This is a genomic window from Rhizobium sp. 768_B6_N1_8 (assembly GCF_051811225.1).
In the GTDB taxonomy this organism is placed as follows: Bacteria; Pseudomonadota; Alphaproteobacteria; order Rhizobiales; family Rhizobiaceae; genus Rhizobium.
The window spans coordinates 4152234-4206816 of record NZ_JBPWPV010000001.1 but is presented as its reverse complement, the minus strand read 5'-3'; the positions used below and the strand labels follow the sequence as shown (position 1 = coordinate 4206816).

Here is a 54583-nt window from a genome sequence, read left to right as displayed (position 1 = left end):
GCAAGCTCGGCGATCCCGTCGCCCTGGAGCGCGAGCTGGCCTTGAACCCAGATCACCATGAAGCCCGCCTGAAACTCGCCAAGATCCTCAATGTCGAGGGCAAGCGCGAGGAGGCGGCCGAACACCTGCTCACCATCATGCGCAAGGATCGCGCCTTCGATGATGATGGTGCGCGTCGCCAGCTTCTGCAGTTCTTCGAGGTTTGGGGCTTCAAGGATCCGGCGACGGTTTCGGCCCGCCGCAAGCTTTCATCGATCCTGTTTTCCTGAGTTTGCCGCATCCGCCCTTGCGTTTTTACGCAAGGACACCACATTTCTCGTGAGGACGGGCGCCGCAGATGCGCGCGCCGAGAGAGCGCGGGACTAGTCTTCATGCAAGTCGGCAATGCGAGATATCTGAAGCCCGGCGATCTACCGGATGAGATTGCAGTTTTTCCCTTGACCGGTGCGCTTCTCCTGCCTGCCGGGCAGCTGCCGCTCAATATCTTCGAGCCGCGTTATCTTGCGATGTTCGATGCCGCACTGACCGGCAACCGTCTGATCGGCATGGTGCAGCCGGCACACGGCGAACATGAAGACAAGACGCATGCCCCTGAGCTTGCGGCTGTCGGCTGCCTTGGCCGGATTACCTCTTATGCCGAAACCGGTGACGGGCGCTATATCGTCTCGCTCACGGGCGTGTGCCGCTTCCGGCTGCTGGAAGAGAGATCGCATGGCCAACCATTCCGCAGCTTTCGCATCGCGCCGTTCATATCAGATCTCTCCGCCGAGAACGAAGAAGATGCCGTTGACCGCAGCGCGCTGCTGACGGCTTTCAAGGCCTATCTTGATGCCAATAAGCTCGAGGCGGACTGGGAGAGCGTGGAGCGGGCGAGCAACCTTACCCTCGTCAATTCGCTCGCGATGATGTCGCCTTTCGGCCCGGCCGAAAAACAGGCGCTGCTCGAAGCGCCCGATCTCAAGACGAGGGCGGAAACCCTGATAGCCATCACCGAAATCGTGCTTGCCCGCGTTTTCGGCGATTCCGATACCGTGCTGCAGTAGAGGGCGCGATGGACGAAAAACTGAGCCGGGTCGATCCCAAACTTCTCGAACTTCTCGTCTGCCCGCTCACCAAGGGACGGCTTTCCTATGACCGCGAACACAACGAGTTGGTCTCGGAAAAGGCGCGTCTTGCCTATCCGATCAGGGACGGCATTCCGATCATGCTCGTTTCAGAAGCGCGCACACTCGAAGACTGAGCTCTAAAGAGTTCCTTTGTTTTTACGCAATTCCGGACGCAAAACCGCAGCACACTTTTGCTGGAATTGCTCTCATTCAGATCGTTTCGCCCGACAGCAGCCGCGGATTGTCCTTGGCGGTCGTTCCTGCCGCCTGGCCGATGAAGAAGGATTTCAGGCCCGGCAGGCGATCGACGATGCCGAGGCCGAAGTCGCGGGCGATGCGGATTGGCGCCATGTCATTGGAAAACAGCCGGTTCAACACATCTGTCGTGACGCCCATGCGGAAGGTATCGAAGCGGCGCCAGCTCTGGTAGCGCTCCAGAATATTGATGGCGCCGATGTCGAGCCCAAGGCGATCGGCGTCCACGATGGTTTCGGCGAGGGCGGCCACATCCTTGAAGCCGAGATTGAGGCCCTGGCCGGAAATCGGATGGATGCCATGTGCGGCATCACCGGCAAGCGCAAAGCGCGGCGCGACGAAGGAGCGGGCAAGTGTGAGGCCGAGCGGGAAGGCGCGCTTGTCGCCAACCACCTTGAGAGCGCCGAGCTTGTGGCCGAAACGGCGTTCAAGTTCCTCCTCGAAAACCAGATCGTCGGCGGCAACGAGACGGTTGGCGTCATTCGTTCGCTCGGTCCAGACCAGTGACGAGCGGTTGTTGCGCAGCGGCAGGATAGCGAAGGGGCCGGATGGCAGGAAATGTTCTTCGGCGCAGCCGTGGTGCGGGCGCTCGTGCTCGACGGTCGTGACGATGCCGGACTGACCGTAATCCCAGGTGACAGTCTTGATCCCTGCAAAACCGCGCAGTCTGGAGCGCACGCCATCGCAGGCAACCAGCAGGCGCGATTGCAGCGTGCTGCCGTCGGACAGGCTGATCTCGATATCGGTATCACCCGTCTTCAGGCCGGTGGCGCTCAAGCCATGGCGGATTTCGATGCCGAGCCGCTCGCAGGCGCCGCGCAGCGCGCCGACCATAACGACATTTGGGATCATGTGGGCAAATGGCCGGCCGTCGGCGACTTCGCCATCGAAGGTCAGGAAGATCGGGCGGACAGGATCGGACATCTTGGAATCGGTTACGATCATCTTGGTGATCGGCTGGGCCTCCGGCTCGATCTCGTTCCAGATACCGAAGACTTCGAGCATCTTCGTCGCCGCCGCAATGATGGCAGAAGCGCGCATATCCTTTTTCCAGGCATGCTCGGGTGCCGCCTCGGCGACGCCGATACTGAGATGCGGTGCGGCCTGCTTGACCGCCAAGGCCACGGACAGGCCGACATAACCTCCGCCTACAACCAGCATGTCCAGCATCGTCCGCTCCTGTTACTTTCTACGATCAGATGCGATCTATATAGATCATCAAGTTATCACTTCCTACCGCCGGGAGCTGAACAAATGACGGAACAAACGGGCAAGCCCACTGCCATGGAAACATTGATTTCGACGCTCGATATCGAGCCGATCGAGGTGGATATCTTTCGCGGCCGCAGTCCGCAGGTCGGCTGGCAGCGCGTATTCGGTGGGCAGGTGATCGCCCAGGCGCTGATGGCGGCGCAGCGCACTGTGGAAGGCGAGCGGTTCATTCACTCGCTGCACGCCTATTTCATGCGTCCTGGTGATCCCTCCGTGCCGATCATCTATCAGGTCGAGCGCATCCGGGACGGGTCGAGCTTCAACACACGCCGGGCCGTCGCGATCCAGCACGGCAAGGCGATCTTCGCACTGTCGGCCTCGTTCCAGGTCGAGGAACCGGGCTTCGACCACCAGATGCCTATGCCGCCGGTACCGATGCCGGAAACGCTGCTCGGCGAACAGCAGATCAAGGAGCAGTATCTCGCTCATGCTCCGGCGGCGGTGCGCAAATATTGGGAGCGCGAAAGGCCGATCGAAATCCGGCCCATCTCGCTCAAGCACTATTTTACGAGTGAGAAGCTCGAGCCGCGGCAGGATATCTGGGTTCGTGCTACCGGTCCCGTGCCGGACAGCAGGCTCTATCAGGCCGCCGTGCTTGCCTATCTCTCGGACATGACGCTGCTTGATGCATCGCTGCATGCCCACGGAACATCCATTTTCGACCAGAACCTGCAGGTTGCAAGCCTCGACCATGCCATGTGGTTCCACCGTCCCGACAAGCTTGATGACTGGCTGCTCTATACACAGGACAGTCCGTCGGCTTCGGGCGCTCGGGGATTGACTCGCGGTAGCCTTTTTACTCGATCCGGTGTCCTGATCGCGTCGGTGGCGCAGGAGGGTCTGATTCGGAAAAAGGCAAATGAATAAAAAATGTGCATATTTATAAATTTGCGCATTATTTGTGCGCTTATTGGCCCATCATTTGCCTGTTTATTGGCGTCTTCAATTATAATCTTTATATTTCAATAACTTATAGACTGCCACGAATCTGGCACGTCCTTTGAATGTCTATCGCCGGTCGCTGGTCAGGAAACCGTCAGCGGCAAGGAGAGTCGGCTCCGCGCCGAGGATAACGAAGGATGGGAAACCAGATGAAAATTGTGATGGCCATTATCAAGCCGTTCAAGCTCGATGAGGTCCGCGAAGCCCTCACGGCGATCGGCATTCAGGGCCTGACTGTGACCGAAGTGAAGGGCTACGGTCGCCAGAAGGGGCACACTGAAATCTATCGCGGCACAGAATATGCGGTCAGCTTCCTGCCGAAGCTCAAGATCGAAATCGCGGTCGCATCCGAAATCGTCGACAAGGCGGTAGAGGCCATCGCAGCATCTGCCAAGACCGGCCAGATCGGTGACGGCAAAATCTTCGTCTACTCGATCGACCATGCCGTGCGCATCCGTACGGGCGAGACCGATTCAGAAGCGCTGTAAAAGAACGGCAGATCAAGGAGCTATTTCCAATGTCAATTTCGAAGTTTTCCTCCAACATCGCACGGGTAGGCGCCCTTTCGGCCGCTCTCCTGGCGCCGGTCGTCGCTTTCGCGCAGGAAGCAGCCCCGGCAGCCGCCGATGCTGCAGCCGCTGCTGCTCCGGCCTTCACCATGGACAAGGGTGACAATACCTGGATGCTCGTCTCCTCGGCGCTCGTCCTCCTGATGACGATCCCCGGCCTTGCGCTTTTCTACGGCGGCCTCGTACGTGCCAAGAACATGCTCTCCGTGCTGATGCAGGTCTTCATGATCACCGCCGTCGTGGCGCTGATCTGGGTGACCTACGGCTATTCGCTCGCCTTCACCGACGGTGGCTCGCTGAACAGCTTCGTCGGCGGCTTCTCCAAGGCTTTCCTCGCCGGGGTTAACACCTCATCGCTCGCAGAGACCTTCTCGAAGGGCGTCGCCATCCCTGAATACACCTTCATCGTATTCCAGATGACCTTCGCCTGCATCACGCCCGGCCTGATCGTCGGCGCATTCGCCGAGCGCATCAAGTTCTCGGCCGTCATGCTGTTCGTCGTGCTCTGGGTTACCTTTATCTACTTCCCGATGGCGCACATGGTCTGGTTCTGGGGCGGTCCGAGTTCCTACACCTCGCCGGCCGGCCTGATCTTCTCCTATGGCGCAATCGATTTCGCCGGCGGCACGGTCGTTCACATCAATGCCGGTATCGCCGGCCTCGTCGGCGCGATCATGCTCGGCAAGCGCACCGGCTATAAGAAGGAGATCATGGCTCCGCACTCGATGACGCTCACCATGGTCGGCGCATCGCTGCTCTGGGTCGGCTGGTTCGGCTTCAACGCCGGCTCTAACCTCGAAGCCAATGCCTATGCATCGCTCGCCATGATCAACACCTTCGTCGCGACGGCCGCCGCCGCCGTGTCCTGGTGCATCGTCGAAAGCTTCGCTCGCGGTAAGGCTTCCATGCTCGGCGGCGCTTCCGGCGCCGTCGCCGGCCTCGTCGCTGTCACTCCGGCGGCAGGCTTTGCCGGCCCGATGGGTTCGATTGTTCTCGGTCTCATCGTCTCGCCGGTCTGCTACTTCTTCGTCGACGTCGTGAAGAACAAGTTCAACTATGACGACAGCCTCGACGTCTTCGGTGTCCATTGCATCGGCGGCATCATCGGCGCTCTCGGTACCGGCATCCTCGTCAACCCGGCCCTCGGCGGCGCCGGTATCGTCGACTACTCGACGGCTGATTTCGCTGCCTCCTATGCCGGCACGGCTACGCAGGTCCTGGCCCAGGCCAAGGGCGTGCTCACGACGCTGCTATGGTCGGGCATCGGCTCGGCGATCCTCTACAAGATCGTCGATGTCATCATCGGCCTGCGCGTTTCGGTCGAAGCCGAGCGCGAAGGTCTCGACCTCGCAACGCACGGCGAAGCCGCTTACCACTCCTGATCACAGGGTTTGCGGCGCCTGGCACAAGGGCGCCGCTGAACGGCCCGTCGCGGCCTATCTAACCATAAGCCGCTCTTGGCCCGGACCTTCACAGGTTCGGGCCCTTTTCTTTTTAGTGATCCGGCATATGCATGGTTAACATCGCTTTAACTCTACTTTGATTAGGTGGAGCGGACGCATTTGGCGCGGCGAAGCATTGGCGATTCGCGTGCCCCCAGGCATTGGACGGGTTAGACACATGGCAAGAAGCACGTCGCCGGCGATGGATGGTCGTCCTGACCGGTTCTCCTTCTCGGCATTCATGCTGCGGCAGATCCAGGCTCTCATCGGCTTCGCGGTCTTCCTGGTCTTAGCGCTCGCGGTTGCGGCGCTTGCGACATGGAACGTCACCGATCCCAGCTATTCCTACGCCACGGGCAACCTGCCGACCAACATACTCGGTTATAGCGGTGCTGCCTTTGCCGACGTCGCCATGCAGTTCCTGGGGCTCGCAAGCGTCGTTTCGATGCTGCCGATCGTCGCTTGGGCGCTGGCGCTGATTTCCGGCCGTCGCATCAGCCGTATTCCGGCGCGCGCCGGCGCCTGGCTCGTGGGCACCATACTTTCCTCCGCCGTCATCGGCTGTTTCCCGCCACCGCTCACCTGGCCGATCCCGAACGGTATCGGCGGTGTTATCGGCGACATGATCCTGCGTTTTCCCGCACTCTTCGTCGGCGCCTATCCGACCGGCGTTTTCGCCACTGCCGTCGGCTGCATCTTCGCCGTCCCGACCGCGTGGATGATGCTCTTTGCAGCCGGCATCGTCGGCCGCAGCGAACTCGATGAGGAGGAAAACGAAGAAGAGGATTATGTCGATACACGCAGCAAGGTGCGTGTCGTCGGCGATGAGGACGATGAGGACGATGGATCCCGCTGGATGGCCTTTAGCGGTGCCATGACTCACGCCTGGTATATGAACCAGGCGCGTTTCCGACGGCTTTTCGGCATGGGACCGCGCAAGCGCCGCCAGAGCGATTTCGAATCGCCTTATGACTTCAACGATGACGAATTCGGTACGCTGAACGAGCCGGTGCGCGCCAAGCCCGCAGCGCGCGGCGAGCGCATGGATCCTTCCATGGAGCCGCGTGCCGCTTCGAGCCGTCGGGTCGTTTCGGCGCCTTCCGTCTCGCTCAACGACGATGAGGACGAGGACGACGATCCGCCATTCGATACCGACATGCCGCCGCGTCCGGCCGATATCCTGCCTGATGACGATGATGACGATTGGATGATCCGCGCGCCGGCCAAATCGGCCGGTAAACCCGAGCCGCGTATCATTCCTGCCTCCGCCCGTCCAAAGCCCGGCGCCCGTGTCGAACGCGAGGCGCAAGGTTCGTTCATCCGGCCGGAAGGCTTCCAGCTTCCCTCCATGCATCTGCTTGCGGAGCCGAAGAATGTCGTGCGCGATTCCACGCTTTCGGCCGATGCGCTGGAGCAGAATGCCCGCATGCTGGAAGGCGTACTGGAAGATTTCGGCGTTAAGGGCGAGATTATCCATGTTCGCCCCGGTCCGGTCGTCACACTCTATGAACTGGAGCCGGCACCCGGCATCAAATCGTCCCGCGTCATCGGCCTTGCCGACGACATCGCCCGCTCGATGAGTGCGATTGCCGCCCGCGTCGCCGTCGTGCCGGGCCGCAATGCGATCGGCATCGAGCTGCCGAACCAGACGCGTGAAACCGTCTATCTGCGCGAGCTCATCGCCTCGCGTGATTTCGAAGGCTCCAAGGCGAAGCTTGCCATGGCGCTCGGCAAGACGATCGGCGGCGAAGCCGTGATCGCCGATCTCGCCAAGATGCCGCATCTGCTGGTGGCCGGTACGACCGGTTCGGGTAAGTCCGTCGCTATTAACACGATGATCCTGTCGCTGCTTTACCGCATGACGCCGGAACAGTGCCGTCTCATCATGATCGATCCGAAGATGTTGGAACTCTCCGTCTACGACGGCATTCCGCATCTGCTTTCCCCTGTCGTCACCGATCCGAAGAAGGCAGTCGTCGCGCTCAAATGGACCGTCCGCGAGATGGAAGAGCGCTACAAGAAGATGTCTAAGATCGGTGTTCGCAACATCGACGGCTTCAATACGCGCGTCGAGCAGGCACTTGCCAAGGGCGACACGATCTCGCGCACGGTGCAGACCGGTTTTGACCGGCAGACCGGCGAAGCTGTCTACGAGACCGAAGAATTCGATCTGCAGCCGATGCCGTATATCGTCGTTATCATCGACGAAATGGCCGACCTGATGATGGTCGCCGGCAAGGATATTGAAGGTGCCGTGCAGCGCCTCGCGCAGATGGCGCGCGCGGCCGGTATCCATGTCATTATGGCAACGCAGCGTCCGTCCGTTGACGTCATCACCGGCACGATCAAGGCGAACTTCCCGACCCGCATCTCCTTCCAGGTTACGTCCAAGATCGACAGCCGCACGATCCTCGGCGAGCAGGGTGCCGAACAACTGCTCGGCATGGGTGATATGCTCTATATGGCAGGCGGCGGTCGCATTCAGCGCGTCCATGGTCCGTTCGTGTCCGACGTTGAGGTCGAAGAGATCGTCTCCTACCTGAAGACGCAAGGTTCGCCGCAATATCTCGATGCCATCACTGCCGATGACGACGAGGACGGCGATTATGGTGGCGGTCCGGCAGGTACGTCAAATCTTGCCGATTCCGAAGATCCCTACGATCAGGCCGTCGCCATTGTGCTGCGCGATGGCAAGGCCTCTACTTCCTATGTTCAGCGCAGGCTCGGTATCGGATATAATCGTGCGGCATCGCTGATCGAACGCATGGAGCAGGAGGGCATCATTGGCCCGGCGAACCATGCCGGTAAACGCGAGATTCTTGTGCCGACAGATGGAGATATCCTCGACCGTTGAGGAAAGAATATTTGATGGCGCAGCCCATTCGGTGGAAACCTCGGAGGATGTAATCCGTTACCTTTCACCGGGCGATCGCGGCGCCTTGAAGACGCCGCCTTTCGGCGGCATGCAGACCGCATACAGGAGGTTCACATGACCAACTCCGCGTCCATCTTTTCCGGCCTGCCGGTAACCCGCCGTGACGTTCTTGGCGTCTTTGCTGTTGCGGCCGTTGCAAGCGCCGTTCCGTTTCCCGCTCTCGCCCAGGTCGCTCAGGTGGCAGCACCCGCTGCCAACAGCGCCACGGCACAGGCGATTGCCGATCATTTCTCCAGTGTCGCCACCATGCAGGGCGAGTTCGTACAGTTTGGGCCCCGTGGCGAACAGACCGGGGGCAAGTTCTTCATCGAACGTCCCGGCAAGCTGCGCTTCAACTATGACGATCCGTCGCCGATGCGCGTCATTGCCGACGGCAGGAACGTCGCGATCGGCAATGTGAAGCTGAAGACCTGGGATCTCTATCCGCTTTCCAAGACGCCGCTCAGCCTACTCCTCGCGCCGCATATCGACCTTTCCGCCGGCATGGTGAAGGGCGTGAAGCAAGAGTCCGATCTGACGACGATCTCGCTCGGAAACAATACGGTGTTCGGCAATTCGACCATCACAATGATGTTCGACCCGAAGACCTATGACTTGCGCCAGTGGACGATCACCGACAACCAGGGCAAGGACACGTCGGTGATGATCTTCAACGTGAAGACCGGAGTTGCCTTCGACGAGCGCGTCTTCCGCGTGCCCTACGAGGATATCAAGGGCACATCGGCAAACCGCGACTAGAGCCCCGTGTGTCCATTCGGGCGCACAGAGGACGCTCTATCTCGTCGAATCCACGCATCAGGCTTTCCGAAAATCGATCCCGATTTTCGGGCCGGTGCTGTAGCGCTTTTCGGTTGATCGCCGACCGCTTTTGCCTGCGGCCGGTTTTCTCGCTGACGCCTTTGCTCTAAAGCCTTTTCAGAGGGATCTGAAAGGGTATGGCATGAGCTTCTCCATCACCACCTGGAATATCAATTCGGTGCGGCTGCGCATGCCGATCGTCGAGCAGCTCGTGCTGAAGCACAGGCCCGATATCCTCTGCCTGCAGGAAACCAAGGTTACGAACGATCTCTTCCCGTTGGCACCCTTGCGCGCCATGGGTTACGAGCACATCATCATCCACGGCCAGAAGGGCTATCACGGCGTTGCCATCGCCTCGCGCCTACCGCTGACCGAGGATCACCGGCAGGATTACTGCAATGTCGGCGATGCGCGCCATATCTCGGCGGTCTTCGAGCGCGGCAACCGGCGCATCCGTCTGCATAATTTCTATGTTCCTGCCGGCGGCGACGAGCCGGACCGGATGATCAATCCGAAATTCGGCCACAAGCTCGATTTCATCGAGGAGATGAAGAACCTCAAGGCGAGCGCCGAGCCGAACACGTCAGCCATTCTCGTCGGCGATCTCAATATCGCGCCGCTGGAACATGATGTCTGGTCGCACAAGCAGCTTTTAAAGATCGTCAGCCATACGCCGGTCGAAACCGACGGGCTGCTCGAGGTGATGAAGCGTGGCGGCTGGCACGATCTCATGCGCCAGCATGTACCTGCCAATGAGAAGCTCTATACGTGGTGGAGCTATCGCGCGAAGGATTGGGAAGCTGCCGACAAGGGCCGGCGCCTCGACCATATCTGGTCCTCGCCCGACCTCGGTCCGCATCTGCAGCGCATTGAGGTGCTGAAGGAAGCACGCGGTTGGGAGCGGCCGTCCGACCATGTGCCGGTGACCGTACATCTCAACCTCTGAAACGTCAGCTGAAACGGTGAAACTGGCTTGCGGCCTGTGCCGCGAGATCGGCAATGCTGTCGCGGATACGGTTTTCCATAATGCGCGCCGCCGAGGGATATTCCTCGATCAGGCGAAGGAACAGCGCCCGCGTAATGCGGATGATGCCGGTATCTTCGCGGGCAATTGCCGTGAACTTGCGCTCCACCAGCGTTATAAGGGCCAGCTCCGAGATCAATGCACCGGCGCCAGCGATGGCTTCGGTTCGCGCCATGCCATCCGAGCCCGTCACGCTAAGTTCGAGGCTGCCGCTCGTGATCACATAGGCGCTTTCGGCGGGCGAGCCCTGACGGAACAGCATCTGCCCGGCCGCAATCACGCGACGGTCTGCGCCGAAGGCAATCAGGCGCAACTGGTCGTCGTTCATGTCCTTGAAGAGCGGAAGCTGCGCCAGCAGATGGATATCGTCGGAAAGAGACATGCTACGGGATGATCTTGTAGCCGCCGTTTTCCGTCACGAGGATCTCGGCGTTGGACGGATCCCGCTCGATCTTCTGGCGCAGACGGTAAACGTGGGTTTCCAGCGTGTGCGTCGTGACGCCGGAATTGTAGCCCCAGACTTCTTCCAGCAACACGTCGCGGGTCACGACCTTTTGTTCGGCGCGGTAGAGGTAGCGGATGATCGCCGCCTCCTTTTCCGTCAGACGGATCTTCTGGCCGTTGTCTGTGGTCAGCAGCTTCTGGCTCGGCTTGAAGAGATAAGGGCCGACAGTGAAAGTGGCATCTTCGCTCTGCTCGTGCTGGCGAAGCTGCACGCGGATGCGAGCCAAAAGCACGGCGAAGCGGAAAGGTTTTGTCACATAGTCGTTGGCGCCGGCCTCAAGGCCAAGGATCGTGTCTGAATCCGTGTCATGACCGGTCAGCATGATGATCGGCGCCTTGAAGCCACCCTTGCGCAGCAGCTTTACCGCCTCGCGGCCGTCCATATCGGGCAGGCCGACGTCCATGATCAGCAGATCGACCGGATTGGAGCGGGCGGCCTGGACGCCCTTGCCCGCGGTCGCTTCCTGCAGGACCGAGAATTCCTCATACAACGACAATTGCTCCGTCAGCGTCTGGCGAAGGTCGTCGTCGTCATCCACCAGAAGAATGGTGCGTGCGGTCATGCGGGTGCGTCCTTGCGTTGGTCAGATACTCCTACGCCAAATTCCACATTTGGCAAGGATTGGCGATCTGCTGCTGTTGCTGCCTAGGGTCTCATATGGTTTCAATCGAAGCCCAAGGCAATTCAAGAACATGCGAGAAAAATGGAAAAAGCAAGGCGAGAGCGAAATGGGCAGCCCTCAACGCTCGTGGTGCGTGCCGCGCCGGGCCAGCCAAACAGAGCTATTGTCTGTTTTGGCCCGCTTACCTTGCCTGCTGCGATCGGCCGTAGCGGCCGAACCGTGATCAAGCGCGAAGGCGACGGGGCAACGCCGATTGCTGCCATGCGGCTGCTCTACGGTTTCCGGCGCGGCGAACGACACGGCCGTCTCCCTACGGCGCTGCCCATCAAGCGCATCCGCTCCGACATGCTGTGGTGCGATCAGCCCGCCGATGCGAATTACAACAGGCTGGTCAAGGCGCCGTTCAAACCGAGCCATGAGGAGATGAAGCGAAAGGACGGGCTTTACGATATCTGCCTGGTGCTCGACTGGAACGTGACCTCTCGGGCGCGCAATCGCGGCTCAGCGATCTTTTTCCATCTGATCCGGCCAGGATACGAGCCGACCGCCGGCTGTGTTGCGATCAGCGCTCGCGACATGCGCCGCATTCTGCCTCACCTCAGAAAGGGAACGATCCTCCGCGTTCTCTGATTGTATTGCGGGCTCTCTGTCCTATATGGACTTTCGACCGGATGCGCGGGCTGCGATGCGTCCAGGGAAAACCGCTTCACGGCTTCAATTCATGCCCCATTCCATTCGTGTCTTGGCCATTCCTTCAAACTTCCGGAGATATATTGTGACCACTCAGCCCATCATTACTTTCCACGACGGACATTCCATTCCCCAGGTGGGTCTCGGCGTCTGGCAGACGCCGCAAGATATCGCGGCTCCGACCGTGCGCACCGCACTGGCCGCCGGCTATCGCCACATCGATACGGCGTCCGGTTATGACAATGAAGAGGGCGTCGGCGAAGGCATCCGCTCCTCCGGCATCGACCGCAAGGATATCTTCGTCACCACGAAACTGCGCAATACCGACCAGGGCTATGACAATGCACTGCGTGCCTTCGAGGTCAGCCTGAAGAAGCTCGGTAGCGATTATATCGATCTCTATCTGATCCACTGGCCGTCGCCGCATCGCGGGCTTTATCGCGAAACCTGGAAGGCTTTCGTGCGCTTGAGGGAAGAGGGTCGTGTCCGCTCCATCGGTGTGTCGAACTTCTATCCGGACCATCTCGACCATATCGTCGGCGATACAGGCGTGGTTCCCGTCATCAACCAGATCGAGCTGCATCCGGACTTTCAGCAGAAGGCGGCGCAGGAGGCGCATAAGAAGCTGAACATCGTCACGGAATCCTGGAGCCCGCTCGGTCAGGGCCGTTTCATTTCCAATCCGGTCATCGGTCAGATTGCTGCCAAGCACGGCAAGACGCCAGCGCAGGTGATCATCCGCTGGCACATCGATACCGGCCTCGTCGTCATTCCGAAGTCGGTGACGCCCTCGCGCATCGAGGAGAACTTGAACGTCTTCGATTTCAAGCTGGATGGCGAAGACATGGCCGTGATCGCCAAGCTCGACAGCGCCGGCGCCCGCATGGGTCCGGATCCGTACACGGCGACGTTCTAAGCGCTGTCTCCTCTGCATCTGCTCAACTAAAAAGCCCGGCGCGAGCGCCGGGCTTTTATCATGTCAGATGTGCGAGAAAGATCAGTTCCACTCGCGGATATCGACGAAGTGGCCGGCAATCGCGGCTGCAGCGGCCATGGCCGGCGAGACGAGATGTGTGCGGCCCTTGAAGCCCTGGCGGCCTTCAAAGTTGCGGTTCGAGGTCGAGGCGCAACGCTCGCCCGGCTTCAGGCGGTCGTCGTTCATGGCGAGACACATGGAGCAGCCCGGCTCACGCCAGTCGAAACCGGCCGCCTTGAAGATCTTGTCGAGGCCTTCGGCTTCCGCCTGTTCCTTCACGAGGCCAGAGCCCGGAACGATCATGGCATCGACGGTCGACGCAACGGTCTTGCCTTCAACAACCTTGGCGACCTCGCGCAGATCCTCGATACGGCCGTTGGTGCAGGAGCCGATGAAGACGCGGTCGAGGGTGATATCGGTCATTTTGGTGCCCGGCTTCAGCCCCATATAGTCGAGCGCGCGCCATTTGGAGGTGCGCTTCGTTTCGTCCTGGATATCGTCAGGGTTCGGTACGATACCCTGCACGGAAATCACGTCCTCGGGTGAGGAACCCCAGGATACGATCGGCGGCAGGTTGGCAGCATCGAGCACGACGACGCGGTCGTAATGAGCACCTTCATCGGTCTGCAGTGTCTTCCAGTAGGCAATCGCCTGTTCCAGCGCCTCGCCCTTCGGCGCACGCGGCTTGCCCTTGATGTATTCGAAGGTCTTTTCGTCAGGGGCGATCAGACCAGCGCGGGCTCCGCCTTCGATCGTCATGTTGCAGATCGTCATGCGACCTTCCATCGACAGCGCGCGGATAGCTTCGCCCGCAAATTCGATGACGTGGCCGGTGCCGCCGGCCGTGCCGATCTCGCCAATGATGGCGAGGATGATGTCCTTGGCGGTTACATGCGGTGGAAGCAGGCCGTCGACCCGCACCAGCATGTTCTTCGCCTTCTTCTGGATCAGCGTCTGGGTCGCCAGGACATGTTCGACCTCGGAGGTGCCGATCCCATGCGCCAGCGCGCCGAAGGCGCCGTGCGTCGAGGTGTGGCTGTCGCCGCAGACAATGGTCATGCCGGGCAAGGTGAAACCCTGTTCCGGACCGACGATGTGAACGATGCCCTGACGCTTGTCGCTTGCCGAGTAATACTCGACGCCGAATTCGGCCGCATTGGTTGCCAACGCTTCGACCTGGATGCGGCTTTCCTCATTCTTGATGCCGAGATGGCGGTCGGGTGAGGTCGGAACGTTATGGTCGACGACGGCAAGCGTCTTTTCAGGCGCGCGAACCTTGCGGTGGGTCATGCGCAGGCCTTCGAAGGCCTGCGGCGAGGTGACTTCATGGACCAGGTGACGGTCGATATAGAGAAGACAGGTGCCGTCAGGCTGTTCATCCACCAGGTGGTCGGCCCAGATCTTGTCGTAAAGGGTACGCGGTGCGCTCATGGCTATAGTCCGTTTTGGCTGGAGCATGGAACTTAAGGATATGGCGGACAGGCTCCGCCGGCCGTCATTCGATCAACGAAGTCGGCTGTTGAGCGCACCGGAAACGGACGCAAAGAAACGCGCCGGCAGGCGATAATGGTCCTGCAGCACGAAAATATGCGCACCGATGCATCTGAACTTGGATTCCATGGCGCTGGATATAGCGATTTTTGATCGAAACGGCAATTCGAATCGTGCGACGGCTCTAGCGTCGCGGCATCTGCTTCATCTTCTTCTCGATCCGCCGCAGGAAGAGCGACAGGCCGATTGTCAGGATCAGGTAGATATAGGTGACGATCGAATAGGTCTCGAAGAAGCGGAAGGAGCCGGAGGCATAGACCTTGCCCATCTGCGTGATGTCGGCGACGCCGAGAACGGAGACGAGGGAGGAATCCTTCACCATCGAGACGAAGTCGTTGGAGAGCGGCGGGAAGACCACCCGGATCGCTTGCGGGAAGACAACGAGCCTGAAACGGCGGTAGCGCGACAGGCCGAGCGACTTGGCCGCCTCGATCTGGCCGATATCGACCGACTGGAAACCGGCGCGAAAGATTTCGGCGATGAAAGAGGAATAGCCGATCATCAGGGCGATGATGGCGCGCCACATCAGCGACAGATCACGCACGAGGATCGGCTCGGCAATACCGGCCTTCACCAGGGGGGTGATCAGGAAATTATAGGCTGCGACAACGCCCGGCGCGCCGACGAAGGCGATATAGAAGAGCAGCACGAGGATTGGAATGCCCCGGATGATCTCGATGTAGAAGCGGGCGACCTGGCGCAGCACGATATTGTCGGAGAGGCCAAGTAGCGCAATGCCCAGACCGAGCACGGTCGCCAGCACAAAGGCGACGAGTGTCACGAAGACGGTAATGCCGGCACCATTCACGACGGTCCGGAAGACCTGCGTGTAAATATCGTTGGTAATGATGACGACGGCGAGAACGACGCCGATCAGAACAAGGACGACCAGCCACCAGGGACGGTCGTCCTTCTCGTGTCGCGGGGATGGTGGTAATGCCATCTGCGATCGCTCGGGGGACTACTGGCCCATCTTGTAGTCGAGGAACCACTTCTTGTTCAGCGCATCAAAGGTGCCGTCCGCCTTCAGGTCGGCAATGGCGGCATTGACGGGAGCGACGAGATCGGAGCCCTTCGGGAAGATGAAGCCGAAATCCTCGGTGCCGAGCGGTTCGCCGACGACCTTCAGCCCGCCATTCGAGGAATCGACATAACCCTTGGCAGCGACACTGTCGGTCAGGACGAGATCGACATCGCCGGTCTTCAGAGCCTGCACGGTTGCGCCGAAGGTTTCGAAGAGTTTGATGCGCGGGTTCTGTTCGTTGCCATCGAGGATTTCATAGACGGCGGTATAGAAAGGCGAAGTGCCGGGCTGGGCGCCGATCAGGCCATCGTTGAAGGCACCGAAGCTCTTGGCGTCGGTGAAGCGCTTCTCATCGCCACGAACAAGCATGAATTGCTGCGAGCGCATATAGGGATCGGAGAAATCAACCTTCTGCTTGCGATCGTCCTTGATGGTGATGCCGGTCATGCCGATGTTGTACTGGCCGTCGGATACGGCCTGGATCATCGCGTCCCAGCTGGTGTTCTGGTATTCGACCTTGAAGTTCAGCCGCTTGGCAATTTCGTTCATCGCGTCATATTCCCAGCCGATCTGCTGACCGGACTTGGGGTCGACGAACTGCAGCGGCGGATAGGCGTTTTCCGTCACCACGACGACAGTCTTGCCGCCAAGGTCCGGCAGGCTGCCGGCGAAAGCTGCGAGCGGCGAAAGCATTGCGGCGGTCAGGCTGGCAAGAACAGTGCGGCGAAAGAACATGGTGTGGCTCCCCAATATTTGAACGGCAGAATTGTCATGGAAGATGCTGATATGGCAAGGCTGCAAGCGCTGCACACTGGCGCAAAAAAGAAAAGGCGGCCCAAAGACCGCCTTTCCCATGCAATGATTTCGCTTTCGCGAGCTGCTTATTCAGCCGAACCTTCAGCAGCGGCTGCAGCTTCTGCGGCGGCCTTTGCTTCAGCGGCTTCTGCTGCTGCCTTTTCGGCGGCGAGAGCCTGAGCTGCTGCAACCTTTTCAGCTTCGATACGTGCCTTTTCCTCGGCAAGGGCCTGACGCTCGGCATCGTTGAGCTTGCGGGCGCGGGTGCCGGTGTTCTCGACGATACGAGCCGACTTACCGCGACGATCGCGCAGGTAATAGAGCTTGGCGCGACGGACCTTACCGCGGCGAACGACTTCGACGCTTTCGATCATCGGGGAGTAGACCGGGAATACGCGCTCGACGCCTTCGCCGTAGGAGATCTTGCGGACCGTGAAGTTTTCCTGCAGACCGCCGCCGGAGCGCGCGATGCAAACGCCTTCGTAGGCCTGAACGCGGGTACGGTTGCCTTCCGTGACCTTCACGTTGACACGGACGGTGTCGCCCGGGGAGAATTCAGGAAGGGTGCGCTTGGCTTCGATCTTGGCGGCCTGTTCGGCCTCAAGCTGCTGAATGATGTTCATCGTCTTAACCTTTGGTTCTTCTGAAACAGCCAGAGCGCTCACACTGTCCTTCGGTCGATGCCTCCGGAGTTTGCCCTTGCGGGCGGGAGCGGATTCGCCATTCTTTGTTTGCTGGCAGACAGGGTTAAACCCCATTTCCGCGTGCGCCATTACACGAAAGACTTCCACCTGTCATCCCTTGGGCGACAAATTTATGAAATCAGCCCGCTTTTTCGGGCTTCTGCGCCCCAATCAGGTCTGGCCGCCGTTCTTTTGTCAGCGAGACGGATTGTTCATGGCGCCACTTCTCGATGGCGCCGTGATTGCCGGAAGTGAGGATCGCAGGTATCTCGCGGCCTTCCCATTCCTGCGGGCGGGTATAATGCGGATGTTCCAGAAGTCCGCCTTCGAAGCTTTCATGCAGGCCGGAGAGGTCATTGCCCATGACGCCCGGAAGGATGCGCACGATCGCGTCGAGCAGGATCAACGCTGCCGGCTCGCCGCCTGACAGTACGTAATCGCCAATCGAGACTTCCTCGAGTTCGCGTGCCTCGATCACACGCTGGTCGACGCCTTCGAACCGGCCGCAGACGATGATCACCCCGTCGCCGACCGCCAGCTGCCGCACGCGCTCCTGCGTCAGCGGTTTGCCGCGCGGGCTCATCAGCAAGCGCGGGCGGTTGTCATTTTCAGAAGCGCTGTCGATGGCCCGGGCGAGTACATCGGGCTTCAGCACCATGCCGGCGCCGCCGCCGGCCGGTGTATCATCGACGGTTCGGTGCTTATCCGCCGCAAAATCGCGGATCTGCACGGTATCGAGCGACCATTGTCCACGCTCTGCCGCCTTGCCGGCGAGCGAAAAATCCAGATGGCCCGGAAACATTTCCGGGTAGAGTGTCAGCACGGTCGCCCGGAAAGCCATGGCGCCTACTTCTTTTTCTTCGGCTTGCCGGGGGCGAGCCCCTTCAGGTCGTCGGGATTGTCGACGAGGCCGGCTGCAAGCGGATCAATGAGCAGCTTGCCGGCTTCAAGGTCGATTTCCAGCACGGAGGCTTCCGAAAAGGGGATCAGCACCGGACGTTTGCCGGGACCTTTGAGCTCCAGAAGATCGCCGGCGCCGAAATCGAAGACCCCGGTCACTGTGCCGTAACTGATGCCCTGATCGTCGAAGGCTTCGAGCCCTTCCAGATCGGCATAGAAGAACTCGTCGTCCTCCAGTTCCTCATCCGACAGATTGTCGCGTTCGATATAGAGTTCCAGGCCGTTCAACGCCTCGGCGGCGTTGCGGTCGTTGACGCCGCGGAAGCGGACGACGACGATGTTCTTCATTTCGCGCAATTCGAGAACTTCGAAAACGCGTCCATCCATGCTGTGCAGGTGGCCATAGTCGCCGAGCGCGGTCGGATCGGCCGTATAGGCCTTTACGCGCACCTCGCCGCGAATGCCCTGCGCGCCGCCGATGGTTGCCATCAGCACCGGATTTTCAAGCTTGGTCATGGGTTCCTTCATTCGAACGCAGGCAAGAAGCTGAGATCACGCTTCTCATAAACGAAGTGCGTGGGAATGGAAACGAAAACGGGCGGCATGTCGCCATGCCGCCCGTCCGGATTGGGTCGAAACCTATTATTCGGCGGAAGCAGCAGCTTCAGCGGCGTCAGCAGCCTTCTGAGCCTTTTCGGCAGCGCGCTCCTGAGCCTTCTTGCCCGGCTTTGCCTTTTCCGGGTTGTTGCGGGTTTCGCGCTTGGAGATGCCGGCTTCATCGAGGAAGCGCAGGACGCGGTCGGTCGGCAGCGCGCCCTGGTCGAGCCAGTGCTTGATGCGCTCGCCGTTCAGCTGAACGCGCTTTTCGTCGTCCTTGGCGAGCATCGGGTTCCAGGAACCGAGGCTCTCGAGGAAGCGGCCGTCACGCGGGCTGCGGGCATCGGCGAGAACGACGTGGTAGTACGGGCGCTTCTTGGAACCACCGCGTGCGAGACGAATTTTCAGTGCCATATTCTTTACTCCTTAGGCTTTTCTTGAACCGCTTCGTTGAGCGGCATGGTTATCGGGCTGCGGCGCTCTGTTCAGCGTGGTCCGCAGCGATCTGCTCATGATGCCGGATGACTTCCTTGATGACGAAGTTCAGGAACTTCTCGGCGAAATCCGGGTCCAGATGCGCATCTTCGGCAAGCTGACGAAGACGAGCGATCTGGTATTCCTCGCGCGCCGGATCCGCCGGCGGCAACTTGTACTTAGCCTTCAGCACGCCGACCTCTTTGGTGCAGCGAAAGCGTTCGGCCAGAATGTGGACGAGCGCCGCGTCGATATTGTCGATCGACTGGCGGTAGCTCGAAAGCTGGGCTTTGACGTCTGGATCAATCATGGGGCAGGCGATCCTTTCACTTCTTCTTGGGCAATCCGGGCAGGCCCGGGAAACCACCACCGAGGCCCGGCAGCTTTGCGCCGCCAAGACCGGGCAATCCGCCCGGCAAGCCTCCGCCTAGACCGGGCATACCCCCACCCGGCTTTCCGAGACCCGCGGCTTCCGCCTGCTTCTGTAGCGCTTCAAGCTGCTTCGGGTCGATATTCGAGAGATCAGGCATGCCGCCCATGCCGCCGAGGCCCCCCAGCCCCATTTTGCCGGCAAGGCCGCCCATCATCTGCTTCATCATGCCGCCTTTGCCCTTGCCGCCCATCATCTTCATCATGTCGGCCATCTGCCGATGCATCTTCAGAAGCTTGTTGATGGCGGCCGCATCCGTGCCGGAGCCGGCGGCGATGCGCTTCTTGCGCGAATGCTTGAGCAGGTCGGGATTGGCGCGCTCGGCCTTGGTCATCGACTGGATGATGGCGATCTGGCGGCCGAACAGCTTGTCGTCCAAGCCGGCGGCGGCCATCTTGTCCTTCATGCCGGCCATACCGGGCATCAGGCCCATGATGCCGCCCATGCCGCCCATCTTCTGCATCTGACGCAGCTGGTCGGCGAGGTCGTTCAGGTCAAACTTGCCCTTGGCCATCTTGGCGGCCATGGCAGCCGCCTTTTCGGCGTCGATGTTTTCAGCCGCCTTCTCGACGAGCGAGATGATATCGCCCATGCCGAGGATACGGTCAGCGATACGACGGGGATGGAATTCCTCCAGTTCGCCCATTCGTTCGCCGACGCCGATCAGTTTGATCGGCTTGCCGGTGACGGCGCGCATGGAAAGGGCCGCACCGCCGCGTCCATCGCCATCCATGCGGGTCAGTACGAGGCCGGTGATGCCGACACGTTCATCGAAGTTGCGGGCAAGGTTGACGGCGTCCTGGCCGGTCAGGCTATCGGCGACCAGCAGGATTTCGTGCGGGTTCGACTTCTTCTTGATGTCGGCCATTTCGACCATCAAGGGTTCGTCGATATGGGTACGGCCGGCGGTGTCGAGAATGACGACGTCATGGCCGCCGAGCTTGGCGGCCTGAACGGCGCGGGCGGCGATATCGGTCGGAGACTGGCCGGCAATAACAGGCAGGGTGTCGATGTTTGCCTGAGCGCCGAGTTGGCGAAGCTGCTCTTGCGCTGCCGGACGGCGCGTGTCGAGCGATGCCATCAGCACCTTCTTCTTCTCGCGCGTCGTCAGGCGATTGGCGATCTTTGCCGTCGTCGTCGTCTTACCGGAGCCCTGCAGGCCGACCATCATGATGACGACTGGGGCGGCTGCATGAAGGTCGACACCGACACCCTCGCCGCCGAGCATTTCGATGAGCTCGTCATGGACGATCTTGACGACCATCTGGCCGGGCTTGATCGACTTCAGGATCTCGGCGCCAACGGCCTTTTCACGCACGCGGTCGGTAAAGGAGCGGACCACCTCCAGCGAAACGTCGGCTTCCAGAAGCGCACGGCGAACCTCCCGCAGCGCTGCGGAAACATCACTTTCCGAAAGCGCGCCACGGCCTGTCAGTCCATTCAGGATGGAACCAAGACGGTCCTGGAGGTTCTCAAACATCGGCTCTTCCTTGATACGTTTCGGGGAGTTTTTGGATGCCCTGGAACGTCGTGCTTTTCCTTGACGAAAACAAGACGCAAAGCCAAAAAGCACCCGAGGGCGCAGCGCGCTGTCGGGTGTTGACCTCCGGAATCCAGTCCCGGTCGGCGGCTCGGAGTCTGTTACTCGTCGCAGATTTGGCGCGATAAACAGGAAAGCCGCGGGAAAGTCAAGGCGAATGCGTTCAACGACGTCGTGGCGGACTTTTCTGAAGTCGTGTGGTCTGAAGTCGTACGGCAGGAGCGGTGCGTGGATATTCCGCTATGCAGCCGGTCGCGGCAACGGAAGTACATATTTGTATATACTAACATATCCGCTTTAAAATTCACCCATATTTAGTTGAATATTTTGATCGGCAAGCCGAATTCGCGCTGAATGCCAGTTGCAAAATATTCAGCTTCTGATTCTACTTTCTACTTAAGTAAATTCTGTAAAATGATTCGTGAATATCCTTGATGCCGAATGAATCGGCGGAGATATCAAATGATAAACCCAGATATAGAAAGCTGGGCGTTGGCGCGCGCCCATAATATAGTTCTGCGGGAAGGCCTGAATTTGGCGAAGGCGGCACAAGACCTGGATCGCAAGCGGTCCCGCTTGCTGGTCTACGAGCTCAGAAAGGTGATTACCGCTGCTATCGTCGAAGCCCACGCGGCGTCTCTCAATCCCGAGGGCACGGTGCGATAGATCTGGATTTTGCGCGATTCCAAAGGCTGACTGTGCCGTACCCGTTCTGATTTGCGGGGCCTGGCTTTTATGCGTAAGAAAGAGGGCGAACCTCGCTTGGCGCTCACCCACTGGTAATCCCCGAGCATTTCCGCCATATACAGCCAAAACGCAGCGGAAATAGTCAGATGAGTAACACGGTCGAATTCGCGAAGATGAACGGGCTTGGCAACAAGATCCTGGTTGTCGACATGCGTGGGCGGACCGACAAGGTGACGCCGCAGGCGGCGATCGCGCTTAATGCCGATTCTGAGACGCAATTCGATCAGATCATGGCGATCCATGATCCGAAGGTCCAGGGAACCGACGCATATATCGACATCCTCAATTCCGATGGCTCGAAGGCGCAGGCCTGCGGCAATGGTACGCGTTGCGTCGTGCAGGCGCTGGCCGCCGAGACCGGCAAGAAGGCCTTCACCTTCCAGACGGTCGCCGGCATCCTGAACGCAGTCGAGCATGAGGATGGCACGATCTCCGTCGACATGGGCCGGCCGGTTTTCGAATGGAATCGTATTCCACTCGCAGAAGAATTTCACGATACGAGCCGCATCGAGCTGCAGATCGGGCCGATCGACAATCCGGTGCTGCATTCGCCTTCGGCCATGTCGATGGGTAATCCGCATGCGATCTTCTGGGTCGACCGCGATCCGATGAGCTTCGATCTCGAACGTTTCGGGCCGCTGCTCGAAAACCATCCGATGTTCCCGGAAAAGGCCAATATCACGCTGGCGCAGGTCATCTCGGATTCGGCGCTGCGGACACGCACCTGGGAGCGCGGCGCCGGCCTGACGCTTGCCTGCGGTTCTGCCGCCTGCGCCTCTGCCGTCAGTGCTGCGCGCACCGGCCGCACCGGCCGCAAGGTGACGATCGACGTCGCCTCCAGCCCGATCCGCCAGCCGCTGGTCATCGACTGGCGCGAGGATGACCATGTTGTCATGACCGGCCCTGCCGAATGGGAATGGTCCGGTGCGCTCGATCCTTCGACCGGCACATGGTCTCGCGATGCCGAACGTGGGGCGGAAGCGCGGTGAGCGGCGTCGAGGTCATTACCTTCGGCTGCCGTCTCAATACCTATGAATCCGAAGTCATGAGATCGCAGGCGGAAGCGGCCGGGCTCAACAATGCCATTCTGGTCAATACCTGCGCCGTGACCGGCGAGGCCGTTCGCCAGGCCCGGCAGGCGATCCGCCGCGCGCGCCGCGACAATCCGCATGCCCGCATCATCGTCACTGGCTGTGCCGCCCAGACTGAAAAGCAGACCTTCGCGGAAATGGCCGAGGTTGATGCCGTGCTCGGCAATGAGGAGAAGCTGAAGGCTGCCTCTTATCGCGCGCTTCCGGATTTCGGCGTTTCGGCGGAAGAGAAGCTTCGTGTCAACGATATCATGAGTGTGCGCCACACCGCGCCACAGATGGTCAAGCATATTGACGGCCACGTGCGCGCCTTCATCCAGGTGCAGAACGGCTGCGACCATCGCTGCACATTCTGCATTATCCCCTATGGCCGCGGCAATTCGCGTTCGGTGCCGATGGGGGCCGTGGTCGATCAGGCCCGCAATCTCGTTGACAGCGGCTATCGCGAAATCGTTCTGACCGGCGTCGATGCTACGAGCTATGGCGCAGATCTTCCCGGCGAGCCGACGCTTGGTCTGCTCGCAAAGGCACTTCTCAAGCAGGTGCCTGACATACGCAGGCTGCGGCTATCGTCGATCGATAGTATCGAGGCCGATCGCCATCTCATGGACCTCATCGCGGGCGAACCGCGTTTCATGCCGCATCTGCATCTTTCCCTGCAGCACGGCGATGACATGATCCTCAAGCGCATGAAACGCCGCCATCTGCGTGCCGATGCTCTGCGTTTCATCGAAGACGTGCGCCGGCTGCGGCCGGAGATAAGTTTTGGCGCAGACATGATCGCCGGCTTCCCGACGGAGACCGAGGAGATGTTCGAGAACGCGGCGCGCCTCGCCGAAGAAGCCGACATCGCGCATCTGCACGTCTTCCCCTACAGCCCGCGGCCCGGCACGCCTGCCGCGCGCATGCCGCAGCTCGATCGCTCGCTCATCAAGGATCGCGCCGCTCGCCTCCGCGCCACTGGACAGATGCTGCACCAGCGCCATCTGGACAAGATGGTCGGAACGCGGCAATGGCTGCTGGTGGAAAATAATGGTCTTGCCCATACGGAAAACTTCACGCTTGTCACTGTCCTCGGTCTTCGCCCGCGCGATATCGTCGAAGCGACGATATCAGGCCACAACGGCAAGCATCTCCACATGCAATTGACGGCTGCCGCGGCGGCCTGACTTCACGGACAGCTCATGGCGCTCAGTTTCATCAAAAAGGTCTTCACCTTCGGCAAGCCGGCGGAAGAGCCTGTGCCGGAGGCAGTTGAAAGGGAGCTGGAGCCGCGCTCGCGCGACGAAGATCTGCCAGTTGCTGACGATCCAGTTCTTGCCGAGGAGATGGACACGGCTGGCGGACCTGCGGCCGATCTCGATGAAGCTGTAGCGGAACAGGAGCCTATTGAAGGCGAGCCGGAATTGCTCCCGATCGCCGATGATCTGAGCGATATGGGTGTCGTGCCCTTGTCGCTACTGGAAGCCGAAGCGGAAGCGGCTGCAGATGACGTCGCGGTGGCGCCCCCCTCTGTCGCTTCGGGACATCTCCCCCACAAGGGGAAAGATCATTTGGAGGATGCTGCTGCCGTAAGAGCGGAAGGCAGGGTCGAGCCAACTGAGACATTTCCAGAAGAGATTCCGACTCGCGACGCCCTGGAAATTTCGGCTGAGCTAGAGCAGGATTCTCGTTCCATGCCGATCTCCCCTCTTGGGGAAATGTCCGACAGGACAGAGGAGGGTGCCACCTCCGACAGATCGGCACCGAACCCCATCCTTCCCAAAGGCTTCGCTACCGGACCGGCCGCTGAACCGGAACCGGTAGCCGCGCCGCAGCCGAGACTCTCCTGGTTCCAGCGCCTGCGCAATGGTCTGGCGCGCACCTCCTCGCAGCTTACTGGCCAGATCACCGCACTCTTCACCAAGCGCAAGCTTGACGACGAGACGCTTCAGGATCTCGAAGACCTGCTCATCCAGGCCGACCTCGGCGTCGAGACAGCTATGCGGGTGACCGATACGCTCGCTTCGGAGCGTTACGGCAAGGATGTGACCGGCGAAGATGTCAGCCGTATCATGGCGAACGAAATCGCTAAGGTGCTGAAGCCGGTCGCCAAGCCGCTGCAGCTCGATCTTTCGCACAAGCCGCATGTGATCCTCGTTGTCGGCGTCAACGGCACCGGCAAGACGACGACGATCGGTAAGCTTGCGGCGAAGCTATCTGGCTCCGGCCTGAAGGTGATGCTGGCGGCCGGCGATACGTTCCGTGCTGCGGCCATCGAGCAGCTGAAGATCTGGGCCGATCGCACCAAGTCCGAATTCATCGGCACCAAGCTCGGCGCGGATGCGGCAGGCCTTGCCTATGACGCTTTTGAGCAGGCGAGGGCTAGGAAATGCGATGTGCTGATCATTGATACGGCTGGCCGCCTGCAAAACAAGGCGGAGCTGATGGCCGAGCTCGAGAAGATCGTGCGCGTGCTCGGCAAGCTCGACCCAGATGCGCCGCACACCGTTCTCCAGACGCTCGATGCGACGACGGGCCAGAACGCGCTCAATCAGGTGGAAATCTTCCGCAATGTCGCCGGCGTCAGCGGGCTGATCATGACCAAGCTTGACGGCACGGCGCGCGGCGGCATTCTGGTAGCGATCTCCGCCAAGCATAAGCTGCCAGTCTATTTCATCGGTGTCGGGGAAGGGGTCGACGATCTCGAACCGTTCGAGGCAGAGGATTTTGCGCAGGCCATTGCCGGCATTGGCCAATGATGCCACAGATTAGCCGTTGATGGCTTGCATGCATTGCAAAAAAGCAGGTTTGAAGAAGCATGACGACTGAAAGCGATATTACTCCCAGCGCCGCAGACCGGCATCATCCGCTTCTGAAACTGGCCCTGGAACTCGGACCGCTTATGGTCTTTTTCTTTGCCAATCTGCGTGGTGAATGGCTTGTCGCGCGTTTTCCGGCATTGGCCGAACTCGGCGGTCCGCTCTTCGTGGCGACCGGGCTGTTCATGGGCGCAACTATTCTCTCGCTGGTGGTTTCCAAGATCATGCTCGGCCATCTGCCGATCATGCCCTTCGTTTCGGGCATCGTCGTGTTGATCTTCGGTTCTCTGTCGATCTGGCTGCAGAACGAAACCTTCATCAAGATGAAGCCGACGATCGTCAATGCGCTCTTCGGTTTTGCCCTGCTTGGCGGCCTCGCCTTCGGCAAGTCGCTGCTCGGCTATGTCTTCAACGCCGCCTTCCAGCTCGATGCCGAAGGCTGGCGCAAGCTGACGATCCGCTGGGGTATCTTCTTCCTGTTTCTTGCGGTGCTGAACGAAGTCGTCTGGCGTAATTTCTCGGATAATTTCTGGATTACCTTCAAGGTCTGGGGCACGATGCCGATCACCATCATCTTCACCATGGCGCAGATGCCGCTGGTGCTGAAGCACAGCATTTCCACCGAGGCTGAAAGCGAGAAGTGACTGTTATCGAGGGCACCGACCGGTCACGGCATCAGATCTTCTGGTTTTCCGCCTGCCTTGCGGTGCTGGTCGCGCAGATCGTTGCCGAATATCTGATGGGCCGGGTGCCGATCTGCACTTGCGGCTATGTCAAGCTGTGGGAAGGCACGGTCAATTCCAGCGGCAATTCCCAGCACCTGTCCGACTGGTACACGCCGTCGCATATCATTCACGGTTTCCTGTTCTACGGGCTGGCGCATCTCGTGCTACGCGGCAAGCCGTTTGCGGCGCGCCTGCTCCTGGCTGTTCTCATCGAATCCGGCTGGGAGCTTCTGGAAAATTCGCCTCTGATCATCGACCGCTACCGCACGGCGACGATCTCGCTCGACTATTACGGCGACAGCATCATCAATTCGGCCATGGACACGATCTTCATGGCCATCGGCTTCTTCTTCGCCTCGAGAGCGCCTGTGGCGCTGACCGTTGCCATTGCCATCTTCTTCGAGATTTTCACCGGTTATATGATCCGGGACAATCTGACGCTGAATGTGCTGATGCTGATCTGGCCGGTCGAAGCGATCAAGGTCTGGCAGGGCGGTGTTTAGAGGCTTTCCTGGTCAGAATTCTGCAATCTCACCAGGAAGACTCTAGGAAAGCGGCTTGCCTAGTGCCTTTTCCATTGCTGGAAAAAGACCTTCCTTCAGGCTGATATCGTCGAAGGGGCCGACACGCTTGTAGATGATCGTGCCATCGGGCGCGACAAGATAGCTTTCCGGAATGCCGTAGACGCCCCAGTCGATCGCCGCCTTGCCGTTCGGGTCGACGCCGATGGCGTGGTAGGGATTGCCGAGTTCACCGAGGAAACGCAAGGCGTTCTCGTTCTTGTCCTTGTAGTTGATCGCGACGATATTCAGCCGCCCATCCTCGGCAAGCTGCTTGAGAAGGGGATGTTCATCGCGGCAGGGAATGCACCAGGAGGCGAAGACGTTGACGAGGGTGAGCTTGCCCTTGACCGCTTCATCCGTCAGCGCCGGCAGATTGGAGCCTTCGAGCGGCGGCAGGTTCAGCGACGGCGCCTTGGTGCCGATTAAAGCCGAGGGAATTTCGGCGATATTCTTGCCATGAAAATCCTGGTCGTAGAGCATTTTGGCTGCCGTTGCCGCGATGCCGCCGAAGACGAGCAGCGGGATCAGGGCAAGCGCATAGCGACTGACGCTGCGGCTTTTCGGCCTATTCTCTTGCGGAGCCGCGGTCATTCGTCGTCCTTCGGTCTGGCGGACCGGCGACGGATACCGGCGGCTTCAAGCGCTGCCAATTCCTTCTGGCGTGCACGCCCGTCAGTCCAGGTCCAGAGCGTCACTGCGATCGTCACAATAGCGGCAAAGCCATAGGAGCCGTAGACGTAGAAGGCGTAGGAGCCCATCGTCAGTCCTCCCGGCTTGCCATGCGGGCGGCCATGCGGCGCTGGGAGGCGATGCGGCGGCGCCAGATCTCGTTTCTCATCGCCATCAGATGCAGCGTGAAGAAGAGCAGGGTGAAGGCGATCGCCATGATCAGCAGCGGGCGCAGGAATTCCGGATCGATCGCCGGTCCATCGAGGCGCAGGACGCTTGCAGACTGATGCAGCGTGTTCCACCAGTCGACCGAAAACTTGATGATCGGAATATTGACGAAGCCGACGAGAATGAGGACGGCGGTGACGCGCGCAGCCTTCGAGGGCTCATCCATGGCGCGGTTCAGCGCTATCAGGCCGAGATACATCAGGAAGAGGATGAAGACGGAGGTCAGCCGCGCATCCCAGACCCACCATGTGCCCCACATGGGCTTGCCCCAGAGTGAGCCGGTGACGAGTGCAAGGAGCGTGAAGGCAGCGCCGAGCGGAGCTGCGGCCTTGGCCGAAACATCCGCCAGCGGATGGCGCCAGACGAGCGTGCCGATCGCCGAAATGCTCATGATCGTATAGCACATCATGGAGAGCCAGGCGGAAGGTACATGCACGTACATGATGCGTACCGTCTCGCCCTGCTGATAGTCGCCCTCGGTCGAGAAGCTCAGATAGAGCCCGGTGATAAAACAGAGGGCCGTGATGCCGGCCAGCCATGGAATGACGCGCGATGCCAGCGCCAGAAACCGCGTCGGGTTGGCGAGATCGCTGAATTTGCTGATGGCAAGGCTCGTTTCGCTCATATCCGCTTCCTTACCTTGATCCGCCGGGAGCCGCAATCGAAGCGCCGATCAATCCGCCGTGTTTCTGAGCGCAAGGGCTGCCGCTGCCGGACCGATGACGGCGAAGAAGAGCGTCAGGGCGATGAGGATCAGAAACGGCGGCAGGAAGGGCGACGGTCCCACAACCGCGGCATATGTAGCGCTGACGCCAAAGATCAGCACGGGGATCGTCAGCGGCAGGATCAGTACCGAGACCAGCAGGCCGCCGCGAGGTAGCGCGACGGCAACGGCTGCGCCGACAGCGCCAATGAAGGTGATTGCCGGCGAGCCGACAAGGAGCGTGAGCATGGTCGCGCCGATCGCCGTTTCGTTCATGTTCATGAAGAGGCCGAGCAATGGGGAGGCGATGACGAGCGGCAGGCTTGTCGCCGTCCAGTGTGCGGCGCATTTGATGAGCACGGTCAGCACCAGCGGCGTTTCCTGCATCAGCATCAAATCGAGCGAACCGTCGTCACGCTCCGCCTGGAACAAGCGGTCGAGCCCGAGCAGGGCAGCGAGCAGCGCACCGATCCAGACAATGGCCGGGCCGATGCGGGAGAGAAGTGCAAGATCAGGCCCGACGCCGAACGGGATGACGGCGACGATCGTCAGGAAGAACAGAATGCCGATCAGGGCACCGCCGCCGGCGCGGATGGAGAGTCTCAGGTCACGCAGGAAGAGGGCGGTCATCCCCACACTCCCTGGTCCACCCCGGCAAAACCGGTCATTTTCAATTCCTTAGTCCCTTCCAGCCCAAGAGGTTGATGCGTCGCGGCGACGACAATTCCGCCTTCCCTGCGATGCGCTTCAATCAATTCCGTGAACAACCGGTCTGCACTTGCATCCAGCGCCGCAGTCGGCTCGTCCAGGATCCAGATCGGGCGATGCGCGACCAGAAGCTTGGCGAAGGCGAAGCGGCGTTGCTGGCCGGCCGAGAGGTAGCCGAAGGGCAGGTGGGTAATGCCGGGCAGGCCGACGGCTTCGGCGGCTTCCTCGATGCTCATGCTGGCGGCTTTGCCGGGTCCAAGGAAGGATCTCCAGAAATCCAGATTCTCTGCAACCGTAAGTTCTGTCTTCATGGCGTTACGATGGCCAAGGTAGTGGCTCGCTTCCGCTGCCGGACGCCTCTCGGCACCGACCGAATCAGCGACTGTAACGGAGCCTTTTTCCGGCCTCAAAAGACCGGCGATAACGCGCAATAAAGTGGACTTTCCCGATCCGTTTTTACCCGTCAGAATCAGCGCTTCGCCAGCCTGCAAGTGAAAGGAAACGTTAACGAAAATCAGATCCTCACCGCGCCGGGCTGCCAGATTTTCAGCGGTGAGATGCATGCATCGGCTCTTTCTTCATTGGCACCATCGGCAAGCTCAAAAAATGTCCGATTTTGACCTTTGTCGCTATGGCAAGTCTCTACGAAATTATCTATAAGACCTGCAACCACGCCAGCGGTCGGCGTGAATTTCATCCTTGCGCCGAACTTGGGGTCTTTCCTCACGTGCGGACAGCGGAAATGGCCGTACCCGCATCCTGATGTGCATTAAGTGCATAGGCGTTCGCACGACTGTGTTGGCTATCAGAAACGGGGTCTCTCGTGTCTAAATCTCTTGACAGTTTCAATTGTCGGTCCACGCTTTCCGTGAACGGAAAGGACTACGTCTACTACAGCCTGCCGAAGGCTGAGGCAAACGGTCTCCCCGGCGTATCGAAGCTCCCCTATTCGATGAAGGTGCTGCTGGAAAACCTGCTGCGCTTTGAAGACGGTCAGTCGGTCACCAAGGAGCACATCCTTGCCGTCGCCGAATGGTTGAACAACAAGGGCGCTGTCGAGAATGAAATCGCCTATCGTCCGGCCCGCGTGCTGATGCAGGACTTCACCGGCGTTCCCGCCGTCGTCGACCTTGCCGCAATGCGCGACGCAATGGTCTCGCTCGGCGGCGACCCGGAAAAGATCAATCCGCTTGTTCCCGTCGACCTCGTCATCGACCACTCGGTCATCGTCGACGAATTCGGCACGCCGCAGGCTTTCGCCAGGAATGTCGAGCTGGAATATCAGCGCAACGGCGAGCGTTACCGCTTCCTGAAGTGGGGTCAGCAGGCATTCAAGAATTTCCGCGTCGTTCCTCCGGGCACCGGCATCTGTCACCAGGTCAATCTCGAATATCTCGGCCAGACTGTCTGGACGAAGGAAGAGGACGGCGAAACGATCGCTTATCCGGACACCTGCGTCGGCACCGACTCGCATACGACAATGATCAACGGCCTCGGCGTTCTCGGCTGGGGTGTCGGTGGTATCGAAGCTGAAGCCGCCATGCTCGGCCAGCCGGTCTCGATGCTTCTGCCCGAAGTTATCGGCTTCAAGCTGACCGGCAAGCTGAAGGAAGGCGTAACCGCGACCGACCTCGTTCTGACCGTCGTGCAGATGCTGCGCAAGAAGGGCGTCGTTTCCAAGTTCGTCGAATTCTTCGGCCCGGGCATGGACAACATGCCGCTCGCCGATCGCGCGACAATCGGCAACATGGGTCCGGAATACGGCGCGACCTGCGGCTTCTTCCCGGTCGATGGCGAAACCATCAACTACCTCACGATGTCCGGCCGCACGCATGACCGGATCGCGCTTGTCGAAGCCTATTCGAAGGCCCAGGGCATGTGGCGCGACGGTGATGGTTCCGACCTCGTCTTCACCGACACGCTGGAACTCGACCTCGGCGACGTCGTGCCGTCGATGGCCGGTCCGAAGCGTCCGGAAGGCCGCATCGCGCTCGAAAACATCGCTACCGGCTTTGCCGGTTCGATGGATGCCGACTACAAGAAGCCCGGTCAGCTGAACAACCGCTATGCGGTCGAAGGCACGGATTTCGATCTCGGCCATGGTGACGTCGCGATTGCCGCCATCACCTCCTGCACCAACACCTCCAACCCGTCGGTGCTGATCGCAGCCGGCCTTCTCGCCCGCAATGCCGTTGCCAAGGGCCTGAAGACCAAGCCGTGGGTCAAAACCTCGCTTGCTCCGGGATCGCAGGTCGTCGGCGAATATCTCGCCAAGTCCGGCCTGCAGGCTGACCTCGACAAGCTCGGCTTCAACCTCGTTGGCTTCGGCTGCACGACCTGCATCGGCAATTCCGGCCCGCTGCCGGCGCCGATCTCCAAGACGATCAACGACAAGGGCCTGATCGTTTCCGGCGTGCTCTCGGGCAACCGCAACTTCGAAGGCCGCATTTCGCCCGACGTTCAGGCGAACTACCTCGCTTCGCCGCCGCTCGTCGTCGCCTACGCTCTTGCCGGTACGGTCCAGAAGGATCTGACCAAGGAGCCGATCGGCGAAGACCAGGATGGCAATCCGGTTTATCTCAAGGATATCTGGCCGACTTCAAAGGAAGTTCAGGAATTCATCCTGAAGTACGTCACCCGCGAACTCTACGAAACAAAGTACGCCGACGTCTTCAAGGGTGACGAAAACTGGCAGGCCGTTCAGGTTCCCCCGGGCCAGACCTATGCGTGGGACGACGATTCGACCTATGTCCAGAACCCGCCCTACTTTGTCGGCATGGGCAAGAAGGGCACCGGCATTTCCGACATAAAGGGCGCCCGCGTTCTCGGCCTCTTCGGCGACAAGATCACCACCGACCACATTTCCCCGGCCGGTTCGATCAAGGCTGCTTCGCCGGCAGGCGCCTACCTGCTTGGCCACGACGTCGCAGTTGCCGACTTCAACCAGTACGGCACGCGCCGCGGCAATCACGAAGTGATGATGCGCGGCACCTTTGCCAATATTCGCATCCGCAACTTCATGCTCGGTGCGAACGGCAAGGAAGGTGGCTACACCATCCACTATCCGTCCAAGGAAGAGACCTCGATCTACGATGCGGCCATGCAGTACAAGGCCGAAGGCGTTCCGCTCGTCATCTTCGCCGGCGTGGAATATGGCAACGGTTCCTCGCGTGACTGGGCTGCGAAGGGCACGAACCTGCTCGGCGTCAAGGCCGTGATCGCCCAGAGCTTCGAGCGTATCCACCGTTCGAACCTGGTCGGCATGGGTGTCATCCCCTTCGTCTTCGAAGAGGGCACGACATGGCAGAGCCTCAACCTTAAGGGCGACGAACTCGTTACCATCGAGGGCCTCGAAAACATCAAGCCGCGCGAAAAGAAGATCGCCAAGATCACCTATGCCGACGGCACGGTGAAGGACGTTCCGCTGGTGTCGCGCGTCGACACGCTGGACGAGGTCGTCTACCTCAACAATGGCGGCATCCTGCAGACGGTTCTGCGCGATCTCGCAGCCTGATTGTTAAGATACTTGCCTGATAATGACCGCCGGAGAGCAATTTCCGGCGGTTTTTCTTTGTGGAAAACGAGGCTGTTTCGCTGCTCACGGTGATGTGTTTCGGCCGTCGTCCGCCTGGGGCTCCGTCTCACCCGTTCGTGACTTTCCGTTTGGACCCGGAAGGATTATTCGTACGTTCATATCTCAGAGCCGGCAGTTCAGGACCGCTGCTGACCCTGGAAAAGAGGTGCTGGTGAATGTCCCCGCGTTTTATGATCCCGCTGATCGCCGGGCTTGCTTTTGCAAGTCCGCTCCTCGCCGAAGATGGTACGCCGAAAGGCGTCGTTGAGCTGTTCACGGCGCAGGGCTGCGCCTCCTGTCCGCCGGCCGATGCCGCATTCCGCAAGCTCGTCAGCCAGGGCAATGTCATCGCCCTCGCCTATCACGTCGATTACTGGAATTATCTCGGCTGGGCCGACACGCTGAGCTCGAAGGAAAATACCGAGCGGCAGTACGGCTATGCCCGAATGATGGGCCGCAGCAACGTCTATACGCCGCAGGCAATCGTCAATGGCCGTGACCATCTCGCAGGCGCCGATCTTGCCGGCATCAACGGCAAGATAAATGGCTATGCCAACGAGGGCAAAGGCCTGACCGTGCCTGTCAGCGCTCGCATGAGCGGCGACCAACTAGAGATCAAGCTCGGCGCCGGCCAGGGCAAGGCCAATGTGGTGATCGTCTATTTCGACAAGGAAAAAACGATCGACGTCGAGAAGGGCGAAAACAGCGGCCAGAAGATCTCCTACCTCCACAGCGTGACCGATGTGGAGACCGTCGGTATGTGGGATGGCAAGGCAACGACGCTCACTCTGCCGGCCAGCGTGATGGAAAAACCAGATCTCGAGGGATCAGCGATTCTCTTGCAGTCCGTGACTGATAACGGCGATCCGGGAGCGATCCTCGGCGCGACAGTCGTCATGGCGGGAAAAAATATCTAAGGATTTCATCTACTTGTTGATGAAAGTCAGGCGGCCCGGCCAAGCGTATTCGGGGCTGGGGTTAAGGTCGATACGCTCCGCCGGGCCCTTTGGCGCGCTGGCGCCAAACTGGAGCCTATAGTTCTCTTGGAAATGAGGCGCTGTTTTGACTGAAATGCGGCACACCGGAGAAAGCAGGTTTCGTCCCCAGTGTGACAGTCGGTCCCTTGCAATTTGCCGCGGCTCGGGCAAACTGTCACTCTCCTGTCACACGTGGAGGTCTTGGGAGTCTGATGACAGATACGCCGGATTTGCGACACGGCGAAAGCCGCTCCGTCGACAATAGCTCTTCAACCGTCGTTGATCTCAAGGAATACAGACAAAATAAAGATCCGATGCCAGTGACATTTCACCGGCGGGAGCTCGACCAGATTCTGTGGATCTACGGTCGAATGGTGGGCGAAGGCGAGTGGAAAGACTATGCCATCGACCACACGGGGGAGAAGGCGGTGTTCTCCGTCTTCAAGCGCTCGGGCGAAATGCCGCTCTTCCGCATCGAGAAGAATCCGAAGCTTGCTGCCAAGCAGGGCGCCTTTTCGGTCGTGAACACCAACGGCATGATCCTGAAGCGCGGCCACGAGCTTGGGCCAGTCCTGAAGGTTTTCGACAAATCGCTGAAGCTCGTCGACAAGTAAGCGATATCACCCCTTGAACAGCGTGCCCGGATAGGCCTCAGGATCGGGATGGGTTTCCGTTCCTTCGCCCAGTCTGCGCTGCATCAGCATCGTATCCAGCCAGCGGCCGTGCTTGTAACCGGCGCCCTTCATCAGACCGATCTCTTCAAAACCCAGTGAACGGTGAAGCGAGATAGAAGCCGGGCTTGCACCGCCGATGACGGCGGTCATCTGGCGGAAGCCAGAGACGGTGCAGCGCGAAATCAACTCTCCAAGGAGTAGTTTGCCGATACCCTTGCCGCGCGCCTCCGTGCCCAGATAAATCGAATCCTCGACCAGCCAGCGATAGGCAGGACGGGTGCGGAATGCCGAGGCATAGGCATAGCCGAGCAGGCTTCCGTCCTCGGCTGTAGCGGCGATGTAGGGATAGCCCTGCTCGCGAATGGCGGAGTAGCGAGCCGTCATTTCCGCTTCGTTTGGCGGCACGATTTCATAACTCGAGATGCCGTTCAGCACGGACTCGCGGTAGATTTCAGTAATGGCGGGAAGATCGGAAGGAAGGGTGTCGCGCAGGAGAGGGAGCATTTCGTATCGATCGGCACGGTTGAACGAAGGCTCACGTTGAAGCACTCCAGCGAACCGACCGCAACAAAAAAGGCGGCCGAAGCCGCCTTTTCGTTTTTCAGTCCGGCCTGCTTACTTACGGTTGCCCATGAGCTGCAGCAGGAACATGAAGAGGTTGATGAAGTCGAGGTAGAGCGTCAGCGCGCCCATGATGGCCTTGCGGCCGGCGACGTCATAACCGTCTGCTTCGAAATACATTTCCTTGATGCGCTGCGTGTCGTAGGCGGTGAGGCCTGCAAAGATCAGCACGCCGATCGCGGAGATCGCGAACTGCACGGCGGACGAAGCCAGGAAGATGTTGACGATCGAAGCGATGATCAGGCCGAAGAGGCCCATGATCAGGAACGAACCCATTGCCGACAGGTTGCGCTTGGTCGTGTAGCCGTAAAGCGACAGCGCACCGAAGGAGGCGGCCGTCACGAAGAAGGTCTGTACGATGCTCTGGCCCGTATAGATTATGAAGATTGACGAGAGCGACAACCCGACCAGTGCGGAATAGACCCAGAAAGTGGTCTGCGCTGCAGCCACGCTCATCTGGTTAATACGGAAGCTCAGAAAGAACACGGCAGCAAGCGGTGCAAGGATCACAACCCACCGAAGCGGGCTCGCATAAATAGCCTGACCGAATGCAGTTAGCTCGCCATTGGCGAAAGCGAACTGGAATGACAGATAGGCGGCCACACCAGTGATCGCCAGACCCAGCGCCATCAGGTTGTAGACCTTGAGCATATAAGCGCGGAGGCCTTGATCAATCACTTCGCCGGCTTGTGCGCGGCTTTGATAGTTACGGAGATCAGCCATAGTTTCCTCTTACAAGCTCCGATGGAAATACGGTGTCGGGTTTACGACCCGGGCGCCGCTGCGGAGCTTCCAGCATGCCTGCTGACAATATGAGGCTTTCGTCCAATTCAAACAAGGCCTTTGCAATCTGCCGTTCGGTTAAATCGCCGTAAGGTGAAGGGATTTGGGGCCTTCACCCATTACAGCTCGCGCAAAACTGGTGCTGCCTTCTGTCCGAGGACGCGCCAGGTGCCGATCAAGCCGATACCGACGGTCAATACTAGGGCTGTAACAAGGGTGAGACCTGCGACATCCGGCATGAAGCTGGAGGGTAGGCGCATGATGCGGCTGACGATGAACCAGGCAGCCACACTGCCGGCAAAAAGCGCGAAAATGGCGGTGGCAACACCGAGGATGAGATATTCATAGCTGAAGGCGCGGATCAGCATGGTTCTCGTCGCACCAAGTGTCTTCAGCACCACCGCATCATGCGTGCGCGCCCGATTTCCGGCGGCAAGTGCGCCTGCCAGCACGAGAACGGAGGCGATCAGTGCAACGGAAGCTGCGGCGCGGATCGCAGTCGCAAGCTCGCCGACCAGCTGGTTGACGATATCGATCGCGTCCTTGACGCGCACGCTCGTGATCGTCGGATAGGCGTTGGTCACCGATTTCAGGATCGCGGCGTCTTCAGTCTCGGTCGATGCGGGATCCGTCAGTGTCGCCAACCATGCATGCGGAGCGCCACGAAAGGTGTTCGGCGAGAACACCATGACGAAATTGATCGACAGCGATTCCCATTCGACCCGCCGCAGATTGGCAACTTTGGCAGTGATGTTGCGGCCGAGAACGTTGACGGTGACGGTATCGCCGATCTTGAGGCCCAGTTCATGCGCCTCCTCGCTCGAGAAGGAGACAAGCGGCTCGCCGCTATAGTCCTTGCCCCACCACTGGCCTTCGGTAAGGACGGAATTCTCCGGTGGGCTTTCCTCGTAGGTAATGCCGCGGTCGCCATTCAGCACCCAGCGGCCCGCTGCCGGCACATTCATCTTGGTCACATCCTGGCCATTGAAGGCGATGATGCGGCCGCGCAGCATCGGCACTTCCACCAGCTTGCCATTCGGGGACTGGGTATGGATCAGGTTGCGGAAGGCATCGACCTCGGCGCTCTGGATATCGACGAAGAAGAAGTTCGGCGCACCCTCGTTCATGCGGCCGGTCAGCTGCTGGCGCAGGTTGCCGTCGATCAGTGTGAGGGTGACCAGCAACGCAAGGCCGAGACCGAGCGAGAGGACGACGGAGGGTGTCAGTGCTCCGGGGCGATGGATATTGCCGATCGCCAGCCGCAGCGCCGGCGAGTTGACGCGCGGGCTTCTGCGCGCCAGCCAGGCGATCAAGGCTGCGACGAGGCGCAGGATGACGAAGGCGAAGATGATGGCGCCGACGAAGATCACTGCGATGAAGCGGTCATAGGCGGTAAAGATGGCAAGGCCTGCGAGCGCAGCCATGAAGAGCGCGGCGAGTAACACATAGGGCCAGGAGGGCAGGTGGCGTGCCTCAAAACCCTGCTCGCGGAAGAGTGCGGTTGCCGGCACTTCGCGCGCATGGCCGAGCGGCAGGATGGCAAAGGCAAGCATCGTCAGCATGCCGAAGAGGGCCGCAAGCACTAGAGCGCCGGGATAGAGGGTCGGATCGGTAGAGACCGGCAGGAACTGGGCGAGGAACTGTGCAGCCAGCATCGGGGACAAGGCGCCGAGCACAAGACCGATCAGGATGCCGGCTGCTGCGATGATGGCGATCTGGAAGAGATAGATCCAGACCACGACGGCTGCCGGGGCGCCCAGGCATTTGAAGGTCGCGATCGTCGTACGTTTGGCATCAAGGAAGGCGCGCACGGCATTGGCGACGCCGACGCCGCCGACGATCAGAGCGGTCAGGCCGACCAGCGTGAGGAATTGCGAAAAGCGGGTTATGTTTTCCGTCAGCGATGGGGCGGCGCGATCGCTGGTGCGGACGGACCAACCGGCCGAAGGGAATTCTGTGGTGGCGCGGGCCTGGATACCGCTCATCGTGCTGCGGTCTTCCAGCTTGATCTTGTAGGCATGTTCCACAAGGCTGCCGGTCTGGATCAGGCCGGATGCCTGAAGTGCGTTTCGGCTGACGAGCATGCGGGGGGCGAAGCCGAAGCCTTCCGAGAGCGCATCCGGCTCGGTCTTGACCGTGCCCGTGATGCTGAGCTTGACGTTGCCGAGCAGCAGTTCGTCGCCGATCTGCAATCCCAGTCGCTCCAGCAGCAGTGGAGCTACGACAGCGCCATAGGTGCCGCCTTCGCCTGATAGCAGGGAGGCGAGCGGGTAGTTCGGCTCCGCTTCAAAGGTGCCGTAGAGCGGATAGGCATCGTCGACGGCCTTGACCTCGACCAGCGCTTGATCGGATCCATCCGGCTTGCGAGCCATGGAGCGCAGGCCGGTGGAAACGGAGACTTCGCCAAGGCCACGCAGGAAATTCATTTCCTCTGGCGTTGCCTCGCGGTTGTTAAGCTCGAAGCGGACGTCACCGGCCAAGAGTTCCTGCCCCTGCGAGGCGATCGTATCGGTGATCGACTGTGAGACAGAGTTGACGGCAGCGATCGCGGCGGTGCCGAGCGCGATACAGGCGAGGAAGATGTAGAAGCCCCTCAAGCCGCCGCGCAGCTCGCGAAGGGCCAGACGGAAGGCGAGCGAGATGCGCGGAGTGACGATCGTCATGCAATCGCCGCCTCGGACTGACGGACTGCGCTATCGCCCTCGATGCGCCCGGAGCGGACGCGGATCTGGCGCGAGCAACGATTGGCGAGGCCGATATCGTGGGTCACAAGCAGCAGGGTCATGCCGCGCTCGGCCTGCTTGGAAAACAGGAGGTCGGCAATCTGCCGGCCGGTATCGGTGTCGAGATTGCCGGTCGGCTCGTCAGCAATCAGCAGGGCGGGCGAGGGGGCGATCGCACGGGCGATCGCCACACGCTGCTGCTCGCCGCCCGAGAGCTGGCCGGGATAATGGCTCAGGCGTTCACCAAGGCCGACGGAATTCAGCTCGCGTTCGGCGATCTCGAAGGGGTTGGGAACGTTGGCGAGCTCAAGCGGCACTGCGACATTTTCCAGCGCCGTCATGTTGGCGATCAGATGGAAGGACTGGAAGACGATGCCGATGTTGCGGCCGCGGAAATCGGCGACCTGATCCTCACTCAGCGCATGCAGGGGCGTGTCATTGATGTTGATCTCGCCGCTGTCGAGCTTTTCCAGGCCTGCAAGCACCATCAACAGCGTGGACTTGCCGGAGCCCGAAGGGCCGACGATGCCGACGGATTCGCCCGCGCTGATCTCCAGGTCAATGCCTTTCAGCACATGGACCGAGGCAGCGGCATTACCGAGCGTCAAATCGGCGTGTTTCAGATCGATGATGGTTTTGGCCAACAGAAATCGCCCTATATAGTTCCGTAACCGAATGGCCGCATAACGGCACCTAGCCAATCTAGGGAAAGCATTATGAGATTTAAAGTTGCCGCCCTTCACTTCGCTGTCATCGTCTTCTCGCTGATTTTCTCGACAGTTGCCGAAGCGCGCACGATCAATCTGGTCGGGTTTGGCGACAGCCTGATGGCGGGTTACCAGTTGCCGCCAGGCGACGGCTTTCCCGAGAAGCTGCAGGCAGCACTGAAGGCCGGAGGGATCGACGTTTCGATCACCAATGCCGGCGTCTCGGGCGACACGACCACGGGCGGGCTTGCGCGAATCGACTGGTCCATTCCTGACGGAACCGACGGGGTGATTCTCGAACTCGGCGCCAATGATGCGCTTCGCGGCATCCCGCCGGAGCAGAGCGAAAAGAATCTCGACCAGATGATAAGCCGGTTAAAAGAGCGCGGCATTGCTGTATTCCTTGCCGGCATGATGGCGCCGCCGAACATGGGTGCGGACTATGCCGAACGCTTCAACCCGATCTACCAGAAACTTGCGGAAAAACATGGGGTTGAGCTTTATCCATTTTTTCTCGACGGTGTGGTCCTGGATGCCGGCCTGAAGCTCGATGATGGCATGCATCCCAATGCCAAGGGGGTGGATGTGATGGTGGAGAAGATGGAGCCGGCTGTCACAAAATTCGTCGAGACGATTTCTTCTGTGAAGAAATAGGGGCTTGCACAGGTTTGTAATGCGTGATTCCGTGTGAGCACCTGCAAAAGATTCGGGGAGTGCTCGTTATGCCGAGACTTTTTACCGCCCTCGAAATTCCGCGCAATGCGGCGATGAGCCTGTCATTGTTGCGCGGTGGTCTTCCCGGAGCACGATGGATCGATGTGGAGAATTACCACATCACACTTCGCTTCATCGGCGATGTCGATGGACGCACGGCAGACGAAATCGTCGAGCGTCTCGATCGCATCGACCGGCCGGAATTCCAGCTCCGGCTTGAAGGCATCGGCTCCTTCGGCTCCAAAAAACCGCATTCGATCTGGGCGGGAGTTTCTCCTTCGCCTGAAATGTACGCCTTGCAGGGCGAGATCGAGCGGATCTGCCAGCGCATCGGCCTGCCGCCGGACCCGCGCAAGTTCACGCCGCATGTCACGCTTGCCCGCCTGAAATATTCGCGCGTCGACGATGTCGTCCATTACCTCGCCGGCCGCGGCAACTTCCAGACCTCGACCTTCACCGTGCCGCGCTTCGTGCTTCTGTCGTCGCGCGAATCGGTTGGCGGCGGACCTTACCTGACTGAAGAGGTCTTCCCGCTCCACGAGCCAAGGCTGGTGCCGAGCCTCTCTACCAGCGTGCTGCAGCCGCTGAAGAGCCTGGCGTAAACGAACTCGAAGTCTTCCCGGTCGCCATAATAGGGATCGGGAATATCTTCCCCGGTGCCGAGCGCGAAATCGCCGAAGAGATGGACGTTGTCTGCGTACGATGAACGCCGGCTCAATTCCGCGACATTCGAGCGGTCCATGGCGAGGATCAGATCGAAATCGTCAAAATCCTCAGGTAATATCTTCCGGGCGCGCTGCCCGGTGATGTCGATGCCATGCGCGCTTGCGGTGATGATCGAGCGTCGGTCGGGAAGTTCTCCCTGATGCCAGCCGCCGAGACCGGCGGAACCGATGCGGAAAGCATCGCCAAGGCCCGCCTCACCCGCGACATGGCAAAATATCCCCTCGGCAAGCGGAGAGCGGCAGATATTGCCCATGCAAACAAAGAGGATGCTGATACGTTTCATCTGAGGATCCGACGGAAGGATGAAAGGAACATGGCATGAAAATGGAAAAGCTGGAAAGGCCGGCAATCAACCAGTTGCTTGGCGAACTCACGGGTTGGACGCTCGATGATGTGGCAGGTTCGATTTCGAAGACATTCAAATTCGCGAATTTCGTGGAAGCTTTCGGTTTCATGACGGAATCGGCGCTTGCGGCCGAAAAACTCAACCATCATCCGGAATGGTTCAACGTCTATTCCCGCGTCGAGGTGAAGCTCAACACGCATGATGCTGGCGGGTTGACGGAGCTGGATTTCAAGCTCGCAAAGGCCATGGAGAAGGCGGCGGCGCGGCGGGCTTGATTGAATCGGCCGATTGAAACGGCTTGCGCCGTCACCATATTTTCGGAGCGACCATAAGGGATATCGGGATGGACGACGTCAAATACGGGGAAATTCTGTTGCCGGGCGACGAGGATACGCAGAACCGTCGTGAAAAGACGGTGCGGCAGAAATTCTGGCCGACCTTTCGCCGCGCCGTGCGGCAGATTCCATTCTCCCGCGATGTGGTTGCCGGTTTCTATTGCGCGCTCGATCCGCAGACGCCCACCAGAGTGCGCGGCGTTCTTCTGGCAGCCCTTGCCTACTTCGTCATGCCGGTCGATATCATCCCCGATATCTTCGCCGTTATCGGCTTTTCGGACGATGTCGCTGTCCTGTCGGCAGCCTTTGCCATGGTGAGGGGCAATATCCGGCCGAGCCACTACGAGGCGGCCGATCGCGTTCTCGCGGACCGTTCCGAAGACGGCATGAAGACGATCTAAAGCGCGTCGCGATCTTTCAGATCCGCTCGCCGCGCTTTAGGTCTTTGTTTTACGCATGTCGTTATCGCAAAACCGCTGCACACTTTTGCGCGACATGCTTTAGACCTCTTCTCGCTCCAGCAGGTTTCTGAGCTTGCCGAAGGCGAGCCTGATGCGCGATTTCACCGTGCCGAGCGGCAGGCCGGTCGCATCTGCGATTTCGGTATGCGACTGGCCAAGGAAGAAGGCAGCCTGCAGCAGCGCCCGCTGCTCCTCGGGCAACTGACTGACGGCATCGCGCACCTGGGCATCGCGGTCGTCATTGGCGACGATTTCGTCGGCGCGCAATTCCGCCGGCGGCTGCAGCGTCGGATCCTCGCCATCGAGAACACGAACCTGAGCGCGGCGCTGCAGATCGATGCGCCGGTTGCGGGCGATGCAAAAAAGCCAGGTGGAAAGCGAGGATCGGGCCGGGTCATAGAGGGCGGCCTTATGCCAGAGAACGATCATGATTTCCTGCACCAGTTCCTCGGCCTCGCCTGGTGTCATTTTCTGGCGCATCAGCCATGATTTCAGGCGCGGTGCGAAATAGTCGAAGAGTACGGAGAATGCGGACTCGTCGCGCTCATCGGCAACGGCCTTTGCGAGGGCAGCGAAACGCTGTCTTTCCTCGGCATCCATCCCTCTCACGAACTCCCTGCAGTCAAGATTTCGGTCTGAATTTCCTTATCTTAACGACCTACAACGGATTTTAGAAAGGTCAAACTCTTGCCTGAATCTTTGTGTCTTAAATTCACCCGAACCGATGGGCTGGGCCATCAAGACAGAGCGCAATCCCACGCGCCGCTGTCGGTTCGCAAGTTAACAGTCGGGCGAAAATGAAACAGGCAGATACAATTCGCAGCCATTGTTGACCATTTGGTAACCTGAATTAAGTCAAAATAAAGCAGATCGTGATTATGCGCCGCCCGCAATGATCGCTTCGGGCCTTGAACCGCAAGAACCGGCAGGAATTCCATGTTCGTAAAAAGTATCGTATCCGCTTTCGCCCTCACAGTTGTTATGACCGGAGTGGCGGCAGCGCAGCAGGCGGCTCCGACCCGCATCCAGCAGTTCCAGGCATGGGGCGCTTATTCCTATAAATCGGGCGCTTCCACCGTCTGCTACGTGCTTTCGGTGCCGACCGCCAAGCAGCCGGCGAGTGTCGATCACGGCGACAATTTCTTCATCGTGTCGCAGCGCCCGGGTCAGAACATCTCCTACGAGCCGCAGGCGATGATGGGCTATTCGCTGCAGGAAAACTCCAAGGTCAACGTGGTCATCGACAACAAGACCTTCGTGATGTTTACCAAGGACAAGGCCGCCTGGGTCGAGAACGCCGCGCAGGAGCCTGCGCTCGTCGCAGCCATGAAGACGGGTCATTCCATGACTGTCAACGCGGTTTCGCGCAAGGGTACCGGCACCTCTTACAGCTATTCGCTCTCAGGCATTTCGGCCGCGCTGAAGCAGATCGAAAGCTGCAAGTAAGCTGATTACTTCAGGCAATGTTTCGAAGGCCGGCCTTGTGCTGGCCTTCGTCGTTTCCATCTATAGTGACGTGGGCCGAAAATGATGCTAAAGCGGCGCGCAACTGCGGAAGGATGGCGATCTTATCGCCGCTCCGCCCATTCATTTCTGCAATCATGCGTCAACGGCCCCGTAAGTCTTCCGGCTTTCCGGGATGGTTGCCATGTTGAGTTCGGGATTAGAAGATTATGTCCGTTATGGATGCGATGACCGTTGCCAAGCCTGCTGCGCGGGCGCCTCTCGGCACGGAGCTTTCGCCAAAGCCCTCGCTGATCGGTCTGACGCGCGAGGAAATGGGTGCGGCGCTGCGCGAAAAGGGCGTGCCGGACAAGCAGATCAAGATGCGCGTTTCGCAGCTCTGGAACTGGATCTATGTGCGCGGCGTCTCCGACTTCGACCACATGACGAATGTCGCCAAGGACATGCGCGAGATGCTGAAGCAGCATTTCACCATTGCCCGGCCTGAAATCGTCGAAGAACAGATTTCCAACGACGGTACGCGCAAGTGGCTGCTACGCTTTCCGCCGCGCGGCGCCGGCCGTCCGGTCGAGATCGAGGCTGTCTACATTCCCGAGGAAGGGCGCGGCACGCTCTGCATTTCCAGCCAGGTCGGCTGCACACTGACCTGTTCCTTCTGTCATACCGGCACGCAGCGGCTGGTGCGCAACCTGACGGCCGAGGAAATCCTCTCCCAGCTTCTGTTGGCCAGAGACCGGCTGGGCGACTTCCCGGACCGCGACGTGCCGGTCGGCGCCGTCGTGCCCGCCGAGGGCCGCAAGGTCAGCAACATCGTGATGATGGGCATGGGCGAGCCGCTCTATAATTTCGACTCCGTGAAGCAGGCCTTGCTGATTGCTACGGATGGTGATGGCCTATCGTTGTCCAAGCGCCGCGTAACGCTTTCTACCTCGGGCGTCGTGCCTGAGATCTTCCGAACCGGCGATGAAATCGGCGTCATGCTGGCGATCTCGCTGCATGCGGTGCGCGACGACCTGCGCGATATCCTCGTGCCGATCAACAAGAAGTATCCGCTGAAGGAACTGATCGACGCCTGCCGGAGCTATCCGGGGCTTTCGAATGCACGGCGCATCACGTTTGAATATGTGATGCTGAAGGACGTCAATGACAGCCTGGAAGACGCCAAGGGGCTCATCCAGCTTCTGAAGGGCGTGCCGGCAAAGATCAATCTCATCCCTTTCAATCCCTGGCCGGGCACGAACTACCAGTGTTCCGAATGGTCGCAGATCGAGAAGTTTGCCGATTTCATCAATTCGGCCGGCTACGCTTCGCCGATCCGCACGCCGCGTGGCCGCGACATTCTCGCCGCCTGCGGCCAGCTCAAGTCAGAATCCGAGCGCATGCGCAAAACCGAGCGCCTTGCCTTCGAAGCGATGATGATCGCCAACCACGGCGCCGATGACTGATCAGCAAGTTTGATCCTCATTACAATTCTCCGCGATTGATTAAAGGGGGCGCTTTTCCTAAAAGTGCCTCCAAAATCATCTTGGAGGACACTCATGCGTTCAATTCTTCTGGCTTTTGCCGCAACTTTGGCCGTGACGCTGCCGGCGAAGGCCGATGATGTCACGGTTGCCGTAACTGCGATCGTCGAACATCCGGCGCTCGATGCGGCCCGCAACGGCGTGCGCGATGCGCTGGCCGCTGCCGGCTACAAGGAAGGCGAGAACCTCAAGTTCGTCTTCGAATCCGCGCAGGGCAATCCGGCAACGGCAGCCCAGATCGCTCGCCAGTTCGCGGGTGACGAACCCAATGTCATCGTGCCGATCTCCACGCCGTCGGCCCAGGCCGTCGTTTCCTCAACGCGTGATATCCCCGTCGTCTTTACCGCCGTGTCCGATCCGCTCGGCGCGCAGCTTGTCAAAAACATGGACAAGCCAGGTGGCAACGTGACCGGTCTTTCCGACATGTCGCCGGTCGGCGAGCATATCGCGCTCATCAAGGAAATCCTGCCGAACGTGAAGACGATCGGCTACCTCTACAATTCCGGCGAGGCGAACTCCGTCTCGCTGCTCGCCGCGCTGAAGGCCGAAGCCGACAAGGCCGGCATCACCATTGTTGAATCGGCTGCAACGAAGTCCGCCGAAGTGCAGGGCGCAGCGCGTGCGCTCGTCGGTCGCGCCGACGCCATCTACATCCCGACCGATAACACGATCATCTCGGCCCTCGAAGGTGCGGTTGCCGTTGCGGAAGAAAGCAAGCTGCCGCTCTTTACCGCTGATACGGATTCCGTTTCGCGTGGCTCGATCGCAGCGCTTGGCTTCAACTACTATGATGTCGGCAAGCAGACGGGAGAGATCGTCGTGCGGGTGCTGAAGGGTGAAAACCCGGGCGACATCGCGGTGAAGACCGCAGCTGGCAGCGACCTCGTCATCAACAAGGCTGCCGCAGCCAAGATGGGCGTGACTCTGCCGGAAAGCGTCGTTTCACGCGCCAACAAGGTCATTGAATAAACGGCCGTCGTTCCAAGGTCTTAGTGACAATCAGCCGCTCCCGTCTGCACGGGGCGGCTGTTGCATTACAGCGCCGCGCGCCAGATGGCGCGCAAAGGACGCTGTAACAGTGTAAAAACTGCGCATAATCCTTTCCTTAAATCGGTTCCGATTTAAGGGGTTATGCGCTAAAAGGCTCCGGTTTCGCGACGGGCGGAACGGAAACAAAAAGGGGCTGAAAGCCTTGAGCCAAATCGCATTCTGGGGGGCCGTCGAGCTCGGCCTGGTCTATTCTTTCGTCGCTCTCGGCGTCTATCTAGCTTTCCGAGTCCTCGATTTTCCGGACCTGACGGTGGACGGCTCGTTTCCGCTCGGTGCAGCCGTGACAGCCGTATTGATCATCGCCGGCGTCAATGCGTGGGTTGCGGCGCTGATCGCGATGGGAGCGGGGGCTGCTGCCGGCATGGTGACGGCACTCCTCAATGTGCGCTTCAAGATCCTCAACCTTCTCGCCTCGATCCTGACGATGATTGCGCTTTTTTCCGTCAATCTACGGGTGATGGGAAAGCCGAATGTCGCGCTCATCAATGCCGATACGATGATCAGCCCCTTCTTCGGCCATGGGCTCAGGGATTTTTACGTGCGGCCGCTCTTCGTTGGCGTTCTGGTTGTCATCGCTGTCATCGTCGTCTGGCGCTTCCTTGAAAGCGATGCCGGGCTTGCGATGCGTGCGACAGGCGCCAATGCCCGCATGGCCCGTGCGCAGGGCGTCGATACCAGCCGGCAGATCTATCTGGGCATGGCGATTTCCAATGCGCTGGTGGCGCTTGGCGGCGCGCTCTTTGCGCAGACCAACGGTTTTGCGGATGTCACTTCGGGTGTCGGCACCATCGTCGTCGGCCTAGCTGCCGTCATCATCGGTGAGACGCTGCTCGGTCGGCGCGGACTGCTGATTGCACTTGTCGGATGCGTGTTCGGCTCGATCATCTACCGCATCGCCATCCAGCTTGCGCTGTCGAGCGATGTCATCGGCCTGCAGGCCTCCGACCTCAATTTCGTGACCGCGGTTCTCGTGACGGTCGCGCTTATTCTTCCCCGCCTTCGCGGAGGTGCCGCATCGTGATCAGTGTCAAGGATATCAAGGTTGTTTTCGGGCGTGGCACGCCGCTGCAGAAACAGGCGCTGAACGGTGTCAGCCTCACTATTGAGGAGGGCTCTTTCGTGACCGTCATCGGCTCCAACGGCGCCGGCAAATCGACATTGCTCGGCGTGCTTGCTGGCGATGTCATTCCGAGCGAAGGCTCGGTTCTGATCGGCAAGACCGATGTGACGCGCAAGTCCACATCGGCACGCGCCGGTCTGGTGGCACGTGTCTTCCAGGATCCGCTGACGGGAAGCTGCGGTGCGCTGTCAATCGAGGAGAACCTTGCTCTAGCCGCCCGCCGTGGCGAAAAACGTGGGCTTGCATCAGCGCTTGGCGGCAACAGGCGCGACTATTTCCGGGAGCGGATTGCGGAGCTGAACCTCGGGCTGGAAAACCGGCTGAAGGACCGAATGGATCTTCTCTCGGGTGGCCAGAGGCAGGCCGTGTCGCTCGTCATGGCGACGCTTGCCGGCTCCGAAGTGCTGCTGCTCGATGAACATACGGCAGCGCTCGATCCGGGCATGGCGGAGTTCGTGATGAACCTCACGCAGAAGATCGTCTCGGAGCGCAAGCTGACGACGATGATGGTGACACATTCCATGCGGCAGGCGTTGGATTACGGCCACCGCACGATCATGCTGCATGGCGGCGAGATCGTTCTCGACGTGGCCGGCGACAATAGGAAGAACCTGCAGGTTGAAGACCTGATCGCCATGTTCCGCAAGATGCGTGGCCAAACGCTCGATGACGACGCCTTGCTGATAGGCTGATCAGCGTGCCTGTGTAAGCAGGATCTTGGCGGCAAAGACCGAGAAGACGCCGGCAAAAGTATAATCCATGCCGCGCAGCACCTTCCTGTTGTTCTGCAGCCAGCTCGACAGCCAGTCGGCCGCCATGACGACGGCCGCGTTGACCGGCATGCCGATCACGATAAAGCAGAAGCCGAGGAAGAGCAGCTTGTGCGTGACGGCGGGATCGTTGGCGCTGACGAACTGCGGCAGGAAGGTCATGAAGAAGATGATGACCTTCGGGTTCAGTAGGTTAACCCAGAAACCCGAGGAAATGTTCGACAGGATGGTGCCCTTCGGGCCTTCGACCTTGGCAACCGTCAGCTTCGAGCCGTAGCGGATCGCCTGCACGGCCAGCCAGAAAAGATAGGCCGCACCGCCGGTCTTCAGGATCAGGAAGGCGGTCGGGGAAGCGGTAATCAGTGCCGAAATACCGAAGGCAACCAGCATCGTGTGCACGACGATGCCGAGGCTCGTGCCGAGCACCACGAAAAGCGCTGCCTTCTTGCCCTGCGCAAGCGCACGGCTGATCGACAGAGTCATGTCGGGGCCTGGTGTCGCCGCAAGCAACAGTGTGGCGGCGGCAAAGGCGAGAAGCGTCGGAAAGCTCGGCAGGAAATCCATGGTCTACTCTGAAAGCCGGAAAGTTCTGACGATCTCTTACCCGGCTTTCTGAAAATTACCAATCAAACCTTCTGATGGTGCCGATTACTTCTGCTCAAGGAAAGCCATGAACTTATCGGCGTAGTCCTTGTGCCAGCGCGATAGCGGCGGGCGGTTCTCGATAATATCGCCCATCGCCCAGGCCATGCGCCGCTCGTCCACAGGACGCGCGACATCGTTATCAGGGCAGAGGATGTAGAAATCACCGCGTTCAAGGCTTTCGACCATGAAATCAACAGTCTGTTCCGGCGTCCAGGCGCCAGCAGGCTTTTCCCTGCGGTCGCCTTTGGTGAGGCCGGTGAAGACGAAGCCGGGGATCAGCAAGTGCGCGGAAATACCTGCGCCTTCAGTGTTGCGCAGTTCATGCTCAAGCGCTTCGGTGAAGACCTTCACACCGGCTTTGGAGACGTTATAGGCCGGGTTGCCGGGCGGTGTGGTGATCCCCTGCTTGGAGCCGGTGTTGATGATGAGGCCGGGTTCGTTATGGGCGACCATGCCGGGACCGAAGGTTCTGACGCCGCTGATGACGCCGAGAAGGTTGACGGCGAGGATATTGTCCCAATTGGACTGGGCGCTGAAGATCGAGGTTTCCGGGCCGATGCCGGCATTGTTCATCAGCACATGCACGCGGCCGAAGCGCTGGATGACGGCGCGTTCGAGGGCCTCGACCTGCTCCTTCTGAGAGACATCGGTCTCGACGGCCATCACATGTTCCTGGCCGGCAATTGCCTCGAGTTCGGCGCGGGCATCCGCCAGCCTGTCGCCGCCAAGGTCGGCGATCACGACGCTCATACCGACCTTTGCAAAGTATTTCGCGGCGGCAAGGCCGATGCCGGAAGCACCGCCGGTGATGACGGCAACATTGGATTTCTTGAAAATGGCTTGAATATTCGTCACGGGACGGGCCTCTCCTCAGAGCATTGTTCGGACGATGCCGAATATGGGCTCCGGTTCCGTGCTGTCAAACCTTATCGGGCCCTATCGGGCCGGTTGCTATCCTCGTTGCCCTTGCGTCACGCGCCAATCTCGATAAAAGTGCCGCGATACCGGGCTTTGCGGGTGTGCCGCGGCCTCTATGCAACGGACCTCATCATCATGGCATCATACAAAGACGTGAAGAAAGTCGTGCTCGCCTATTCGGGCGGTCTCGATACCTCGATCATCCTGAAGTGGCTGCAGACCGAACTCGGTGCTGAAGTCGTCACCTTCACGGCCGATCTCGGCCAGGGCGAAGAGCTGGAGCCGGCGCGCAAGAAGGCCGAGATGCTCGGCATCAAGGAGATCTATATCGAGGACGTGCGCGAGGAATTCGTGCGCGATTTCGTCTTTCCGATGTTCCGTGCCAATGCCGTCTATGAAGGCGTCTACCTGCTCGGCACGTCGATTGCCCGTCCGCTGATTTCCAAGCACCTCATCGATATCGCCCGGAAGACCGGCGCAGATGCGATCGCGCACGGCGCGACCGGCAAGGGCAACGACCAGGTTCGTTTCGAGCTTTCGGCCTATGCACTGAATCCCGATATCAAGATCATCGCGCCGTGGCGCGACTGGTCGTTCAAGAGCCGTACCGATCTGCTCGAATTTGCCGAAAAGCACCAGATCCCGGTCGCCAAGGACAAGAAGGGCGAAGCGCCTTTCTCCGTCGACGCCAACCTGCTGCACTCCTCTTCCGAGGGCAAGGTTCTGGAAGATCCGGCGCAGGAAGCTCCTGAGTACGTGCATATGCGCACCATTTCGCCGGAAGCGGCCCCCGACAAGGCAACCACCATCAAGGTCGGTTTCCGCAAGGGCGACGCCGTCTCGATCAATGGTGTCGAGATGTCTCCGGCTACGCTGCTCGCGACCCTCAACAATTACGGCCGTGACAACGGCATCGGTCGCCTCGATCTCGTCGAGAACCGCTACGTCGGGATGAAATCGCGCGGTGTCTACGAGACGCCCGGCGGCACGATCCTGCTTGCGGCCCATCGTGCCATCGAGTCGATCACGCTCGATCGGGGTGCTGCTCATCTCAAGGACGAGCTGATGCCCCGTTATGCCGAGCTCATCTATTACGGTTTCTGGTTCTCGCCGGAACGCGAGATGCTGCAGGCCCTCATCGACAAGAGCCAGGAGCATGTCGAAGGCGAAGTGACGCTGAAGCTCTACAAGGGCAATGTCATGGTCATCGGCCGCGAGAGCGAAAAGTCGCTCTATTCCGACAAGCTCGTTACCTTCGAAGACGACCAGGGCGCTTACGATCAGAAGGATGCTGCCGGCTTCATCAAGCTCAACGCGCTGCGTCTTCGCACGCTCGGCAAGCGTAACCTGAAGAAGTAAGTCACGCCAGACCGATCCTGAAAGGCCCGCCGGCTCTGCCGCGCGGGCCTTTTTTTGTCGCACCGATTGCAGGTTGTAATGTCTTGACGCGGCAGGGCTATCGCATAAGCTGAGTCGTCATTACCGGAGCATTTCCATGCCGCTTTCCCTGCTTCTCGGCGCCTTTCTGGCGGCGCTTTTTTATGTACTCATTCCCGGCCCGGCCTTCCTGCAGCTTCTCGGCATTGGCGCCGGGCAGGGGCGCAAGGCTGGTGCCTTCTTCATGATGGGTCATCTCGTTGGCGACATCATCTGGTCGGGACTGGCGCTGATTGCGATCGTCGGGGCCAAGACGATCGGCACCTTCGTGTTCGACCTGCTCGGGCTTGCCTGCGGTTTCTATCTCGCCTGGATCGGCTGGAGTGCCGTCAATGCCAAGCCGAAGGCCGAGGGGCAGGCGCTGATGGTGGTGGAGCGGCCATTCCGCCGCGGACTGATTTTCGGCGTCACCAATCCGAAGGGCTATCCAGTGGCGCTTGCCACCTTCACGGCACTGGTCGCGGGCTCGGCAAGCGCGCTCGATTTCGAGGCTCTCCCCATGCTGCTCAGCGTTTCCTTCGTCGGTTTCGTCACGGCTGACATCATCCTGATCGGCATCATCGGCGCCGGCGTCGTGCGTCGCTTCTACCGCGCGCATGAGCGGCTGATCGTCCGCTGCTCCGGCGTGCTCTTCATGGGCTTTGCCGTACAGGCGCTGTGGCACGCCACACCCGGCCTACTTGGCTGGCGAAAGGCCTGATCAGGCCTCGTTGACGAGGAAGCCGACGACCGAATTCAGCGTCTGAACCTCATTCGGATCGCCGATCGACATGGCGATCTGAAGCTGGTTGCGATAATAGTCGAGGAAGTTGAAGCTCGTGCCGTCTGTGACGTTGGACAGGTCGATGACATTGCCGAGCGGATCGATCGCGTGCATCGGCAGCGGTTCGGATATTGCGGCAAACGTATTCTGATCGATCAGGCCGTTATCGTAGCCCTGGCGCGCATAGCTGCGCAATTCACCCGGGCTGACGGCTGTAAAATCGAGCGCCTGCCTGTTGTCAGAGTCTTCGATCTGGAATGAGCCTTGGGCGAGAGTGGGCTTCGGCTCAATTGTAGTATCAGCGGTCTTCGAACTTTTTGCGTTATTATTGGGATTATTTTTGAATAGCAAACTCTGAGAAGACCGCACGGAAAAGATTTCCATGCGCATGTCCTCTTACATGAAGATTAAAGAGAAACTAGCGTCTTGGCCTGATTCGCGTCAATCGTTAACGATTGGTTAATTTTTATGTATCAATTCTTGCCCCTAAGATTTAGCCGGGCGGGCAAAAGTCCAAGTCAGCCACATATCAATCCCATGATAGCCTCCCTATATTACCGATCCACTTGCCGGCATAAAGGACTTTCATATGTCTTCTCCCAGTCAATTCAATCAGGCACTTGTCAACTGGAATGGCCTTCATGGCCTGCCGCGTTTCGATGCGGTCGCCGATGGCGATTTCGCTGACGCCTTCGAGTCTGCACTTGCCTCGCACGAAAGAGAGATCGACGCGATCGCCGGTAACAAGGAAGAACCGAGTTTCGACAATACGGTCGTCGCGCTCGAAATCGCCGGAGATGAGCTGTCGCGCGTTTCCGCGCTTTTCTGGAATCGGGCAGGCGCCCATACCAACGACGTAATCCAGGCGCTGGAGCGGGATATTTCGCCGAAGATGTCGCGGCATTATTCGAAGATCGGCATGAATGCGGATCTCTTCAAGCGCATTGATACACTCTGGGAAAAGCGCGAAAGCCTCGGTCTGACGCTGGAACAGACACGCGTGCTGGAGCGGCACTGGAAAGGCTTCGTGAAATCGGGCGCCAAGCTGCCGAAGGCCGAGCAGGAGAAACTTGCCACGATCAACGAAAAGCTCGCAGGCCTCAGCACCAGCTTCGGGCAGAATGTGCTCGCCGACGAGAAGAGCTGGTCGCTGATCCTCTCCAGCGAAGACGAACTTGCCGGCATTCCCGATTTCCTGCGCGACGCGATGGCGGCGGCTGCCCGTGAGCGCGGTGAGGGTGGCAAATATGCCGTGACCCTGTCGCGCTCGATCATCGAGCCCTTCCTGACTTTTTCGGAGCGCCGGGATCTGCGTGAGCAGGCCTTCAAGGCCTGGGTGGCGCGCGGTGAGAATGTCGGTGCGACCGACAATCGCGGCATTATCAGAGAGACGTTGGCCCTGCGCGACGAAGTGGCGAAACTTCTCGGCTACGGCAACTTCGCCGAATTGAAGCTCGATAACACGATGGCGAAGACACCCGAGGCTGTGAACAATCTGTTGCGCGCTGTCTGGGCCAGAGCGGTGAAACGCGCTCATGAGGAAGAAGCCGATATCGCCGGGCTGATCGCTGCCGAGGGCAAGAACCACGAGGTCATGCCTTGGGACTGGCGCCATTACGCGGAGAAGATCCGCGCGCTGCGGTTCAATTTCTCGGAAGCGGAATTGAAGCCCTATCTGCAGCTCGAAAAGATCATCGATGCCTGCTTCGATGTAGCCGGCCGGCTGTTCGGCATTCGCGCGGTGGAGAAGAAGGGCATTGCTGCCTATCATCCCGACGTGCGCGTCTTCGAGATCCGCGATCGGGATGACAAGCTGGTCGCGCTCTTCCTCGGCGATTATTTCGCTCGTAGCTCGAAACGCTCAGGCGCCTGGATGAGCTCCTTCCAGTCCCAGCACAAGCTGGTGCTGAAGAATGGCCATCACGGCGAGTTGCCGATCATCTACAATGTCTGCAACTTCGCAAAACCCGCCGAAGGCAAGCCCGCCCTGCTTTCGCTCGACGATGCGCGCACGCTGTTTCACGAGTTCGGTCATGCGCTGCATGGCATGCTCTCCAACGTCACCTATCCCTCGGTCGCCGGTACAGGCGTCTCGCGTGATTTTGTGGAATTGCCCTCGCAGCTCTACGAACACTGGCTGACGGTTCCCGCCGTCCTCAAGGAATATGCCGTACATTTCGAGACCGGGCAGCCGATGCCGCAGGCATTGCTCGACAAGGTTCTGGCAGCCCGCACCTTCAATTCCGGCTTCAACACGGTGGAGTTCACCTCCTCGGCATTGGTCGACATGGCCTTCCATACCCGCGACAAGGTGGAAGACCCGATGGCGGTGCAGGCGGAAGTGCTTGCTGAAATCGGCATGCCGAAATCGATCGTCATGCGCCACGCCACGCCGCACTTCCAGCATATCTTCTCCGGCGGCTATTCGGCGGGTTATTACAGCTACATGTGGTCGGAAGTGCTCGATGCCGATGCCTTCGCCGCCTTCGAGGAGACGGGCGATGCCTTTAATGGCGAAATGGCCAGGAAGCTTCGGGACAATATCTACTCCACGGGCGGCTCCGTCGATCCGGAAGATGCTTACAAGGCTTTCCGCGGCAAGCTGCCGAGCCCGGACGCGATGCTGGTCAAGAAGGGGCTTGCGACCTTCGAGGAATTGACAGGCAGCGACGCTTAAGACAGTTTGATGACATGGAGCAGAGCGGCATGGTGATAGCCATGCCGCAGCTTTCGCGTGCCACCCCCTTTCGCAATCGCGAAAAAAACGGTATGAGCGCGCCAAACATAAATGGCGCGTCCACTAAGCGTAGCGCCCCAGCCTCAGAGATTATGACAAATGGCACTTCGCAACATCGCGATCATCGCGCACGTTGACCATGGCAAAACG

60 protein-coding genes (2 of these 60 only partly in view) are annotated in these 54583 nt (G+C 59.7%); 33 read left to right on the top strand and 27 right to left on the bottom strand.

Translation table 11 applies throughout. The features are described from left to right. From trxA to AB8B33_RS21460, 3 genes are all read left to right on the top strand, one after another. A protein-coding gene (trxA, locus tag AB8B33_RS21470; RefSeq protein ID WP_439016813.1) for a thioredoxin crosses the window boundary here: on the top strand, nucleotides 1-269 show its end. It extends 703 nt beyond the left edge of the window; the window shows 269 of its 972 coding nt (coding positions 704-972); the start codon falls outside the window, past its left edge; its stop codon occupies nucleotides 267-269. A 102-nt stretch (nucleotides 270-371) separates the two neighbouring features. Further along, nucleotides 372-1043 (top strand): LON peptidase substrate-binding domain-containing protein, encoded by a 672-nt coding sequence (locus tag AB8B33_RS21465; protein ID WP_007814604.1) that lies wholly within the window; start codon nucleotides 372-374, stop codon nucleotides 1041-1043. Nucleotides 1044-1051: 8 nt separating this feature from the next. Continuing rightward, nucleotides 1052-1240 carry a Trm112 family protein gene (locus AB8B33_RS21460; RefSeq protein WP_007814601.1) on the top strand — a complete coding sequence of 63 codons (189 nt, stop codon included), beginning with the start codon at nucleotides 1052-1054 and terminating at the stop codon, nucleotides 1238-1240. A gap of 76 nt (nucleotides 1241-1316) precedes the next feature. Here the strand turns inward: AB8B33_RS21460 and AB8B33_RS21455 are convergent, their stop codons facing one another. After that, nucleotides 1317-2531, bottom strand: a complete 1215-nt coding sequence (locus AB8B33_RS21455; RefSeq protein WP_439016812.1) for a ubiquinone biosynthesis hydroxylase — start codon at nucleotides 2529-2531, stop codon at nucleotides 1317-1319. 84 nt (nucleotides 2532-2615) lie between these two features. On the opposite strand from AB8B33_RS21455, the gene tesB reads away from it, so the two are divergent. The 6 genes from tesB to AB8B33_RS21425 all read left to right on the top strand — a co-directional run bounded on the left by tesB (nucleotide 2616) and on the right by AB8B33_RS21425 (nucleotide 10265). Further along, nucleotides 2616-3500, top strand: coding sequence for an acyl-CoA thioesterase II (gene tesB, locus AB8B33_RS21450; RefSeq protein WP_439016811.1), 885 nt, complete (start codon nucleotides 2616-2618; stop codon nucleotides 3498-3500). Between the two features lie 212 nt (nucleotides 3501-3712). Continuing rightward, nucleotides 3713-4063: a P-II family nitrogen regulator gene (locus AB8B33_RS21445; RefSeq protein ID WP_007814595.1), complete on the top strand. Its 351-nt coding sequence runs from the start codon at nucleotides 3713-3715 to the stop codon at nucleotides 4061-4063. 29 nt (nucleotides 4064-4092) lie between these two features. Further along, complete coding sequence (locus AB8B33_RS21440; protein WP_310385116.1) at nucleotides 4093-5526, top strand: ammonium transporter; 1434 nt, start codon at nucleotides 4093-4095, stop codon at nucleotides 5524-5526. A 238-nt stretch (nucleotides 5527-5764) separates the two neighbouring features. Continuing rightward, nucleotides 5765-8440 (top strand): DNA translocase FtsK 4TM domain-containing protein, encoded by a 2676-nt coding sequence (locus AB8B33_RS21435; RefSeq protein WP_439016810.1) that lies wholly within the window; start codon nucleotides 5765-5767, stop codon nucleotides 8438-8440. A 135-nt stretch (nucleotides 8441-8575) separates the two neighbouring features. Beyond that, on the top strand, nucleotides 8576-9259 hold the full coding sequence (locus tag AB8B33_RS21430) for an outer membrane lipoprotein carrier protein LolA (protein ID WP_439016809.1): 684 nt from the start codon (nucleotides 8576-8578) through the stop codon (nucleotides 9257-9259). 202 nt (nucleotides 9260-9461) lie between these two features. Then, nucleotides 9462-10265, top strand: a complete 804-nt coding sequence (locus tag AB8B33_RS21425) for an exodeoxyribonuclease III (RefSeq protein WP_439016808.1) — start codon at nucleotides 9462-9464, stop codon at nucleotides 10263-10265. Between the two features lie 4 nt (nucleotides 10266-10269). On the opposite strand, the gene AB8B33_RS21420 is transcribed toward AB8B33_RS21425, so the two are convergent. After that, nucleotides 10270-10725: a cyclic nucleotide-binding domain-containing protein gene (locus AB8B33_RS21420; protein WP_439016807.1), complete on the bottom strand. Its 456-nt coding sequence runs from the start codon at nucleotides 10723-10725 to the stop codon at nucleotides 10270-10272. Nucleotide 10726: 1 nt separating this feature from the next. Continuing rightward, a complete protein-coding gene (locus AB8B33_RS21415) occupies nucleotides 10727-11410 on the bottom strand; it encodes a response regulator transcription factor (protein ID WP_007814583.1) in 684 nt (227 codons plus the stop codon). A 141-nt stretch (nucleotides 11411-11551) separates the two neighbouring features. Here AB8B33_RS21415 and AB8B33_RS21410 point away from each other — a divergent pair, with 141 nt between their 5' ends. Together AB8B33_RS21410 and AB8B33_RS21405 are read left to right on the top strand one after the other, a co-directional pair. Next, the gene (locus AB8B33_RS21410) at nucleotides 11552-12100 is read left to right on the top strand and encodes a L,D-transpeptidase family protein (RefSeq protein ID WP_439016806.1); all 549 of its coding nucleotides are present in this window, start codon (nucleotides 11552-11554) and stop codon (nucleotides 12098-12100) included. Between the two features lie 145 nt (nucleotides 12101-12245). Continuing rightward, the gene (locus AB8B33_RS21405) at nucleotides 12246-13076 is read left to right on the top strand and encodes an aldo/keto reductase (protein WP_439016805.1); all 831 of its coding nucleotides are present in this window, start codon (nucleotides 12246-12248) and stop codon (nucleotides 13074-13076) included. Between the two features lie 81 nt (nucleotides 13077-13157). Here AB8B33_RS21405 and leuC read toward each other — a convergent pair whose 3' ends face one another. The 9 genes from leuC to ffh all read right to left on the bottom strand — a co-directional run bounded on the left by leuC (nucleotide 13158) and on the right by ffh (nucleotide 21070). Next, nucleotides 13158-14567 (bottom strand): 3-isopropylmalate dehydratase large subunit, encoded by a 1410-nt coding sequence (gene leuC / locus AB8B33_RS21400; RefSeq protein WP_113319781.1) that lies wholly within the window; start codon nucleotides 14565-14567, stop codon nucleotides 13158-13160. Between the two features lie 244 nt (nucleotides 14568-14811). Continuing rightward, nucleotides 14812-15630 (bottom strand): amino acid ABC transporter permease, encoded by an 819-nt coding sequence (locus AB8B33_RS21395; RefSeq protein WP_439016804.1) that lies wholly within the window; start codon nucleotides 15628-15630, stop codon nucleotides 14812-14814. Between the two features lie 18 nt (nucleotides 15631-15648). After that, entirely contained in the window at nucleotides 15649-16446 is a 798-nt protein-coding gene (locus tag AB8B33_RS21390; RefSeq protein ID WP_113319779.1) for a basic amino acid ABC transporter substrate-binding protein, read from the bottom strand. Between the two features lie 146 nt (nucleotides 16447-16592). Beyond that, complete coding sequence (gene rplS / locus AB8B33_RS21385) at nucleotides 16593-17129, bottom strand: 50S ribosomal protein L19 (RefSeq protein ID WP_037070794.1); 537 nt, start codon at nucleotides 17127-17129, stop codon at nucleotides 16593-16595. 199 nt (nucleotides 17130-17328) lie between these two features. Beyond that, nucleotides 17329-18030, bottom strand: coding sequence for a tRNA (guanosine(37)-N1)-methyltransferase TrmD (trmD, locus tag AB8B33_RS21380; RefSeq protein WP_310385092.1), 702 nt, complete (start codon nucleotides 18028-18030; stop codon nucleotides 17329-17331). 5 nt (nucleotides 18031-18035) lie between these two features. Then, nucleotides 18036-18605 carry a ribosome maturation factor RimM gene (gene rimM, locus AB8B33_RS21375; protein WP_113319875.1) on the bottom strand — a complete coding sequence of 190 codons (570 nt, stop codon included), beginning with the start codon at nucleotides 18603-18605 and terminating at the stop codon, nucleotides 18036-18038. A gap of 126 nt (nucleotides 18606-18731) precedes the next feature. Then, on the bottom strand, nucleotides 18732-19100 hold the full coding sequence (gene rpsP, locus AB8B33_RS21370) for a 30S ribosomal protein S16 (protein ID WP_113319777.1): 369 nt from the start codon (nucleotides 19098-19100) through the stop codon (nucleotides 18732-18734). Nucleotides 19101-19149: 49 nt separating this feature from the next. After that, nucleotides 19150-19470, bottom strand: a complete 321-nt coding sequence (locus tag AB8B33_RS21365; protein ID WP_037101839.1) for a chorismate mutase — start codon at nucleotides 19468-19470, stop codon at nucleotides 19150-19152. Nucleotides 19471-19486: 16 nt separating this feature from the next. Next, nucleotides 19487-21070, bottom strand: coding sequence for a signal recognition particle protein (gene ffh / locus AB8B33_RS21360; protein WP_113319776.1), 1584 nt, complete (start codon nucleotides 21068-21070; stop codon nucleotides 19487-19489). Nucleotides 21071-21571: 501 nt separating this feature from the next. Between ffh and AB8B33_RS21355 the strand changes: the two genes are divergently transcribed. From AB8B33_RS21355 to AB8B33_RS21330, 6 genes are all read left to right on the top strand, one after another. Continuing rightward, nucleotides 21572-21796: a hypothetical protein gene (locus AB8B33_RS21355; RefSeq protein ID WP_310385081.1), complete on the top strand. Its 225-nt coding sequence runs from the start codon at nucleotides 21572-21574 to the stop codon at nucleotides 21794-21796. A gap of 167 nt (nucleotides 21797-21963) precedes the next feature. Then, a complete protein-coding gene (gene dapF / locus AB8B33_RS21350; RefSeq protein WP_439016803.1) occupies nucleotides 21964-22866 on the top strand; it encodes a diaminopimelate epimerase in 903 nt (300 codons plus the stop codon). Beyond that, nucleotides 22863-24137, top strand: a complete 1275-nt coding sequence (gene mtaB, locus AB8B33_RS21345) for a tRNA (N(6)-L-threonylcarbamoyladenosine(37)-C(2))-methylthiotransferase MtaB (protein ID WP_439016802.1) — start codon at nucleotides 22863-22865, stop codon at nucleotides 24135-24137. The genes dapF and mtaB overlap by 4 nt, the downstream gene beginning before the upstream one ends. Before the next feature lie 15 nt (nucleotides 24138-24152). Then, complete coding sequence (ftsY, locus tag AB8B33_RS21340; protein WP_439016801.1) at nucleotides 24153-25709, top strand: signal recognition particle-docking protein FtsY; 1557 nt, start codon at nucleotides 24153-24155, stop codon at nucleotides 25707-25709. Between the two features lie 59 nt (nucleotides 25710-25768). Next, nucleotides 25769-26413, top strand: coding sequence for a septation protein A (locus AB8B33_RS21335; protein WP_113319771.1), 645 nt, complete (start codon nucleotides 25769-25771; stop codon nucleotides 26411-26413). Next, the gene (locus tag AB8B33_RS21330) at nucleotides 26410-26997 is read left to right on the top strand and encodes a DUF2585 domain-containing protein (protein ID WP_439016800.1); all 588 of its coding nucleotides are present in this window, start codon (nucleotides 26410-26412) and stop codon (nucleotides 26995-26997) included. Before AB8B33_RS21335 ends, AB8B33_RS21330 begins: the two co-directional genes overlap by 4 nt. A 42-nt stretch (nucleotides 26998-27039) precedes the next feature. Here AB8B33_RS21330 and AB8B33_RS21325 read toward each other — a convergent pair whose 3' ends face one another. Genes AB8B33_RS21325 through AB8B33_RS21300 form a run of 6 tightly spaced genes read right to left on the bottom strand, consistent with a single transcriptional unit; the run spans nucleotide 27040 to nucleotide 30062 of the window. Further along, nucleotides 27040-27648 (bottom strand): DsbE family thiol:disulfide interchange protein, encoded by a 609-nt coding sequence (locus AB8B33_RS21325; protein WP_439016799.1) that lies wholly within the window; start codon nucleotides 27646-27648, stop codon nucleotides 27040-27042. Next, nucleotides 27645-27815, bottom strand: a complete 171-nt coding sequence (gene ccmD / locus AB8B33_RS21320; RefSeq protein ID WP_439016798.1) for a heme exporter protein CcmD — start codon at nucleotides 27813-27815, stop codon at nucleotides 27645-27647. The genes AB8B33_RS21325 and ccmD overlap by 4 nt, the downstream gene beginning before the upstream one ends. A 2-nt stretch (nucleotides 27816-27817) precedes the next feature. After that, complete coding sequence (locus AB8B33_RS21315) at nucleotides 27818-28579, bottom strand: heme ABC transporter permease (RefSeq protein ID WP_439016797.1); 762 nt, start codon at nucleotides 28577-28579, stop codon at nucleotides 27818-27820. A gap of 48 nt (nucleotides 28580-28627) precedes the next feature. Next, nucleotides 28628-29287 carry a heme exporter protein CcmB gene (gene ccmB, locus AB8B33_RS21310; RefSeq protein ID WP_007814552.1) on the bottom strand — a complete coding sequence of 220 codons (660 nt, stop codon included), beginning with the start codon at nucleotides 29285-29287 and terminating at the stop codon, nucleotides 28628-28630. Next, nucleotides 29284-29928: a heme ABC exporter ATP-binding protein CcmA gene (gene ccmA, locus AB8B33_RS21305; RefSeq protein ID WP_439016796.1), complete on the bottom strand. Its 645-nt coding sequence runs from the start codon at nucleotides 29926-29928 to the stop codon at nucleotides 29284-29286. The genes ccmB and ccmA overlap by 4 nt, the downstream gene beginning before the upstream one ends. Further along, nucleotides 29880-30062, bottom strand: coding sequence for a hypothetical protein (locus AB8B33_RS21300; protein ID WP_439017306.1), 183 nt, complete (start codon nucleotides 30060-30062; stop codon nucleotides 29880-29882). Before AB8B33_RS21300 ends, ccmA begins: the two co-directional genes overlap by 49 nt. A gap of 126 nt (nucleotides 30063-30188) precedes the next feature. Here AB8B33_RS21300 and acnA point away from each other — a divergent pair, with 126 nt between their 5' ends. From acnA to AB8B33_RS21285, 3 genes are all read left to right on the top strand, one after another. Next, nucleotides 30189-32879 carry an aconitate hydratase AcnA gene (gene acnA, locus AB8B33_RS21295; RefSeq protein ID WP_439016795.1) on the top strand — a complete coding sequence of 897 codons (2691 nt, stop codon included), beginning with the start codon at nucleotides 30189-30191 and terminating at the stop codon, nucleotides 32877-32879. Nucleotides 32880-33115: 236 nt separating this feature from the next. Then, on the top strand, nucleotides 33116-33856 hold the full coding sequence (locus tag AB8B33_RS21290; protein WP_439016794.1) for a DUF1223 domain-containing protein: 741 nt from the start codon (nucleotides 33116-33118) through the stop codon (nucleotides 33854-33856). Between the two features lie 272 nt (nucleotides 33857-34128). Continuing rightward, nucleotides 34129-34530, top strand: coding sequence for a DUF2794 domain-containing protein (locus AB8B33_RS21285; protein ID WP_113319764.1), 402 nt, complete (start codon nucleotides 34129-34131; stop codon nucleotides 34528-34530). Between the two features lie 6 nt (nucleotides 34531-34536). On the opposite strand, the gene AB8B33_RS21280 is transcribed toward AB8B33_RS21285, so the two are convergent. From AB8B33_RS21280 to AB8B33_RS21265, 4 genes are all read right to left on the bottom strand, one after another. Beyond that, on the bottom strand, nucleotides 34537-35094 hold the full coding sequence (locus AB8B33_RS21280) for a GNAT family N-acetyltransferase (RefSeq protein ID WP_439016793.1): 558 nt from the start codon (nucleotides 35092-35094) through the stop codon (nucleotides 34537-34539). Between the two features lie 111 nt (nucleotides 35095-35205). Then, entirely contained in the window at nucleotides 35206-35934 is a 729-nt protein-coding gene (locus AB8B33_RS21275) for a Bax inhibitor-1/YccA family protein (protein ID WP_439016792.1), read from the bottom strand. 179 nt (nucleotides 35935-36113) lie between these two features. Continuing rightward, complete coding sequence (locus AB8B33_RS21270) at nucleotides 36114-38657, bottom strand: ABC transporter permease (RefSeq protein WP_439016791.1); 2544 nt, start codon at nucleotides 38655-38657, stop codon at nucleotides 36114-36116. Next, nucleotides 38654-39361 carry an ABC transporter ATP-binding protein gene (locus AB8B33_RS21265; protein WP_439016790.1) on the bottom strand — a complete coding sequence of 236 codons (708 nt, stop codon included), beginning with the start codon at nucleotides 39359-39361 and terminating at the stop codon, nucleotides 38654-38656. Before AB8B33_RS21265 ends, AB8B33_RS21270 begins: the two co-directional genes overlap by 4 nt. A gap of 72 nt (nucleotides 39362-39433) precedes the next feature. Here AB8B33_RS21265 and AB8B33_RS21260 point away from each other — a divergent pair, with 72 nt between their 5' ends. Continuing rightward, a complete protein-coding gene (locus AB8B33_RS21260; protein ID WP_439016789.1) occupies nucleotides 39434-40078 on the top strand; it encodes an arylesterase in 645 nt (214 codons plus the stop codon). Nucleotides 40079-40146: 68 nt separating this feature from the next. Next, entirely contained in the window at nucleotides 40147-40740 is a 594-nt protein-coding gene (gene thpR, locus AB8B33_RS21255; RefSeq protein WP_007814535.1) for an RNA 2',3'-cyclic phosphodiesterase, read from the top strand. Here thpR and AB8B33_RS21250 read toward each other — a convergent pair. Beyond that, nucleotides 40647-41147: a low molecular weight protein-tyrosine-phosphatase gene (locus AB8B33_RS21250; RefSeq protein WP_113319760.1), complete on the bottom strand. Its 501-nt coding sequence runs from the start codon at nucleotides 41145-41147 to the stop codon at nucleotides 40647-40649. The two genes, thpR and AB8B33_RS21250, sit on opposite strands and share 94 nt — an antisense overlap. Before the next feature lie 35 nt (nucleotides 41148-41182). Between AB8B33_RS21250 and AB8B33_RS21245 the strand changes: the two genes are divergently transcribed. Beyond that, a complete protein-coding gene (locus AB8B33_RS21245; protein WP_113319759.1) occupies nucleotides 41183-41485 on the top strand; it encodes a 4a-hydroxytetrahydrobiopterin dehydratase in 303 nt (100 codons plus the stop codon). 68 nt (nucleotides 41486-41553) lie between these two features. Continuing rightward, complete coding sequence (locus tag AB8B33_RS21240; protein WP_113206154.1) at nucleotides 41554-41946, top strand: YkvA family protein; 393 nt, start codon at nucleotides 41554-41556, stop codon at nucleotides 41944-41946. A 99-nt stretch (nucleotides 41947-42045) separates the two neighbouring features. On the opposite strand, the gene AB8B33_RS21235 is transcribed toward AB8B33_RS21240, so the two are convergent. After that, on the bottom strand, nucleotides 42046-42606 hold the full coding sequence (locus AB8B33_RS21235; RefSeq protein WP_113319757.1) for a sigma-70 family RNA polymerase sigma factor: 561 nt from the start codon (nucleotides 42604-42606) through the stop codon (nucleotides 42046-42048). A 336-nt stretch (nucleotides 42607-42942) separates the two neighbouring features. Between AB8B33_RS21235 and AB8B33_RS21230 the strand changes: the two genes are divergently transcribed. The 5 genes from AB8B33_RS21230 to AB8B33_RS21210 all read left to right on the top strand — a co-directional run bounded on the left by AB8B33_RS21230 (nucleotide 42943) and on the right by AB8B33_RS21210 (nucleotide 47855). Continuing rightward, entirely contained in the window at nucleotides 42943-43452 is a 510-nt protein-coding gene (locus tag AB8B33_RS21230; protein WP_113319756.1) for an invasion associated locus B family protein, read from the top strand. Between the two features lie 227 nt (nucleotides 43453-43679). Continuing rightward, complete coding sequence (gene rlmN / locus AB8B33_RS21225; protein WP_439016788.1) at nucleotides 43680-44915, top strand: 23S rRNA (adenine(2503)-C(2))-methyltransferase RlmN; 1236 nt, start codon at nucleotides 43680-43682, stop codon at nucleotides 44913-44915. A gap of 93 nt (nucleotides 44916-45008) precedes the next feature. Beyond that, nucleotides 45009-45962 (top strand): ABC transporter substrate-binding protein, encoded by a 954-nt coding sequence (locus AB8B33_RS21220; RefSeq protein ID WP_310385043.1) that lies wholly within the window; start codon nucleotides 45009-45011, stop codon nucleotides 45960-45962. 223 nt (nucleotides 45963-46185) lie between these two features. Further along, on the top strand, nucleotides 46186-47064 hold the full coding sequence (locus AB8B33_RS21215; RefSeq protein WP_310385041.1) for an ABC transporter permease: 879 nt from the start codon (nucleotides 46186-46188) through the stop codon (nucleotides 47062-47064). Continuing rightward, nucleotides 47061-47855 (top strand): ABC transporter ATP-binding protein, encoded by a 795-nt coding sequence (locus AB8B33_RS21210; RefSeq protein WP_310385039.1) that lies wholly within the window; start codon nucleotides 47061-47063, stop codon nucleotides 47853-47855. Before AB8B33_RS21215 ends, AB8B33_RS21210 begins: the two co-directional genes overlap by 4 nt. On the opposite strand, the gene AB8B33_RS21205 is transcribed toward AB8B33_RS21210, so the two are convergent. Further along, nucleotides 47856-48497, bottom strand: a complete 642-nt coding sequence (locus AB8B33_RS21205) for a LysE family translocator (protein ID WP_113299633.1) — start codon at nucleotides 48495-48497, stop codon at nucleotides 47856-47858. Nucleotides 48498-48581: 84 nt separating this feature from the next. Continuing rightward, nucleotides 48582-49433: an SDR family NAD(P)-dependent oxidoreductase gene (locus AB8B33_RS21200; RefSeq protein ID WP_439016787.1), complete on the bottom strand. Its 852-nt coding sequence runs from the start codon at nucleotides 49431-49433 to the stop codon at nucleotides 48582-48584. A 198-nt stretch (nucleotides 49434-49631) separates the two neighbouring features. On the opposite strand from AB8B33_RS21200, the gene AB8B33_RS21195 reads away from it, so the two are divergent. Next, nucleotides 49632-50855 (top strand): argininosuccinate synthase, encoded by a 1224-nt coding sequence (locus AB8B33_RS21195; protein ID WP_007814510.1) that lies wholly within the window; start codon nucleotides 49632-49634, stop codon nucleotides 50853-50855. Between the two features lie 136 nt (nucleotides 50856-50991). Continuing rightward, nucleotides 50992-51633, top strand: coding sequence for a LysE family translocator (locus AB8B33_RS21190; protein ID WP_310385033.1), 642 nt, complete (start codon nucleotides 50992-50994; stop codon nucleotides 51631-51633). On the opposite strand, the gene AB8B33_RS21185 is transcribed toward AB8B33_RS21190, so the two are convergent. Beyond that, entirely contained in the window at nucleotides 51634-52080 is a 447-nt protein-coding gene (locus AB8B33_RS21185; protein ID WP_439016786.1) for a hypothetical protein, read from the bottom strand. It abuts the gene before it with no gap. Between the two features lie 205 nt (nucleotides 52081-52285). Between AB8B33_RS21185 and AB8B33_RS21180 the strand changes: the two genes are divergently transcribed. Further along, nucleotides 52286-54373 (top strand): M3 family metallopeptidase, encoded by a 2088-nt coding sequence (locus AB8B33_RS21180; protein ID WP_439016785.1) that lies wholly within the window; start codon nucleotides 52286-52288, stop codon nucleotides 54371-54373. Between the two features lie 159 nt (nucleotides 54374-54532). Further along, a protein-coding gene (typA, locus tag AB8B33_RS21175) for a translational GTPase TypA (protein WP_097617978.1) crosses the window boundary here: on the top strand, nucleotides 54533-54583 show its 5' portion. It continues 1770 nt past the right edge of the window; only the first 51 of its 1821 coding nucleotides appear in the window; it begins with the start codon at nucleotides 54533-54535; its stop codon lies off the right edge, out of view.

What these genes read in the sequence shown, in the direction of transcription:
- AB8B33_RS21465 (WP_007814604.1), top strand. Translation starts at nt 372, where the DNA reads ATGCAAGTCGGCAATGCGAGATATCTGAAGCCCGGCGATCTACCGGAT.
- AB8B33_RS21460 (WP_007814601.1), top strand. Translation starts at nt 1,052, where the DNA reads ATGGACGAAAAACTGAGCCGGGTCGATCCCAAACTTCTCGAACTTCTC.
- AB8B33_RS21455 (WP_439016812.1), bottom strand. Translation starts at nt 2,531, where the DNA reads ATGCTGGACATGCTGGTTGTAGGCGGAGGTTATGTCGGCCTGTCCGTG.
- tesB (WP_439016811.1), top strand. Translation starts at nt 2,616, where the DNA reads ATGACGGAACAAACGGGCAAGCCCACTGCCATGGAAACATTGATTTCG.
- AB8B33_RS21445 (WP_007814595.1), top strand. Translation starts at nt 3,713, where the DNA reads ATGGGAAACCAGATGAAAATTGTGATGGCCATTATCAAGCCGTTCAAG.
- AB8B33_RS21440 (WP_310385116.1), top strand. Translation starts at nt 4,093, where the DNA reads ATGTCAATTTCGAAGTTTTCCTCCAACATCGCACGGGTAGGCGCCCTT.
- AB8B33_RS21435 (WP_439016810.1), top strand. Translation starts at nt 5,765, where the DNA reads ATGGCAAGAAGCACGTCGCCGGCGATGGATGGTCGTCCTGACCGGTTC.
- AB8B33_RS21430 (WP_439016809.1), top strand. Translation starts at nt 8,576, where the DNA reads ATGACCAACTCCGCGTCCATCTTTTCCGGCCTGCCGGTAACCCGCCGT.
- AB8B33_RS21425 (WP_439016808.1), top strand. Translation starts at nt 9,462, where the DNA reads ATGAGCTTCTCCATCACCACCTGGAATATCAATTCGGTGCGGCTGCGC.
- AB8B33_RS21420 (WP_439016807.1), bottom strand. Translation starts at nt 10,725, where the DNA reads ATGTCTCTTTCCGACGATATCCATCTGCTGGCGCAGCTTCCGCTCTTC.
- AB8B33_RS21415 (WP_007814583.1), bottom strand. Translation starts at nt 11,410, where the DNA reads ATGACCGCACGCACCATTCTTCTGGTGGATGACGACGACGACCTTCGC.
- AB8B33_RS21410 (WP_439016806.1), top strand. Translation starts at nt 11,552, where the DNA reads ATGGAAAAAGCAAGGCGAGAGCGAAATGGGCAGCCCTCAACGCTCGTG.
- leuC (WP_113319781.1), bottom strand. Translation starts at nt 14,567, where the DNA reads ATGAGCGCACCGCGTACCCTTTACGACAAGATCTGGGCCGACCACCTG.
- AB8B33_RS21395 (WP_439016804.1), bottom strand. Translation starts at nt 15,630, where the DNA reads ATGGCATTACCACCATCCCCGCGACACGAGAAGGACGACCGTCCCTGG.
- AB8B33_RS21390 (WP_113319779.1), bottom strand. Translation starts at nt 16,446, where the DNA reads ATGTTCTTTCGCCGCACTGTTCTTGCCAGCCTGACCGCCGCAATGCTT.
- rplS (WP_037070794.1), bottom strand. Translation starts at nt 17,129, where the DNA reads ATGAACATCATTCAGCAGCTTGAGGCCGAACAGGCCGCCAAGATCGAA.
- trmD (WP_310385092.1), bottom strand. Translation starts at nt 18,030, where the DNA reads ATGGCTTTCCGGGCGACCGTGCTGACACTCTACCCGGAAATGTTTCCG.
- rimM (WP_113319875.1), bottom strand. Translation starts at nt 18,605, where the DNA reads ATGACCAAGCTTGAAAATCCGGTGCTGATGGCAACCATCGGCGGCGCG.
- rpsP (WP_113319777.1), bottom strand. Translation starts at nt 19,100, where the DNA reads ATGGCACTGAAAATTCGTCTCGCACGCGGTGGTTCCAAGAAGCGCCCG.
- AB8B33_RS21365 (WP_037101839.1), bottom strand. Translation starts at nt 19,470, where the DNA reads ATGATTGATCCAGACGTCAAAGCCCAGCTTTCGAGCTACCGCCAGTCG.
- ffh (WP_113319776.1), bottom strand. Translation starts at nt 21,070, where the DNA reads ATGTTTGAGAACCTCCAGGACCGTCTTGGTTCCATCCTGAATGGACTG.
- AB8B33_RS21355 (WP_310385081.1), top strand. Translation starts at nt 21,572, where the DNA reads ATGAATCGGCGGAGATATCAAATGATAAACCCAGATATAGAAAGCTGG.
- dapF (WP_439016803.1), top strand. Translation starts at nt 21,964, where the DNA reads ATGAGTAACACGGTCGAATTCGCGAAGATGAACGGGCTTGGCAACAAG.
- ftsY (WP_439016801.1), top strand. Translation starts at nt 24,153, where the DNA reads ATGGCGCTCAGTTTCATCAAAAAGGTCTTCACCTTCGGCAAGCCGGCG.
- AB8B33_RS21335 (WP_113319771.1), top strand. Translation starts at nt 25,769, where the DNA reads ATGACGACTGAAAGCGATATTACTCCCAGCGCCGCAGACCGGCATCAT.
- AB8B33_RS21325 (WP_439016799.1), bottom strand. Translation starts at nt 27,648, where the DNA reads ATGACCGCGGCTCCGCAAGAGAATAGGCCGAAAAGCCGCAGCGTCAGT.
- ccmD (WP_439016798.1), bottom strand. Translation starts at nt 27,815, where the DNA reads ATGGGCTCCTACGCCTTCTACGTCTACGGCTCCTATGGCTTTGCCGCT.
- AB8B33_RS21315 (WP_439016797.1), bottom strand. Translation starts at nt 28,579, where the DNA reads ATGAGCGAAACGAGCCTTGCCATCAGCAAATTCAGCGATCTCGCCAAC.
- ccmB (WP_007814552.1), bottom strand. Translation starts at nt 29,287, where the DNA reads ATGACCGCCCTCTTCCTGCGTGACCTGAGACTCTCCATCCGCGCCGGC.
- ccmA (WP_439016796.1), bottom strand. Translation starts at nt 29,928, where the DNA reads ATGCATCTCACCGCTGAAAATCTGGCAGCCCGGCGCGGTGAGGATCTG.
- AB8B33_RS21300 (WP_439017306.1), bottom strand. Translation starts at nt 30,062, where the DNA reads ATGAAATTCACGCCGACCGCTGGCGTGGTTGCAGGTCTTATAGATAAT.
- AB8B33_RS21290 (WP_439016794.1), top strand. Translation starts at nt 33,116, where the DNA reads ATGTCCCCGCGTTTTATGATCCCGCTGATCGCCGGGCTTGCTTTTGCA.
- AB8B33_RS21285 (WP_113319764.1), top strand. Translation starts at nt 34,129, where the DNA reads ATGACAGATACGCCGGATTTGCGACACGGCGAAAGCCGCTCCGTCGAC.
- AB8B33_RS21280 (WP_439016793.1), bottom strand. Translation starts at nt 35,094, where the DNA reads ATGCTCCCTCTCCTGCGCGACACCCTTCCTTCCGATCTTCCCGCCATT.
- AB8B33_RS21275 (WP_439016792.1), bottom strand. Translation starts at nt 35,934, where the DNA reads ATGGCTGATCTCCGTAACTATCAAAGCCGCGCACAAGCCGGCGAAGTG.
- AB8B33_RS21270 (WP_439016791.1), bottom strand. Translation starts at nt 38,657, where the DNA reads ATGACGATCGTCACTCCGCGCATCTCGCTCGCCTTCCGTCTGGCCCTT.
- AB8B33_RS21260 (WP_439016789.1), top strand. Translation starts at nt 39,434, where the DNA reads ATGAGATTTAAAGTTGCCGCCCTTCACTTCGCTGTCATCGTCTTCTCG.
- thpR (WP_007814535.1), top strand. Translation starts at nt 40,147, where the DNA reads ATGCCGAGACTTTTTACCGCCCTCGAAATTCCGCGCAATGCGGCGATG.
- AB8B33_RS21250 (WP_113319760.1), bottom strand. Translation starts at nt 41,147, where the DNA reads ATGAAACGTATCAGCATCCTCTTTGTTTGCATGGGCAATATCTGCCGC.
- AB8B33_RS21245 (WP_113319759.1), top strand. Translation starts at nt 41,183, where the DNA reads ATGAAAATGGAAAAGCTGGAAAGGCCGGCAATCAACCAGTTGCTTGGC.
- AB8B33_RS21240 (WP_113206154.1), top strand. Translation starts at nt 41,554, where the DNA reads ATGGACGACGTCAAATACGGGGAAATTCTGTTGCCGGGCGACGAGGAT.
- AB8B33_RS21235 (WP_113319757.1), bottom strand. Translation starts at nt 42,606, where the DNA reads ATGGATGCCGAGGAAAGACAGCGTTTCGCTGCCCTCGCAAAGGCCGTT.
- AB8B33_RS21230 (WP_113319756.1), top strand. Translation starts at nt 42,943, where the DNA reads ATGTTCGTAAAAAGTATCGTATCCGCTTTCGCCCTCACAGTTGTTATG.
- rlmN (WP_439016788.1), top strand. Translation starts at nt 43,680, where the DNA reads ATGTCCGTTATGGATGCGATGACCGTTGCCAAGCCTGCTGCGCGGGCG.
- AB8B33_RS21220 (WP_310385043.1), top strand. Translation starts at nt 45,009, where the DNA reads ATGCGTTCAATTCTTCTGGCTTTTGCCGCAACTTTGGCCGTGACGCTG.
- AB8B33_RS21205 (WP_113299633.1), bottom strand. Translation starts at nt 48,497, where the DNA reads ATGGATTTCCTGCCGAGCTTTCCGACGCTTCTCGCCTTTGCCGCCGCC.
- AB8B33_RS21195 (WP_007814510.1), top strand. Translation starts at nt 49,632, where the DNA reads ATGGCATCATACAAAGACGTGAAGAAAGTCGTGCTCGCCTATTCGGGC.
- AB8B33_RS21190 (WP_310385033.1), top strand. Translation starts at nt 50,992, where the DNA reads ATGCCGCTTTCCCTGCTTCTCGGCGCCTTTCTGGCGGCGCTTTTTTAT.
- AB8B33_RS21185 (WP_439016786.1), bottom strand. Translation starts at nt 52,080, where the DNA reads ATGGAAATCTTTTCCGTGCGGTCTTCTCAGAGTTTGCTATTCAAAAAT.
- AB8B33_RS21180 (WP_439016785.1), top strand. Translation starts at nt 52,286, where the DNA reads ATGTCTTCTCCCAGTCAATTCAATCAGGCACTTGTCAACTGGAATGGC.